At 45.5% G+C, this 57,671-nt stretch carries 47 protein-coding genes and 1 tRNA gene (1 of these 48 running past the window's edge); 35 read left to right on the top strand and 13 right to left on the bottom strand.

Annotated features, from left to right (window positions below; all coding sequences use genetic code 11):
* The 24 genes from H6B30_RS00230 to H6B30_RS00115 all read left to right on the top strand — a co-directional run.
* On the top strand, positions 1 to 1,157 hold the 3' portion of the coding sequence (locus H6B30_RS00230; protein ID WP_205106727.1) for a hypothetical protein. It extends 220 nt beyond the left edge of the window; the window shows 1,157 of its 1,377 coding nt (coding positions 221–1,377); its start codon lies beyond the left edge, outside the window; the stop codon is at positions 1,155 to 1,157.
* Positions 1,158 to 1,282: 125 nt separating this feature from the next.
* Positions 1,283 to 2,257: a zinc-binding metallopeptidase family protein gene (locus tag H6B30_RS00225; RefSeq protein WP_205106725.1), complete on the top strand. Its 975-nt coding sequence runs from the start codon at positions 1,283 to 1,285 to the stop codon at positions 2,255 to 2,257.
* 228 nt (positions 2,258 to 2,485) lie between these two features.
* Positions 2,486 to 2,836, top strand: coding sequence for a hypothetical protein (locus H6B30_RS00220; protein WP_205106723.1), 351 nt, complete (start codon positions 2,486 to 2,488; stop codon positions 2,834 to 2,836).
* Between the two features lie 377 nt (positions 2,837 to 3,213).
* A complete protein-coding gene (locus H6B30_RS00215; RefSeq protein ID WP_205106721.1) occupies positions 3,214 to 3,447 on the top strand; it encodes a hypothetical protein in 234 nt (77 codons plus the stop codon).
* 190 nt (positions 3,448 to 3,637) lie between these two features.
* A complete protein-coding gene (locus H6B30_RS00210) occupies positions 3,638 to 5,197 on the top strand; it encodes an RNA-binding domain-containing protein (protein WP_205106719.1) in 1,560 nt (519 codons plus the stop codon).
* Positions 5,198 to 5,200: 3 nt separating this feature from the next.
* Positions 5,201 to 8,449, top strand: coding sequence for an SNF2-related protein (locus tag H6B30_RS00205; protein WP_205106717.1), 3,249 nt, complete (start codon positions 5,201 to 5,203; stop codon positions 8,447 to 8,449).
* Positions 8,450 to 8,461: 12 nt separating this feature from the next.
* Entirely contained in the window at positions 8,462 to 11,974 is a 3,513-nt protein-coding gene (locus H6B30_RS00200) for an Eco57I restriction-modification methylase domain-containing protein (RefSeq protein WP_205106715.1), read from the top strand.
* Entirely contained in the window at positions 11,971 to 12,933 is a 963-nt protein-coding gene (locus H6B30_RS00195) for a hypothetical protein (protein ID WP_205106713.1), read from the top strand. The genes H6B30_RS00200 and H6B30_RS00195 overlap by 4 nt, the downstream gene beginning before the upstream one ends.
* Positions 12,934 to 12,940: 7 nt before the next feature.
* Positions 12,941 to 13,597, top strand: a complete 657-nt coding sequence (locus tag H6B30_RS00190; protein WP_205106711.1) for a protein kinase family protein — start codon at positions 12,941 to 12,943, stop codon at positions 13,595 to 13,597.
* Between the two features lie 504 nt (positions 13,598 to 14,101).
* Positions 14,102 to 15,271, top strand: coding sequence for an ATP-binding protein (locus H6B30_RS00185; protein ID WP_205106709.1), 1,170 nt, complete (start codon positions 14,102 to 14,104; stop codon positions 15,269 to 15,271).
* A gap of 104 nt (positions 15,272 to 15,375) precedes the next feature.
* On the top strand, positions 15,376 to 15,723 hold the full coding sequence (locus H6B30_RS00180) for a toxin (protein ID WP_205106707.1): 348 nt from the start codon (positions 15,376 to 15,378) through the stop codon (positions 15,721 to 15,723).
* Position 15,724: 1 nt separating this feature from the next.
* A complete protein-coding gene (locus H6B30_RS00175) occupies positions 15,725 to 16,720 on the top strand; it encodes a type II toxin-antitoxin system antitoxin SocA domain-containing protein (protein WP_205106705.1) in 996 nt (331 codons plus the stop codon).
* Between the two features lie 216 nt (positions 16,721 to 16,936).
* Positions 16,937 to 17,722, top strand: a complete 786-nt coding sequence (locus tag H6B30_RS00170; RefSeq protein ID WP_205106703.1) for an AbiJ-NTD4 domain-containing protein — start codon at positions 16,937 to 16,939, stop codon at positions 17,720 to 17,722.
* A 182-nt stretch (positions 17,723 to 17,904) separates the two neighbouring features.
* Entirely contained in the window at positions 17,905 to 19,215 is a 1,311-nt protein-coding gene (locus tag H6B30_RS00165; protein WP_205106701.1) for an ATP-binding protein, read from the top strand.
* A gap of 380 nt (positions 19,216 to 19,595) precedes the next feature.
* Positions 19,596 to 19,669 (top strand) — tRNA-Ile (locus H6B30_RS00160).
* Between the two features lie 613 nt (positions 19,670 to 20,282).
* A complete protein-coding gene (locus tag H6B30_RS00155; protein WP_205106699.1) occupies positions 20,283 to 21,776 on the top strand; it encodes a tyrosine-type recombinase/integrase in 1,494 nt (497 codons plus the stop codon).
* Between the two features lie 12 nt (positions 21,777 to 21,788).
* Complete coding sequence (locus H6B30_RS00150; RefSeq protein ID WP_205106697.1) at positions 21,789 to 23,033, top strand: DUF6043 family protein; 1,245 nt, start codon at positions 21,789 to 21,791, stop codon at positions 23,031 to 23,033.
* Positions 23,034 to 23,211: 178 nt separating this feature from the next.
* On the top strand, positions 23,212 to 23,529 hold the full coding sequence (locus tag H6B30_RS00145) for a DUF3853 family protein (RefSeq protein ID WP_205106695.1): 318 nt from the start codon (positions 23,212 to 23,214) through the stop codon (positions 23,527 to 23,529).
* 4 nt (positions 23,530 to 23,533) lie between these two features.
* Positions 23,534 to 24,919: a virulence-associated E family protein gene (locus H6B30_RS00140; RefSeq protein WP_205106693.1), complete on the top strand. Its 1,386-nt coding sequence runs from the start codon at positions 23,534 to 23,536 to the stop codon at positions 24,917 to 24,919.
* 134 nt (positions 24,920 to 25,053) lie between these two features.
* The gene (locus H6B30_RS00135) at positions 25,054 to 25,401 is read left to right on the top strand and encodes a hypothetical protein (RefSeq protein ID WP_205106691.1); all 348 of its coding nucleotides are present in this window, start codon (positions 25,054 to 25,056) and stop codon (positions 25,399 to 25,401) included.
* 50 nt (positions 25,402 to 25,451) lie between these two features.
* Positions 25,452 to 25,979 carry a hypothetical protein gene (locus H6B30_RS00130; RefSeq protein WP_205107119.1) on the top strand — a complete coding sequence of 176 codons (528 nt, stop codon included), beginning with the start codon at positions 25,452 to 25,454 and terminating at the stop codon, positions 25,977 to 25,979.
* A 171-nt stretch (positions 25,980 to 26,150) separates the two neighbouring features.
* Positions 26,151 to 26,549, top strand: coding sequence for a plasmid mobilization protein (locus tag H6B30_RS00125; RefSeq protein ID WP_205106689.1), 399 nt, complete (start codon positions 26,151 to 26,153; stop codon positions 26,547 to 26,549).
* 15 nt (positions 26,550 to 26,564) lie between these two features.
* The gene (locus H6B30_RS00120) at positions 26,565 to 27,776 is read left to right on the top strand and encodes a relaxase/mobilization nuclease domain-containing protein (RefSeq protein WP_205106687.1); all 1,212 of its coding nucleotides are present in this window, start codon (positions 26,565 to 26,567) and stop codon (positions 27,774 to 27,776) included.
* 24 nt (positions 27,777 to 27,800) lie between these two features.
* On the top strand, positions 27,801 to 28,343 hold the full coding sequence (locus tag H6B30_RS00115; RefSeq protein ID WP_205106685.1) for a hypothetical protein: 543 nt from the start codon (positions 27,801 to 27,803) through the stop codon (positions 28,341 to 28,343).
* 163 nt (positions 28,344 to 28,506) lie between these two features.
* On the opposite strand, the gene H6B30_RS00110 is transcribed toward H6B30_RS00115, so the two are convergent.
* The 5 genes from H6B30_RS00110 to H6B30_RS00090 are packed head-to-tail and all read right to left on the bottom strand — an operon-like array spanning position 28,507 to position 34,965.
* Positions 28,507 to 29,100, bottom strand: a complete 594-nt coding sequence (locus tag H6B30_RS00110) for a metallophosphoesterase (RefSeq protein WP_205107117.1) — start codon at positions 29,098 to 29,100, stop codon at positions 28,507 to 28,509.
* On the bottom strand, positions 29,096 to 31,510 hold the full coding sequence (locus tag H6B30_RS00105; RefSeq protein WP_205106683.1) for a DUF262 domain-containing protein: 2,415 nt from the start codon (positions 31,508 to 31,510) through the stop codon (positions 29,096 to 29,098). The genes H6B30_RS00110 and H6B30_RS00105 overlap by 5 nt, the downstream gene beginning before the upstream one ends.
* Before the next feature lie 11 nt (positions 31,511 to 31,521).
* Complete coding sequence (locus H6B30_RS00100; RefSeq protein WP_205106681.1) at positions 31,522 to 33,450, bottom strand: DUF262 domain-containing protein; 1,929 nt, start codon at positions 33,448 to 33,450, stop codon at positions 31,522 to 31,524.
* A gap of 13 nt (positions 33,451 to 33,463) precedes the next feature.
* Entirely contained in the window at positions 33,464 to 34,015 is a 552-nt protein-coding gene (locus H6B30_RS00095) for a 3'-5' exonuclease (RefSeq protein ID WP_205106679.1), read from the bottom strand.
* Positions 34,003 to 34,965, bottom strand: a complete 963-nt coding sequence (locus tag H6B30_RS00090; RefSeq protein ID WP_205106677.1) for a helix-turn-helix transcriptional regulator — start codon at positions 34,963 to 34,965, stop codon at positions 34,003 to 34,005. Before H6B30_RS00090 ends, H6B30_RS00095 begins: the two co-directional genes overlap by 13 nt.
* 548 nt (positions 34,966 to 35,513) lie before the next feature.
* Between H6B30_RS00090 and H6B30_RS00085 the strand changes: the two genes are divergently transcribed.
* Genes H6B30_RS00085 through H6B30_RS00075 form a run of 4 tightly spaced genes read left to right on the top strand, consistent with a single transcriptional unit; the run spans position 35,514 to position 38,049 of the window.
* Positions 35,514 to 36,032 (top strand): hypothetical protein, encoded by a 519-nt coding sequence (locus tag H6B30_RS00085; RefSeq protein ID WP_205106675.1) that lies wholly within the window; start codon positions 35,514 to 35,516, stop codon positions 36,030 to 36,032.
* Between the two features lie 6 nt (positions 36,033 to 36,038).
* On the top strand, positions 36,039 to 37,109 hold the full coding sequence (locus H6B30_RS00080) for an RtcB family protein (protein WP_239483418.1): 1,071 nt from the start codon (positions 36,039 to 36,041) through the stop codon (positions 37,107 to 37,109).
* An 18-nt stretch (positions 37,110 to 37,127) separates the two neighbouring features.
* The gene (locus H6B30_RS16240; protein ID WP_239483417.1) at positions 37,128 to 37,304 is read left to right on the top strand and encodes an RtcB family protein; all 177 of its coding nucleotides are present in this window, start codon (positions 37,128 to 37,130) and stop codon (positions 37,302 to 37,304) included.
* A gap of 1 nt (position 37,305) precedes the next feature.
* The gene (locus H6B30_RS00075) at positions 37,306 to 38,049 is read left to right on the top strand and encodes a hypothetical protein (protein WP_205106673.1); all 744 of its coding nucleotides are present in this window, start codon (positions 37,306 to 37,308) and stop codon (positions 38,047 to 38,049) included.
* Positions 38,050 to 38,114: 65 nt separating this feature from the next.
* Here the strand turns inward: H6B30_RS00075 and H6B30_RS00070 are convergent, their stop codons facing one another.
* Together H6B30_RS00070 and H6B30_RS00065 are read right to left on the bottom strand one after the other, a co-directional pair.
* A complete protein-coding gene (locus H6B30_RS00070; protein WP_205106671.1) occupies positions 38,115 to 39,089 on the bottom strand; it encodes a DUF6557 family protein in 975 nt (324 codons plus the stop codon).
* Between the two features lie 20 nt (positions 39,090 to 39,109).
* A complete protein-coding gene (locus H6B30_RS00065; RefSeq protein WP_205106669.1) occupies positions 39,110 to 40,039 on the bottom strand; it encodes a DNA-processing protein DprA in 930 nt (309 codons plus the stop codon).
* A 209-nt stretch (positions 40,040 to 40,248) separates the two neighbouring features.
* Between H6B30_RS00065 and H6B30_RS00060 the strand changes: the two genes are divergently transcribed.
* From H6B30_RS00060 to H6B30_RS16230, 5 genes are all read left to right on the top strand, one after another.
* Entirely contained in the window at positions 40,249 to 40,698 is a 450-nt protein-coding gene (locus H6B30_RS00060; protein ID WP_205106667.1) for a DIP1984 family protein, read from the top strand.
* Positions 40,699 to 40,944: 246 nt separating this feature from the next.
* Entirely contained in the window at positions 40,945 to 41,415 is a 471-nt protein-coding gene (locus H6B30_RS00055) for a DUF6557 family protein (protein ID WP_239483416.1), read from the top strand.
* Positions 41,416 to 41,444: 29 nt separating this feature from the next.
* A complete protein-coding gene (locus tag H6B30_RS00050; RefSeq protein ID WP_205106664.1) occupies positions 41,445 to 42,416 on the top strand; it encodes an FtsZ/tubulin family protein in 972 nt (323 codons plus the stop codon).
* A 133-nt stretch (positions 42,417 to 42,549) separates the two neighbouring features.
* Positions 42,550 to 42,690, top strand: coding sequence for a hypothetical protein (locus H6B30_RS16235; protein ID WP_239483415.1), 141 nt, complete (start codon positions 42,550 to 42,552; stop codon positions 42,688 to 42,690).
* 176 nt (positions 42,691 to 42,866) lie between these two features.
* Entirely contained in the window at positions 42,867 to 43,292 is a 426-nt protein-coding gene (locus H6B30_RS16230; RefSeq protein WP_239483414.1) for a hypothetical protein, read from the top strand.
* Positions 43,293 to 44,560: 1,268 nt separating this feature from the next.
* On the opposite strand, the gene H6B30_RS00040 is transcribed toward H6B30_RS16230, so the two are convergent.
* The 5 genes from H6B30_RS00040 to H6B30_RS00020 all read right to left on the bottom strand — a co-directional run bounded on the left by H6B30_RS00040 (position 44,561) and on the right by H6B30_RS00020 (position 51,958).
* Entirely contained in the window at positions 44,561 to 46,936 is a 2,376-nt protein-coding gene (locus H6B30_RS00040; protein ID WP_205106663.1) for a glycosyl hydrolase family 95 catalytic domain-containing protein, read from the bottom strand.
* An 87-nt stretch (positions 46,937 to 47,023) separates the two neighbouring features.
* Complete coding sequence (locus H6B30_RS00035) at positions 47,024 to 48,805, bottom strand: thrombospondin type 3 repeat-containing protein (RefSeq protein WP_205106660.1); 1,782 nt, start codon at positions 48,803 to 48,805, stop codon at positions 47,024 to 47,026.
* Between the two features lie 90 nt (positions 48,806 to 48,895).
* Positions 48,896 to 50,239, bottom strand: a complete 1,344-nt coding sequence (locus H6B30_RS00030; protein WP_205106658.1) for an AraC family transcriptional regulator — start codon at positions 50,237 to 50,239, stop codon at positions 48,896 to 48,898.
* Between the two features lie 84 nt (positions 50,240 to 50,323).
* On the bottom strand, positions 50,324 to 50,845 hold the full coding sequence (locus H6B30_RS00025) for a two-component regulator propeller domain-containing protein (protein ID WP_205106656.1): 522 nt from the start codon (positions 50,843 to 50,845) through the stop codon (positions 50,324 to 50,326).
* A gap of 471 nt (positions 50,846 to 51,316) precedes the next feature.
* On the bottom strand, positions 51,317 to 51,958 hold the full coding sequence (locus H6B30_RS00020) for a low temperature requirement protein A (protein WP_205106654.1): 642 nt from the start codon (positions 51,956 to 51,958) through the stop codon (positions 51,317 to 51,319).
* Between the two features lie 846 nt (positions 51,959 to 52,804).
* Between H6B30_RS00020 and H6B30_RS00015 the strand changes: the two genes are divergently transcribed.
* Positions 52,805 to 54,094, top strand: coding sequence for an IS1380 family transposase (locus H6B30_RS00015; RefSeq protein WP_205106652.1), 1,290 nt, complete (start codon positions 52,805 to 52,807; stop codon positions 54,092 to 54,094).
* A gap of 182 nt (positions 54,095 to 54,276) precedes the next feature.
* On the opposite strand, the gene H6B30_RS00010 is transcribed toward H6B30_RS00015, so the two are convergent.
* Positions 54,277 to 56,157 (bottom strand): six-hairpin glycosidase, encoded by a 1,881-nt coding sequence (locus tag H6B30_RS00010; protein WP_205106650.1) that lies wholly within the window; start codon positions 56,155 to 56,157, stop codon positions 54,277 to 54,279.
* A 146-nt stretch (positions 56,158 to 56,303) separates the two neighbouring features.
* On the opposite strand from H6B30_RS00010, the gene H6B30_RS00005 reads away from it, so the two are divergent.
* A complete protein-coding gene (locus H6B30_RS00005; protein WP_205106648.1) occupies positions 56,304 to 57,593 on the top strand; it encodes an IS1380 family transposase in 1,290 nt (429 codons plus the stop codon).
* The last annotated feature ends 78 nt before the right edge of the window (positions 57,594 to 57,671 follow it).

Below are 57,671 nucleotides of genomic sequence, written 5' to 3'. Positions count from 1 at the left end.
CAGGGGAGGAAGACAACCTGCCGTATGAAGTCAACCTGATTAACTATACCTTCCGTTCAGGCAAATACGAAACCGATAAGTACAACGGGATATGTGAAGACGGTGATTCAAGGTCTTGCAGGTATGTAAACCATGATAACGGTAATAAGGTGTTCAAGATGAAAGCCGGAAAGTTCATACGCCATTTAATCATGGAAACATCTTTCGGAAAGACATTACCGGAGAGCGTAATAATCTACCTACAGGAATGCTTCGTTCAGGACTGGCAGGCTTTCTCGTTTTCATCACAACCGAAGGAAAACCGTTTATTCGTTGATGACAATTTCAGGGATATTTACGATTCAAACAAGTGCGATGGAGACTTCTACAGTTGCATGACAGACAAGGGATACCATTACTTTTACAGTGATTCGGTTGATGCAAGTGCCGCCTATTTGAAGAACGAACACGGAAAAATCATAGCGAGGTGCATAATCTTCAACAAGGTGTATGAGGAAGGAACGGAAAGAATCTGGAGGCTGGCTGAAAGACAATACTCCACAAACCAGGACGACGTGTTGAAACGGGCCTTGGTGAACGCATTGATAATTGGGGGCTATATTGATGGTTATAAACAGGTAGGATATGACTGCCACCATTCAAGAAGTTTCGTCGATATAGAGGGTAATTCGTTGGAGGACAAGAATTTCTACATTGACTGCAACTTGGGCACTGAAGACACCCTTTCTTACCAGGATAGTTTCAAATGGTACGATATGGAAGCCGGGAAAGCATATAACTACGAGGTAAACGGCTACGACTACGAGCTTGATACCACAGACGGAAGTATTGACGGGTATGAGGAGAACGATGACGAAAGCTATGACGAGTTCCATGAATGTTATGGTGACTTTGATACTACGATAGTAATGTACCACGGGAGGGAATACAGTTGTAGTGTTGACGACCTTGGAGAATTTGTTTGGATAGACTCGGAGGAAATGTATTACCACGAGAGTGATGTCGACCGTTGTCCTTGGTGCGGCGAATGGTTTGTAAAGGATGACGGACATGAATCGGAGTTGACGGGGAACTGCTACTGCTCGGAAGGATGCAAGGAAAAGGCGGAGGATTGCTATATCTCCGAGAATAAGCAAATGGAACTTAAGGCCGCATAACACTGAAAAGGGAGGAAGCTGTGATGAAAAAACAACAAAAACAAAAACATCATGGCTCCCTCCTTTAATCTCTCTTCAAGTTAAATTAAAATCAAATTCAACAACAAATTAAAAACAACAAGATCATGGACTTCAAATTATTAAAACAGCTTTATAAAATCCACTCAAAGTCAGGATACGAGGGCAAGATAATATCCTTCGTCTGTAAGTGGGTTGACAAGAACATACAAGGTGCAAAGATAGAACTTGACTGGAACACCGGGAACATCTACATAACCAAGGGAACATCAGATACATATCCCTGCATGGTGGCGCATCTTGACCAGGTGCAGAAATACCATCCTACAGACTTCACGGTAATTGAAACCAAGGACTTATTGTTTGGTTATAGTCCCAAGGAAAGGAGTTTTTGCGGTCTAGGTGCTGATGATAAAAACGGTGTATGGTTATGCCTTCAATGCCTCCAGAAGTTTAACGAAATAAAAGTTGCATTCTTTGTAGGTGAGGAAGTTGGTTGCATCGGAAGCTCAAAGGCAAATATGGATTTCTTTAACGACTGCCGCTTTGTAATACAGCCGGACAGGAGGGGAAAATCAGACGTAATAACACAAATTGGATTCATGGACATTTGCTCGGACGATTTCATAAAGGACATAACGCCTGAAAAGTTTGGCTATACACCGACAGAAGGAATGATGACCGACGTTGAGCAACTGAAGGAGAACGGATTAAATGTTTCCTGCATCAACATAAGCTGCGGTTATTACGAGCCACACACGAACAATGAGTTTACCGACAAGAATGACCTGATGAAATGTTTGGACTTCATTGAGCATATAATCACACATTGCACCAAGGTATATCCTCATGAACCGGGACGGATGAAGGGTTATGACTGCCAGTTGGTTTGGTGGGAACAGTATGAGGAAATGTATGAACTGGTAAGGGATTCGCTTATTTCAGACCCAACATTGACACCTGCCGACCTTCATTCCTTTTATCATGAGGAATACCCCTTGCTCGGACTTGACGACTTCGCTATGATATGTGACGACGCGATGGCCGAACTCTATTACGAAAGGAACGGGGATGTCGCTTAATCAGATATCACGTTCTCTTAAATTACTGAATATCAATCAATTAACGGCACAATAAAAACAACGATGCAAAAGACGGTAAACGAGGCCCTAAAACACGGCTTATTGAAATGCAAAACACGGCCTTTTACAAGTTGATTGATGGCCTTTTAGAAAATAGTGGATATTCGGCGAAAATTTAATCAACAAAAAATCAAATTCAAAACAATAAAAATCAAGACAACAAAGATTATGGACACAACAAAGAACAAGCTTTCAATGGCAAGATATATCTGGAGGATTTTTCAGCACAGTGTAATCCCTTTGAGTTGGGGAATATGCTTCGCTTCGGTAAGGACTTTGGAAAACGGCACGGAGTTTCATGTACATGGCTTCAAGTTGACGGGTTATGTAAAAGTCGAATATGATGAAGGCTCGGATACGTTCACTGTCACCCTTACTCCTGACGAAAACCTTAAAAACAAGATTATCATAGAAAACGTTTATCTTGACAACTTGATTTCCGTGATAGACGAAAACGTGGAATATTGCGAAAATTATGAAACCAAGGTAAAACAATGGCTAAGAAAACAAGCGGTCTGATTATAGAATATTTGAGCTTTTACAGGAATTACAGTTACAGGAGAAAAACAAATAAACGAAAAAACACCTTCTGTAAAACTCCAAATTTTGGTAAATGCTTGAATAACTGAAAGACTGAACTCTCTTAAATGCAAGGATATGTGAAAACGGTAAATGTGACAAAAGACCGAAAATCACGTATCCTTGTTTTTGTTATAACAGCAAGAAAACACATTAAAACGCAACTGAAAAATGATTAGATACCACTTTAATATTACAATCAATGGCGTAATGCTGAATGTAAACGTAAACGCCAATAACCAGATGACGGCCTATGGAAAAGTGAAAAGGCTCTATCCTATGGCAACGAACATTCACTTGACAAGAACGGAAAGACAATGGAACCAAGGTACGTTATAATCCTCGACTTCAGCATCGGTGCCTTGAACATTATCAGGCTGACAGACGAGGAAATAAAAGAATCTGAACGATACGACGACTTCGAGGAATACTTGTTAACACTTGAGGACAAATACGGCTTCAGGCTGGATAATTGCCAGTGGATGACAACAGAGAACTTGAACGTTTACTGGTATGATAACGGACAGGAAGTAAGCAGAGAACAATTTTAACACTTAACGGGAAGGATGGCCCTAAACGGCTGTCCTTCTTTTATTTTTGTCCTTGTTAAAAATCTTTGGCGTAAGTAAGAACGAACGGGAACAAGAACAACTGATATTTTGCGTTGATTATTTGAAACGTACATTGCTTTAATTCGATAAAAATTGGTATTTTTGCATTTGAGCAATAAGTCATTTCATCATGCCTATACCCGTAAACATAGAAGACCTGTTGAACAAACGGAAGCTGGAATCCAACCGAATAGAATTCAAGCGTGGTTGGAATCCCGACAAAATATACCGTACAATATGTGCCTTTGCTAACGATTTTGACAATATTGGCGGAGGATATGTTCTTGTTGGCGTTGAGGAGGAAAACGGCGTAGCCAAGCGTCCTGTTGTAGGTGTTCCGATGGAGGATTTAGACAGAATACAGAGGGACATGATTGGGTACAACAACAAGATTGAACCTTATTATATGCCACGTGTGGATGTTCAGGAAGTTGACGGCAGATATGTGTTGATAATATGGATACCGGCAGGAGTTAACCGTCCTTACAATGTCAGGGTGCGTGTCACGGCCAATCAGTCGCCTTGCAAGTGGTATGTAAGGAGTGGTACGAACACGATTGAAGCCAAGGGAGAAGTGCTTGATGAGTTGCGCGAAATGGCAAACCGCATTCCTTTTGACGAGAGAGGAAATGAACAGATAGACACAACCGACCTGTCACCTGCATTGGTATTGGATTATTTACAGACAGTAGGCAGCCGTTTGGCGCAAAACTTTGACACAAAGCCGTTTACGGAGATACTTAACCAGATGGACTTGCTCATTGGTCCGACAGAAAGAAGACTGGTCAAGAATGTTGCGGCAATGATGTTCAGCAAGAATCCTGCGAAGTTCTTTCCCGTAACTCAGATTGACATAGTGGTTTTTCCTGAAGGTTGCGTCGAGAACCCTAACAACATGATAGAGATTCCAAAGATTGTCGGCCCTGTTCCTGAAATGATTAAGCAAACTTTGGACTACATTCGGACAAATGTCATCAAGAAACGGATTGTAAAGCCAAGGGACAAGGCCGAATCAACCACTTACTTCAACTATCCGTACCAAGCCATTGAAGAGGCAGTGGTAAATGCCTTGTATCATAGGGATTATCAGGAGCGTGAGCCTGTGGAAATAACTATTGAGCCGAATAAGATTTCCATCCTTAGCTATGCAGGACCGGACCGCTCAATAAGTTCTGAAGCAATACGGAAGGCTGAAAGGCTGAAGTCACGCCGTTACCGTAACCGTAGATTAGGGGATTTCCTGAAAGAGTTGCGATTATCAGAAGGCCGTGCCACAGGCATTCCGACGATACAAGACGAATTGCGCAGGAACGGGTCAGCTCCGGCAAGTATTGAAACAGATGATGACAGAACATATTTTCTGATAGAGATACCATGTCGTGACGGCTTTGTAGAGCGCATGGATTTATCGGCTGGCACAAGCATTGAGGCTATAAATGAGGCTATAAATGAGGCTATAAATAAAAATGCGCTGGCTGTATTATTAGAAATCGCCAAGTCTCCACGAATTAAACGGAAGGCCTTATTGTCGCAGATAAATATTTCAAAAGCGACGTTAGAACGAGCAATAAAACTATTATCATCTGAACTTTTAAATCTGATAGAATATCAGGGCTCTTTAAAGACAGGCGGATATGTGTTAACGGAGAAAGGGGAAACTTTTGTAAAAAGTCAGCAGAATAAATCTTGAATTATGAGCAGTAGTTTTATAACAAATAAAGAAAAATTCTTATCCGATATAATCAATGGCATTTTGCCAAAAACAGATGCTGTTGACATATTGGTCGGTTATTTTTATTTTTCAGGCTATATGCAATTGTCTGAAAAGTTGAAAGACAAACAAATAAGAATATTGGTCGGCTTGGATGCCGATTTACATATAACCAACTATATACGTGAAGTTGAAGCAATCAGAAGTAAATTTGTATCCCGAAACGCCATTAAGGAAGAATATTATAAACAATTTGTCAGGCTGTTTAATGATTCAGATTTCTTGGATACCGCAGAAAAACTGGAGCAATTCAAAATGTTTTATGGAAAAATCTTGGATGGCACACTTGAAATTCGAAAGACACTTGAGCCTTGCCATTCCAAAATGTACCTGTTTGCTTATAACAACATGATGAATGAAGACGGTGAATTGCCCGGAGTGTTGATTACAGGGTCAAGCAATCTCTCCTATCAGGGATTAAAAGGACGTTTGGAATTGAATGCCCGTTTCAATGATAAGCAAGATTACGAGGAGGGCATAAGAATTTTTGATGAATTATGGGATACGTCTGTGGCTGTTGTTGATAAAGATAATTTAGATGAATGGAATACAAAAGTGATGGCTCACATATGGTATGACAAGATTTATTCTCCTTACCTAATGTATGTCAGGGTTCTCAAGGAATATTTCAACATTCCCTCATCAGATAACATATTGACTCCTTATGATATAACAGAAGGGAAATATTCCAACTTAAGGTATCAGACTGATGCAGTGCAAATGGCCCTGAATGCCTTAAACAACCACAACGGAGCTATCATAGCAGATGTGGTAGGTTTGGGAAAGAGTGTGATAGCTTCAACCATTGCACGTAATTTAAGGTTGCGGACTATCATTGTGTGCCCTCCGCACCTTTACAAGCAATGGGAAAGTTATCGGGATGAATTTGGCTTTACCGCTACAGTATTTAGTGCCGGGAAAATTGAAGACGCTGTTTCGCATTATCAGGAATTAGCCAAAGACGGGGAACAGTTTTTGATAATCATAGACGAAGCCCATCGTTTCCGTAATGAATATACGCAGGATTATGCTTTGTTGCATAACTTGTGTTCCGGTAATAAGGTCTTATTGTTGACGGCAACTCCGTTTAATAATCAGCCGGCCGATATTTATGCATTGATTAAATTATTCCAAATACCTTCTCATTCGACACTTAAAACAGTTGAAAACCTTGGAGCTTCATTCAAGGACCTGATAAATAAATACAGGACACTGCGTGAAGAACAAAGAGAAGGAAAAGCGACAGAAGAAGACGTTAAGACAGAGGTTAATGACATAGCAAAGAAAATCCGCTCAATCATTAGTCCCTTGGTTGTGCGTCGTTCCCGTTTGGATTTGCAAGAAATACCAGAATATGCAAATGATTTAAAACAACAGGACATTCAGTTGGTGTTGCCAGATGACCCGGAGGAGCTTGAATACGATTTGAGTGGATTTAAAGAATTGTATCTTTCAACCCTTGACAGAATCAGTAAATCAGAAGGAGGCAACGATGCCGTTTACCGCTTTAAGGCTGCCAGGTATTCTCCGGCTCTTTATATTCATGAGTACCTTAAAGAAGAACTTGCAAAAGAACTTGAAGCCAAGACGGGCGTTAAGTTTAACCTTTTAATTGGGCGGCAAACAAATATTTCAAGTTTCATGCGCCATCTGTTGGTAGCGCGTTTTGAAAGTTCGGTGGCAGCTTTTCAAGCGTCATTGGAATATATGATTCGGTCATCTGAGCATATGCTGAAATGGATTGGCAAACGGAATAAGATTCCTGTTTTCAAGAAAGGAAATCTTCCTGATGTTGATGCCTTCTATGAGTCAAGCGAAGATGGGATGCAGGAAATCGAGGAACTTTTCGAAAAATATGAAGCCAAAGGATTCTTTGAGATAGACATGAAGTATGTCAAAGATGATTTTGTTACAGATGTTAAAGCAGATATCCAGTTGCTGAAAAACTTGCGTGAACAATGGTTCGGGAAAGACAATACTATCAAGGAAGACCCTAAACTGGATTCATTCATTCGCATCATCCGTAAGCAGATGAAGGACGAGCCAAATAGGAAATTGGTTGTGTTCTCTGAGTTTGCCGACACCGTAAATTATTTGGGTAAAGCACTCGTTGACGCCGGACTTCCAGTCATGAAATATACTTCAGCCGATGCAACGTCTGCAAATAAAGACTGTATTCGTGCTAATTTTGACGCCGGGCTGAAATCGTCATTGCAAAAGAATGAGTTTCATATCTTGGTAGCAACTGATGCCATATCGGAAGGATACAACCTACACCGTGCCGGAGCAATATTCAATTACGACATACCGTATAATCCGACTCGTGTCATCCAGCGAATAGGCCGTATTAACCGTATCAATAAAAAGGTTTTTGACAAACTTTACATCTATAATTATTTCCCTACAGATGTAGGTGAAGCAGAAACGAGAACTAAAGAAATCTCTACGCTAAAAATGGCCATGATTCATGCTGTCATGGGAGAAGATACGAAAGCCCTTACCAAAGAAGAAGAGCTTCAGGCTTATTTCAAGGAACGCTACCGCAAAGAATTTTCCCGGAGTGAGGAAGCATCATGGGATACCCCTTACCGTAAATTATTGAATAGCCTGAAAGGTACAGAGGCTTATGACAAGGCAATGGAACTACCACATCGTGCAAGGACAGCACGCAGTGTGGAGAATAGCCAAAAAGGTGTATTGATGTTTGGTCGTAAAGGCAATGATTTCGTCTTCAAGATAGGCAATACGGCAAATGCGCCTGCAATGATTTCAGCAGAAGAAGCCATTTCCCTTTTTGAAGCTGAAAGGGATGAGCAACCGGTTGATTTAAGTCATGATTTTGACATGGTTTACCAAAGAGTGAAAGCATCCTTGTTCTGTAACGATGTAACAAGCCGCAATGAAAAAGAACTTATAAACGCATCAGATAAAATAAAAATACTGATGAAGAATCAACTATTGCCAAAAGACTACTTGGCTGATTTAATGCAAGTCATTAAGGCCGATGCTTTGTCTGGTTATGAGACAAGATACATAAACCAATTGGCACCAAAGGACGCTGCAAAATTACCTTTGAAAATTTCTGTCGAATACTTAACGCGCATCATCAATATGCAGAACAAGGCGGATGACAGTGAAGAGACTTTGATTTTAAGTGAAGAACTACAATAAACGAAAATAATCATGGAATTCAATAAAGCATACAACCGTCAGGAGTTTGCGAACTTCCTGTATAACAGTTTTCTACCGAATGATTTTATTCCGGAGTCAACCCCAGTGTCGTTTAGGACAAAAATGAAATATAGCACTCAAGCTGTAAAGTTAGGTGCTTCGGCATTGCTTGATTTGGTTGTTTATGAGGTCAGACATAAATCAAAGCATGATGCAAGAGTTTCTCTTTCAAAAGAAGCTTTCCGTATGCTTGCCGATGAAATGGAGGATAGGGCGTTAGTCGTATTTGTTCCTGAAGACAACAATGACAATTATCGTTTTTCGCTAATAGAGATTACACTCAAAGCGAAAGAGGACTCAGCGCGTATAACCCGGAATTACAGCAATCCACGTAGATATAGTTATTTCTTGGGAAAAGGTATCGCTTATTACACTCCGAATAAGTATCTGAATGAGAAAGGACGTGTCGTTAGCCCGGAAGATTTGCGTAGCCGCTTCTCTGTTGAGGTTCTTACAAAAGAATTCTATCAAGAACTTAGTGACTGGTATGCTTGGGCTATTAAAATCATACGCTTTCCTAATGACCTTAATGACAAGACGGATGATGACAAGTATAACAACGAGAGCGCAATCCGTCTGATTACCCGTTTGATTTTCGTGTGGTTTTTGAAGCAGCGCCATCTTATACCTGATGAGTTCTTCGACGAGAAGTATATTGCCGATAATCTGATTAAGGACTTTAATCCTCATGTTAAAGTTGATTTGTTTTATAAATCAAATGAAAGCAGGTATTATAAAGCCATTTTGCAAAACCTGTTTTTTGCAATGCTGAATAGCCCGATTACGCCTGAAGGTAGTACTGATTTGTCAGAGCGGCATTTCAGGAATGGGCGTGGAGATTACGACAATAACAAACTAATGCGTTATGAATCATATTTCAAGAATCCTCAGTTGTTTGTCGATTTGGCGAACAAGACCGTTCCTTTCTTGAATGGAGGTTTGTTTGATTGCTTGGACGAGAAGGATAAAGACATATATTACGATGGCTTCAGCGACCGTGAAGCCGTAAAGAAGTCATTGGTAGTTCCTGATTATCTTTTCTTCGGGGAGGAAGTCGGCAAGAACATTGACCTGTCGGAATGGTATGGCGACAAGAAAAAGAAGAAGGTTTCCGCCCGTGGCATTATCGACATTCTGAAGCGCTATAACTTTACCGTCGAAGAGAATACTCCGTTTGACCAAGAGGTTTCGCTTGACCCTGAGCTGTTGGGTAAGGTGTTCGAGAACCTATTAGCTTCATATAATCCCGAAACGCAAACTACAGCCCGCAAGCAGACAGGGTCGTTCTACACGCCTCGCGAGATTGTGCAATATATGGTTGACGAAAGCCTTGTTGCGCATTTGAAGCGGACTGTAGGCGAAGAGCTTGAACCTCAATTCCGTCAACTGATGCAATATACAGACGACGAGGTGGACTTGACCGATGAACAGCGGAAACAGATTATGCTGTCGCTTTATAACTGCAAGGTTCTTGACCCCGCTTGTGGCTCGGGTGCTTTTCCTATGGGTATGCTGCAACAGATGGTGCATATCCTCAGCCGCATTGACCCGGACAACACTCAATGGAAAGATATGATGCTCAACAAGGCTATCAATGAAACGTCTGAAGCCTATCGTACTGCTTCTTCTGAAGAACGACACGAACTCATCACCGATATTGAGCGGAGCTTTGACGAGAGTGTCAACCGTCCCGATTATGCCCGTAAACTTTACCTGATAGAAAATTGCATCTATGGCGTTGATATTCAGCCTATCGCCATCCAGATTAGTAAATTGCGTTTCTTCATTTCCTTAGTCGTTGACCAGAAATCAAACAATAATCCAGTTGAAAACTTCGGTATTCGTCCGCTCCCGAACCTTGAGGCGAAGTTTGTGGCAGCCAACACATTGATAGGCTTGAATAAGAACGATGCGACGCTGTTTGATACTGATGCAATTCGTGCAAAGAAGGAAGAACTGAAAATTGCCAAACACAAAATCTTCGGAGCAAAAACAGTACGCACCAAGCGCAAGTATCGTCAGATTGTAAATAATCTACGTCTTGAAATCGCAGATATGTTAGAGGATTGTGGCGCTGTTGGCAATGCTGAAGCACAACAGTTGGCATCTTGGGATATGTTCGACCAAAATGCATCTTCGCCTTTCTTTGACCCTGAATGGATGTTCGATGTCAAGGAAGGATTTGATATTGTAATCGGGAATCCACCGTATATAAGTGCACCTGCGCAGGTAGTAGATGCACAACTCGCAAAACAGCGTAAAGCTATTACCGATTCCAAAAGGTTTAAATCTTTATATCAAAAATGGGATTTATATGTTCCGTTTATTGAATTTGGCATGAGTTATATGTGCAAACCAGAAGGCATATGTACCATGATTGTTCCATATCCTCTAACCAATCAATTATATGCAAAGATTTTACGAAAGATGATAATTTCATCATTTGATATGTTTGAAATTGTTGACTTGAATGGAACTAAAATATTTGAAAATGCAACAGTCAGCAACTGTATTCCATTCATAAGAAAAAGAAAAGGCGGAAAAACTGTTATTTCACATATAGATGACATAAAGTCAATTCATCAATCTTTCGTGAAAGAGTATAAAAACTTAATACAGGACAATGTTAATTATGTATGGAATCTTACTCAAGAGATTCGGATTGGCTCACGTCATCCCAAATTTAATGTGCTAGGTGATTATTGTTATGTAAGTTATGGATTACGTTTAAATTCTGATGAAAAAAAAGCAAAAGGAGAATTTGTTAAAGCGGATTTATTAAGTGAAACAGAAGATTCTATTCATTGCCGAAAACTCATTGAGGGTAAAGATATTGAAAAGTATCATATAAAAAAGTTTCATTATGTAGAATGGGATACTTCTCGTTGCCCATCAAAATTAGTACGTCCAACTTTTAAAGAGTTTTATAATCATCCTAAGATTTTTTGTAATTATCTTGGTAAATTAGCGTGTACATTGGATTTTGACAACTATTATATCCACACACATTTATTAACAGGCGTTGTATTATGGAAAGATTTAGAAGGAGTTAATAACAAAAGTATATTATCAAGCGTGAAGAAGTTTAGTAGATATAATCGAAAAGAAATGGAAAATCTATCTAAAGAAGTAGATTTACGTTTTATATTAGGTATTATGAACTCCTCATATGCTTCGATACTTCTGCGTGATTTAAGAGGTGGAGATTATCATATTTATCCAGACCATATTCGTAATTTGCCTATTGCCCCAGCAACCAAAGAAGAGCAACAACCGATCATAAATCTTGTAAATATAATTCTAGCAGCCAAAGAAGCAGATCCAAATACCGATACTTCATTGGAAGAACGTAAAATTGACATATTGGTATATCATCTTTATGGCTTAACCTATGATGAAGTTTTAATCGTTGACCCTCAAACACCTATAACCCATGAAGAATATGAAAAAGGAGGCAGTTTATGAAACTACAACTATGCGCTGAAATAGAGGGACACTTTTTACTTAAAAGTAAAGTAGAAGCAAAACGTAATCAATATGATTTTGAAATATTTGAAAAGGAAGGTAAATATTTTATTAGTATTACTAAACCTGTCAAAAATTATATGGATTATGCCCCGAAATTATATGTAAAAGATGGCGTAATTCATATAAAAGCTACAAAGCCAGAAATCTATAAAGATATGGCGGAATGGCTTTATTATATAGAAGCTATGGGCGCATTTAATTTTGAAGTAACAAAAATCCATATTGACGAGTTGGAAGTGAAATGGATCTATGAAACTGAGGAAGAAAAGGGTTCAATACCAATAACATCATTGAAACGAAATAAGAAGAAGCACAAAGCCAGTAAATATTTATCAGATAGGAATCTATTAAATCTTATTTTGTTTAGAAAGATGCTGCCAGAAGCACATATACCATTCAGTTATTATAGGCAGGCAAAAACTTTTTTCGATAACGATAATTACTATTTTGCATTCATAAACTACTTTATGATGCTTGAGTTTTGTTTTGCAGATGGACATTTTCATAAAAAGGATGTGATTAATAGTTTTAAAAAATCAATATTATTAAAACTGTGTGTCTTGTCTGCAATCTCTATGATAAAAAATGATTCTAAAGTGGAGAATTACAAATGGTTGATGGAAGAGTGTAAAGTTAGACATAAAGATGTTAATTTTGAAAGCGTTATATATTTGTTGATTGAGTATAGAGGTTTATTATCTCATGCTTCTGAACGCTCCAATAAATATCTTTTCGACAATTATAAGCTAAGACCATTAGCTTTTATCACGAGTGTTATATGCTTTTTGCTCTGTGAATATATTCAGGTTTATTCGTGTTCAAGCAAAGAAGACAAACAGAGATTGATAAGTGAGAAAATAAACAAATTAGAACAAGAGCTTTTTGCAAAAGAATAGTAGTATTATGTCACGATTAAGAGATTTATATAAAGCAATGGAAACCCTGCGTAAAGATGGGCTTCCCGTAGACGAGAATCTTGAAAAGAAGGCTAACGAGTTGGAGGAAGATATTATCAAGAAAGAAATACTCCCCGTGTTGAGCAAAACAATAGAACCGGCCTTGCAACCTGTAAAGCGAGAATTGGTATTAGTCGTAGATTATGTGCCGGGACAACCTTTAAGCGTTCACCTTAGCCGTAAACGAAACTTTACCGCAGAACTGACGGACGCAAAAGAAATTGTGCTTGACCCAGAAGTGTTGCATAAAAGTCATAATCCCCATTCTGACGAAAAGTTTGAAAGAGGACCGGCTAAAGATTTGTCAGTAATCTTTCCTGATGGAACCGTAATAGCAGAAAGAAACGCAGCGGAAACCTTGTTCGCATTTGTAAAAAGGATTGGCGTAGCAAAAGTTCGCAAGGTGGTGGAAGAGTATAATCTTAAGTTTAATAAAGTTCCTGTAATATCAAACCGAAGAGATACAAAATACGGAAAAAGCCAGAAAGATTTAGGCGGGGGATGGTTACTTATCACCCATAGCAATAATAGGACGAAAAAGACGTTTATAGAAAAGGTATCAGAGGCTCTACATCTTGGCATTAAGGTCATTCTAAAAGAGTAAAACTGAGCATTGAAGATTTATGGTTAGAGATTAGCTTGCCCGTTGACTGAATTATTTTTTGCCTCTTTGTGGCGGACGCTTACTGTTTATTGTATTTCAGTGGGGTGGTGCTTACGGTTTCCACCTGCGCTCAGTAAATTTGCAAGAGGCATCCTTTTATAATGTGAAAGATTGTCTTTCAAAAGGCGAAAAGCCATGTCTTGCATACCGAAAGAATACCATTTGAAACTGTAACTATCGCCGTGCCGCTCATAATAATTCCACTGAAGGGTTAGCTTGCCGTTTACATAAAAGCATGTAGTCAATCCCATATAAGGCACATACCGTTTCTCCTTGGTTGCTTTTCACGTAACATCGCAACGAAGTACAACATCAACATTAGTCCCCCTTCATCATTGTTTCTTTTTATATTTGCATCGTTTTATTGCTATTATATCTAAAACATTGCATTAATTTCATGCAAAAACATTATCTTTGTGCTTGGATTAGATGCAAACGGAGCGAATGGAACAGTTATATGAATTTTTTAACAGGAAGCTGAAAAGCGCCCCTACAGACTTCCTCAGATACAAGTACGACAGGATAAAGTGGGACGGAAGGGCGTTCGGAATTGTAGGGCCGAGAGGTGTCGGCAAATCGACAATGCTCCTGCAATATATTAAATTGAACTTAGATATGGCCGATACTCTGTACGTATCGGCAGACCACATATATTTTTCCGAACACAGACTTGTAGACCTGGCCGATTACTTCGTCAAGATGGGAGGGAAGCACCTTTTTATTGACGAGATACACAAATATGATGGCTGGGCGAGGGAGGTAAAGCAGATTTATGACAGCTATGAGGATTTGCAGATAGTCATCTCAGGGTCGTCAATACTTGACATATACAAGGGTATGGCTGACTTAAGCCGGAGGTTCCCGATTTGCGAGATGCAAGGGTTGTCGTTCCGTGAGTACCTGAATTTGTTTCACGGCATAAATGTTCCGACATACAGCCTTGACGAGATATTGAGCAATAAAGCCGTATTGCCCGACGTGAAACATCCTTTGCCTTTGTTTAAGGATTATCTTCGTAAAGGGTATTATCCATTCGGGCGGGATGAGGAATATGAAATGGAGTTACTTCAGGTAATAAACCAAACAATGGAAGTTGACATCCCTACACATTTGCAAGCCAATGTGTCTTTGGGAAAGAAACTGAAAAGCCTCTTGATGGTTGTATCAAAGAGCGTTCCGTTCAAGCCTGTAATGCAAAGGTTGGCCGAGGCAACAGGAATAAGCAGGAACGACATCCCAGATTACCTCGTCTATATGGAACGTGCCGGAATGATAACCCAGCTAAGGAACTCTACCGGAGGGATTCGCGGCTTGGGAAAGGTGGAGAAACTGTATCTTGACAACACCAACCTTATATATGCCCTTTCGCCTGAACATGCTGACATAGGAAACGTAAGGGAGACGTTCTTCATGAACCAGATGAGGGTGATGAATGACGTTACAGGTTGGTCCATTTCTGACTTTGAGATAAACGGCAAGACTTTCGAGATTGGCGGAAGGAAGAAAGGGCAGAAGCAGATAGAAAACGCCGAAGAAGGTTATATCGTAAAGGATGACATCGAGAGCGGGTATGCAAATGTTATACCTCTTTGGGCTTTCGGATTGAATTATTAATATGTTCTGCGTATAGATAGTATTTCAACTTTAACGTTGATTTATAATACTTTTATTTGCTAATTTCCAATTTTAATATTATATTTGCGGCAAAAATAAGTTTGATGGCGACAGAAAATGAGGTTAGACGTTTCTTGCAACAATTCTTTCAGAAGGCCAAAACATTTGGACTTTACTTCAGAGATGACAGAGGAAAGAATATGCAAACCCTCTTAGACTTGGATATTACACCAAGGCAGCGAAAGGAAATAATAATGCAGTTGGAGGTTTCTAATTATGTTGACGGCCCGTTGGAAGATACCCTGTATAGAAAAGGAGAAATGTGGGTGTTCGGGAAAGAAGTCAAGCATAATGATGTCTATATAAAAATATCAAAAGGTTTGGAAGAGTGTGGGGCATTTTGCATTTCCTTCCATATTGCAGAACGTCCGCTTAAATATAAATTCAAATGATATGAAAATCAAGAGTCCGTTTACCGGTGGTGATGTAGAATTAGTCGCTGAATTGCGTAAAGCTACATTCCGGAAAGAAGAATTTGAATACACGCATTTGTGTTATAAGTGCGTGGATACGAACGAAATGTTTACTACGACGGAAATGGATACGGTAAACACAGCTCAGGTGTTTAATCAGTACCGTTTAAGATATGGTATCCCGTTTGCAGACGAATTGAAACCGTTGCGCCAGAAGTATGGTTTGTCTGCATCCAAGATGTCATTGATATTAGGGTTCGGCGAAAATCAGTACCGTTTGTATGAAAACGGCGAGATACCGAATGTGGCTAACGGTCGTGTTTTGCGCAGCATTCAAAGTCCGTATTCATTTGAAACGTTTGTAGACGCGGCAAGAAATGTATTGTCCGAAAAGGATTATGAAAGCATAAGGCAGAAAATATCGGAACTGAAAAAAACGCAATATACACAGGAATACTTTGTCAAGAAATCCATTTTTGGTGATGCTGTCCGAAACAAATTCAATGGATACGCAAAACAGTCAGTAAGCAGGCTGAAGAATGTAATCCTGTTTTTTATAAACAAATTCAACGGCGTATATACAACGCAGATGAACAAGTTGCTGTTTTATACTGATTTTGCATCGTATAGAAATTTCGGTGAAGGAATGACCGGACTTGCGTATAAGGCAATACAATTCGGCCCCGTGCCTGATAGATGGGACAAAGTGTACAGCCTCATTGATGACATCCATCCGGAAATTATAGATTTCGGTAACGGGAATGCGGGCACTAAACTCATGTCGGAAATTCAATATGATGAGTCATGTTTTAGTGAAGAACAGCTGGATTTACTAAACAATGTATATATGACATTCAGGAATGACAATGCGACCTCACTGTCAAACATGAGTCACAAAGAACAAGCATGGATAGAAAATCAGACCACTCATTCATACATTGATTTTTCGTATGCGTTTATGTTGCAGGCAATATAATTTGTTTATAAAAAGATAAAGCAGTGTTCCTATTGATCTGGAATGCTGCTTTTAATAATGACAGATTCTAAAATATTTGATGAAAAATTAGAATTGTATAATCATACTTGCAAAGAAAGCAAGGTGATATTAGAAAAGGCTAAGCGACAGGTAGAACAAATAGTATTAAGTAATTATTTTGTCATATAAGCACATATAAGTAATAAATTCAGAATCATGAATGAGTTGTTTTCAAAACGTATGGGAATAAACATTCTTGCGCAACAGATAAAAATCAGGTACGAGGCACCGTTAGAATTACGAAACTATTTATTGCTATTGATGGAGCAATATTTCGGGTTAAAGATAATCCGCAAAATAGTCTGCTTTGCGACAAAAGAAAGTCCAGATCCGAATAATTGGAATGAAAATGAATTTATGAGAAGCGAAGTTCAAAGTGTTATAGAAAGTTGTCATTGGTCACGTGTTTATGATATTGTTGAACTTTTCTATCAGAATTTAGACTTGAATTGTCAAAAAAGTTTTAGTCAAGAGGTAAATGATTATTTCTCGGAAAAAGGTATAGGATGGAAACTTGAGAATGGGAAAATAACTATACGTTGTGAAGATTCTTTTGAAACAGTCTTAAAAGAGGTTGAAATCGAATTAGATGAAAAGGAGCTTAGCACATCATGTAATGAAATAAAAGAAGCAATAAAAGACTTGTCAAGAAGACCCAAAGCGGAAATTACAGGTGCAATCCAACATTCAATAGCAGCACTGGAATGTGTTTGTAGGGTAGTCAGTGGAGATGAGAAAGACACATTAGGAACTTTAATTAGTAAACATCCTAACATAGTGCCTTCACCTCTAAATGAAGCCATCAAAAAGATTTGGGGCTTTTCTTCAGAACAGGGTAGACATTTACGTGAAGGATGTGAGCCGTCTTTTGAGGAAGCGGAATTAATGGTTCACCTATCAGCATCATTATGTACATATTTAAGTAAAAAACATATAAGATAATTAAAGGTGTAGTTGCCATAAAAAAGATTATTTCTTATTATGGCTTTTATATTTTAGGTTGAGAAAATGAACAGCTGTACTTTGTTAATTAAATTTAATATTAAGTTGTGTCTTGCATAAAATGTATCAATGTGTGCATTTTTTCTACCTAAAATGCGTATATTTGCCAAAAATAGATATGAATGGAGATATATAGAAGCATATTGAAAGACCTTGCAGCATGGAAGGACAGCAGATTCCGTAAGCCTTTGGTACTTCAGGGTGCAAGGCAGGTAGGCAAGTCGTGGGTTCTTAACAAGTTTGGTAAAGACTGTTTTGACAACTGCGTATATGTCAATTTCGACACAATGCCTGAAATAAAGCAGGACTTTGCCCGTACCAAAGACCCAAAACGCTTAATTAACGTGCTATCGATGGTGTCCGGGATGAAGATAGAACCTGGGCGAACTCTTGTAATACTCGACGAGATACAGGAATGTAACGACGCCCTGAACAGCCTTAAATATTTTTGTGAACAAGCACCAGAGTATGCCATTGTTTGTGCCGGGTCGTTACTTGGCGTGGCATTGAACCGTCAAGAGGCATCGTTTCCTGTCGGCAAAGTTGATTTCATGCACATGTGTCCCGTTTCGTTTTCCGAATATTTGGCTGCAACAAACCCAGACTTGGCGGAAATATTACAAGGCATAACAGACATTGAACCTCTACCCGAAGTAATCCATTCAAAGTTGGTTGACGCATATAAAACCTATCTCGTACTTGGCGGAATGCCCGAAGCCGTAAGCCGATACGCAGACACATACGATTGGAAACAGGTTGATGCCATTCTGCAAAACATCCTCATAGCATATTCTCTTGACTTCTCCAAACACATAGCGGCAAGGGATATTCCACGTGTTTTCGCCGTATGGAATAATATTGAAGGACATTTGGCGCGTGACAACAGGAAGTTCCGCTACACGGAAATACAGAAAGGGGCAAGAGCACGTGAATATGAAAACGCTATCGAATGGTTATGTCTTGCCGGTCTTACGCACCGTGTGTTTTGCGTCAACACTCCGCGCATTCCTTTGGCAGCATACAAAAACAGTTCATACTTCAAGATGTATCTTTCCGACGTAGGATTGTTACGCTCTAAATTCCGTCTTGAACCTACGTCAGTCTTGCTTGGCGACAGGCTGTTTACAGAATTCAAAGGCGTGTTGTCAGAGAATTATGTCTTGACTTCTCTTGTACGGCAGTTCGGTGAGGAGCAATTCTACTGGTCATCCGGTAATACTGCGGAGATAGAGTTCATGCTGCAATATAACGGTAGTATTATACCAGTTGAGGTTAAATCAGGAAACAGTGTAACTGCCAAAAGCCTTTCAGAATACAGAAAGAAATATGAACCAGATATAGCAATACGTTTTTCGACAAGGAACTTACGCAAGGATGACAACCTGATAAACATTCCACTATATCTTACCGATAGGCTGAAAGATTTTCTATAAACACTCAAAAGTCGGATTATGTGCAGCTTTTCTCTTTGTAGGATGACATTGTTCATGGTTAACAGAATGCAGGATTTTTTCTTTCAATATGATACATATATAAATATCACCCTGAAATCCATGTAAAAAAGCTGCATTTCTTTCTCTTTCGTTTGTCGTAGGCACACGCCGCATGAGTGGATGATTATATTGTTGTTTACATTTGCCTTCGGTTTTCTATGAAGTCCATGATGATAAAACAGGAATATATTAACTTGTGATTTGCGTTGTTCATCAATTATGTGTATATTTGCAAAGAGGACAAATGTTGACTTATTGTTGACTGATAGATATAAACAAGTTCTCAAGAGAGTTCGTTAAATGGTTGATACACAGCACTTTGGCTTTTAGCTCAGTTGGTTAGAGCAACAGACTCATAATCTGGAGGTCCCAGGTTCAAGCCCTGGATGGCCCACGTTGAAAATCAGGCACTTACGAGAAATCGCAAGTGCTTTTTTCTTTGTCTGCGTAAACAATGCGTAAACAAACGGTTTGAGTTGGCTCTGTTTACACATAGAATTTCTATGAAAACCCATGCCATTCTGTAACATAATTCATTGAAATATTCTGTTAATGTGACAATACTTGGCGGTTAAATAAACTCAAATATATTCTATTTACACCTTGATTTATAGAATAATATCGTACTTTTGTATCGCGTAATGCATTTGTGGCAAGCCATGACCTTGGTGGTGCTCTTTCTTGAAAAAGAAAAGTGAGTTTGCCTAACCGCCGTGGGAGGGTTATCCCATTCCGATGGATCAATGCGTAGAGGGAGTGCCAGTCGGAGGGTACTCTATGACAAACGAAACGCGAGAGTTGCTTCAGGGGTTGAGACCGATTAGCATAAGCCCGGTTACCAGTCAGCGACAGAAGCCAACGAGATTGCACCGCTGCATATAACAACGATGTTTTTATCCGCCTGAGGATAGGGACTCTGTGGTTATATGCAGTGTTTTGTATATGTATGCCTCACATTGCAAAGCGTCTGTATTCAGAGGTTATGTTGAACATAAACAATGAATGCAATGGAAAAACTGACAAAGTCTCTGTCGCTTTTCAAGGAACGGAACTGTTCTGTTTCTGTCGTGTTGGACTCACGTACTCGCAGGAAAAATGCGTGTGAGTTTCCGTTATCTCTCCGTTTCACGATAGACCGCAAGTGCTTTTATCTTACCGTTGGAAGTTCTTTCACTGAAAGAAAGTTCTCAGACATTTGTAATGCGACTAAATGCAAGAGCGAGAACTACAAACTTCAAAAAGAGTGGAAAGATAGCTTTGTCCCCAAATACAAAGAAATTCTGATGAACCTAAACAAAGGTGGTATCCTGACATTTGAAATGGTACGCCAATGTATCATGGGTGAGGGAGTGATGCCATCCAAAGAAGATACGACCAAGGCACAAACCTTTGTTGGTGTATGGGAACAAATCATCCATGAATTACGGACAGACGATGGTGGCGCACGTTTTACCACAGCAGAGAGCTACGAATGCGCACTCAAATCATTCAGAAAAATTCTCGGAAGCAATATGATTAGAGGATTCTGCATCAGTGCTGCAGAAATTCAGAAGTGGAAAGACGGAATGCATGATGGAGTAAAAGACGAGAATGGGGCGATAGTCGGGAAAATCAGCGATACTACCGCCGGGATTTATCTCCGTTGTTGCCGTGCTGTATGGAACAGGTGTATACATGAAGGCTATCTCAAAGATGTTCCTTATCCTTTTTCTAACAAGAAGGAGAAAGGGCTTGTGAGCATACCCAAGAGTGCAAAGCGCAAACAGAGCTTCCTGAATGTCTGTCAGATGACGGAGCTCTACAACCTTTTTGTCTCAAAGAAATATCCCGAACATTGGTCGGAAGAATATACCCAACGTGCCCACTACTCATTGGGGTTGTTTCTTGCCCAGTACCTGTGCAACGGCTTTAACATGGCAGATGCAGGACGATTGACTTACGATAGTTATTATTATCAGACAGATGGCAAGGCTTTCCGTTTCAACCGAAAGAAAACTTCCCGAAGAAGTGCTGACGGTTCAGAAGTAATCGTTCCCATTATCCCTCCTTTACAATATGTGTTAGATGAAGTGGCGGCACCTCCGACTCGGGGTGGCTTTGTTTTTCCTCATATATTAAAAGGTGCGGAAACAGAAGAGTTGCGCCGTAAATATACCATGCAGGAAAACTCAAACGTAAAAGACCGTGTTATCAGGATATGCCATGAAGCATTGAATTGGGACAAGTCCATCTGTCCGTCCGGTACATGGTGCCGGCACTCGTTTGCCACCAACCTGCATAATGCCGGAGTGGATATGGATTATATCTCGGAGAGCATGGGACATGCTTCTTCAGACCATGCCATTACTCAAATCTACATCGAGCATTATCCTATCGACATACAGATGCAGAACAATTCAAAGCTACTAAACCTGGGTAATACTTCTGAAAGGGATGCTCTGTTGGCAAAGCTGGCAAGCATGTCCACAGAAGAATTGCTCAAACTGTTCAGACAACCTTAATACCATAAGACAATGAAAAATTTCATAGAAAGGATAAAATCCTATTCCAAGAGAAAGGACACTGCAGATATGGCTATCCGTGCATGGAAATCAGGCAATGAAGAAGTATATACCAACTTTTGTAAGCGCATAGATGCTGTGGCTAAAGGAGGTATAACTGTTCTGATGGACATGTACCAGATGATGCGGGACTGCACACCACCCGAAGCCTTGATGATGTACAATTGGCTTTCAGATTTTGCCAACGGGAAGGATGTACCAGACATCGCAAACCGACAATGGGCTGGCCAATATACCGAAACCATCGCCCAATGTATTACAAACAAACGGTTGTGGATAGGTATCAACGTAAAAACGGGGACAATTGAACTGCTTACTTCTCCGAAATCAGGGCTGCTGATGGTTCATTCTGAAACGCCTATTGAAATCTGGAATCACCTGCCATTGGCAATGAGAACCTACTTGACTGTACAGTTGGATTTGCTTATGAGAAACAGCAAAGGTTGTTATCTGTTGAGTAAACTGGAAAGAAAAATGGTCTATCAGTTCCTGGCCTATATCTCTCAAATTGTTTTCCTCTCCCATGCGGTGTTTATTGGTGGATTTATGGCTAACCTCTATGACCGTGTGATGGAAAAGAAAGAAGACTTGGCTTATTGCGTGTACTATTTCGTGGTATTTGACCACGGTCTTTCACGTATGGCTAAGTTACTTGACCATCTGCTGAACAGTGAAGAGGTTGACCATGGTGATACGCTTTTGGTAAAGTCATGCGTTACCATGCTTGTCAATGGAAGTATAGAGATGGGCACAGAAACCAAAGCGGATTGGGAAGATACTGTAGAGAAGTGTAACCCTGAAATATGGAAGGAAGTTATATTTGCCTTGCGAAAAGTCAAAGGTAGACGTGGGAACAAAAAGGTTATGCAATCATTGGATGATATCCTCATTGGGGACAAGGAACGCATCAAGCAAGGAATCTGTTTATTCCTTGAAGAGAATACCGAGGACATAAGCCTTGCCTATCTGTTGAAATCATTGGCGAAAGCGGGCAGAATAAAAGCGTCTACAAAGTACATGGCATTCCATCGTGCCATAGAACAGTTCTCTCAACGGCATTACGGACACGATATACCACAGAAGCGATATGGCGAAATCAAGGATATGGTTTTAGACTTGCCTCAAAGAGGGAACAGCTTCGTCAAGGCAAAACGAATAATAGACCGATGGACGGACTTTTTCATCAATAACGGGTAGTTGGGAAATCTAGCTATTCGTTTTTTACTGCAAACATCTGTTGTAATTCGGTCGGTAAAATTAAGCTATAAATAAACCGACCGATACGCAGAGTTTCATACACTACTTTTGCTTGTGAAATCGGTTTCACAGAGTTGAACCGAAGCTTAAAGTATCTAATAACTAAACAAGTAAAGGTATGGAAGAAAGATTCAATTTTAATCAATTACTTCAAAAGCCTATCGCCATGATGACTGGCGAGGAGCTTTGCTTTCTCATCACAAAAAGTGTAGAGTCCACCGAGAAATCCACATCCCCAATGGCCTCCAAAGGCAACTATTATGGCATAGAGGGTATTGCCCGTGTGTTCGGATGCAGCGTACCCACGGCTAACCGCATTAAGAAGAGCGGCATCATAGATAAGGCTATCACGCAGATAGGAAGAAAAATCGTTGTGGACGCAGACCTTGCACTGTCTTTGGCAAAGGAATCAGGTGGCATCCGCATCAAAGAATAGTGGTATGGAAGAGAATTGGAAAAAGAATCTGGCAACAGACAATAATGGGAATTTTGTTCGCTCCATCAGCAATCTTAGGCTCATTTTTACGCTGGACGAAAATTTGAGTTTGATAAAGTATGACACCTTTTGTCAAGACGATGTATGTTTCAGCCCTTTGTTTCGCAACGTCAATGGCAACAAGGTTGATGAGGAATCAGCAGGAAAGATACAGGACTATTTGGAAAGGACATACAGATTGCATCTGACACAGAATAAGGTATTCGAAATGCTAAAAACGACCTCTTCGGAACGGAGTTTTAACCCAGTACAGGATTTTATCACCCAAGAGACATGGGACGGACAGCCTCGCATAGCCACAACCCTCATTGACTATTTGGGAGCTGAGGACACGCCGCTTGTTAAGGAACAGACAAAATTGTGGTTCGTTGCGGCTGTCGCCCGAGTCTTCAATCCCGGTTGCAAGTTTGACAACGTACTGACTCTGCCTGGTCCGCAAGGTATCGGGAAAAGCACCTTTTTCAAAACCATCAGTGGAAAGTGGTTCAACGATTCATTCTCTTTTGCCAGTGGTGACAAGGAAAAGGTAGAAACCATAACCAATGGCTGGATTATTGAAATCAGTGAACTGAATGGTTTGAAACGGGCGAATGATGCAGAGGCAGCCAAAGCTTTCTTAAGCCGTTGCAGCGACTATATGCGCCCGGCATACGGACATAAGGTTGTGGAGTTTATGCGGCACAATGTCTTTGCGGCTACTACCAATGAGACAAACTTCCTGCAAGGGGATAACGGAAACCGCCGCTGGTGGATAATTCCGGTAAAAGGTAATGGCCATGTTTCAGAATGGCTGGATGCGCTACAACGTGTTGTTCCTCAGCTTTGGGCAGAAGCATACGCCTATTATCGGCAAGGAATGAAACTTTACTTGACACCCGATATGGAAATTCAAGCCAATGAAGTGCAGGTGCAACATTCCAATATTCTTGTTGATCCCATCATGGAAGATCTGGAAATGTATTTGGAGCGTGAGATTCCCGTCCAATATGCAAGTTGGACCATTCCGATCCGACAGGCTTATCAAAAGGGAGCATACTCAGAACCAAACTCAACAATGACCACACTCAACATGGTTTGTGCCCGGCAGATTATAGAGGAAATGCCCAATGATTTGGTCAGACGCAATCCTGCCAAATACACATCACAATATATCAATCGCCTGATGGCCATGATTCCTAATTGGAAACGGAGTGATCAGGAAAAGGTCAAAGGGTTGCATCCTGCCTATTGTGACAAGACCGGACGGACAAAGCATCCGTGGGTGAGAGTGGACGCACCAAACGAAGAAGTCTGTACTTCATTACCTAGTGAACAGGAGCTACCATTTTAAATCTCAAACTAAGGGAAAAGAAGAATATCTGTCCCTTTGTCCCTCTTTCCCCCTAAAAAGAATGAAAACAAAAGGCAAATAAAAGAGAAAGTTATAAGAAATGCTTGGGACATGGGACAAAATGAATTGACAGTATGAGAAAGGAAGAACTTATCAAACAGTTACAAGAACATGAACCGCTACTGGCAAACGCGGTCAGCCACATGGTGGAGTATATTCAAGACCGTTACCCTGCGGCATATCCAAGCAAGGCACAGACCGAAGCTGTGAATGATTATCTGCGGAGCGTCTATGCAGATGGGGACGGCAGCATGTCAGAGCGGAACCGCGAACATCGACGTATCGCTTCGCAGAACATCACTATTGCCGCCATCCGTGTATTGGATAGTCGCCAACTTGACAGACTGCAAGACGTACTTGACCATATTGCGTACGATAGGGAGTATTATATGCCGGAGAGAGGACATAAAATGCACCGCTGACTTTCTCTTTTGGCTGTACCATTTATAAAATATCTTCAAACAGACAGATGATGAAAACAGACTTGAATTATTGTATAGTGCTTTCGTCAGAGCAGCTTGCGTATCTGGCAGGAAGCAAATACGGCATTGACCGCATGAAGATTCTGCACCGACTTATTGAGGAGGCAGTGTTGAAAGAAACCGATTATGCCATAAAAGGTTTCTCCACAACCTTGCAAGTGGGGCAAGCCGTTCTTTCAGAAGTGGATTTAGCTAACAAGTTGGGCTATGACAAAAAGACCATATCCCGCGTGCTTGACAAGATGAACCAGTTGGGAATTGTCGCATCCACGCAGAGTAATCGGACAAGCATCCATACGCTGAAATGTATATCGGCATGGATGCAGGGCGGAAACCGCATAGACAATCCTTTTTATGTCCGACTGAAAGACCGGCAAAACGATAAGGAGGATATGCCTGCTATATCAGATGAAGGCAAACAGCCTTCTCCCTCTTCTTTCCCTTCTGTTTCAGTTATCTCACAGACTGTGGCAACGGAAGATTCCGGCAGAGATGTTTCGGCTAACAATCAGATATAGGCGTACCCAAAAGGAGGTGTGTCCGAAGCTGTTGTCTGCAGTATTGCAAGAAGTTCCTATGTCGCACAAATTCGCTTCGCTTATTCGTACCACATAGGCATATTCCGGCAGTCGCAAGCTCCCACTGTGATGACCCTTTTTATTGATGTTTCACCCATAACATAACAGAGCATGAAGAAGAAAAAGAATGCCGACAAGGAAGTTGATGAAGAAAACGAGAAGAAAGTCACAAGGCGCACTTTGCGGCTTGAAGCCAGGGTGACGGAACAGGAATATACCCAAGCGGCAGAACTAGCCAAGACCTGTGGTTTATCCATGAGCGACTATGTGCGCCGCACCGCCTTGGGGCAACATCCACGGCAACGGTTGTCTGACCGCGAAGTGAAAGCCCTGTGTAGTCTGACGGATGCAAGGGGTGACCTTATCCGTATTGCAGCAGCCGTGAAATCTATCCAAGCAGACAAACGGGCAATGTATTTCAGCGATACCCGATTTGTAGAACAATGGATGAGAGCCGCTACTCAACTTATCAATCGTTGGAGCCAGATAGAAAATTATCTTACTGAATAAATTCCCTTACCCGTTATGATAGCAAAAGCTTCTACCATATCGCATGGCGCAAATGCCATAAGATATTCCGTTAACAAGGAGAAAGCGGATATAGTCAAAGCTAACTTCTTGCCCGATGATATTTCGCCGGAAGCGATGTACGGACGAATGATGCTCGTGCAGAAAAAGTTTGCAGAGAACATCAATAAGGGCAGACCGCTTGGCAGGAATGTGATAAGAATTGAAATTTCCCCATCCGAGGAAGAAAGCCGGGATTGGACGATGGATGATTGGGAATGTTTGTCAAATGAGTTCATCCGCGTGTTTGATTCTATTGACCTATCCGGCAAGACCAAGAGGGCTTCCTCAAAACAGACCAACCTCAAAGGCTCGCAATACATAGTCGCCCTGCATCGTGATTCTAAAAGTGGCATTCTCCATCTGCACATTGATGCCAACCGTGTGGACATGGGCGGAAAAATCAATGACAGTCATAAGATTGGCGAGAGGGCTGTCATGGCTGCGAACATCATCAACGAAAGACGAGGCTGGGTACAATCTGAAGAAATAGGCATACGTCACAGACAAGAAATCTCAGACAGTTGCATGGAGATACTCCGCACGATGGATGAATTCAGTTGGCAGAGGTATGAAATGGGACTGGTGAAACGGGGCTATAAAGTGCACCTGCAAGAAAAAGACGGTGGCGGAATTTATGGCTATTCTATCAAGCGTGGCAACTCAATTTATAAATCATCCGTGTTGGGTATCGGGCGAAACCTGACTCCATCAAAGATTGAGGCTACTTGGGCAAAACTACATCCGCAGGAAAGGAAATCCGATCCGGCAAAGCCTGTTCCCCAACAAACACGGACAGCAGATACGATTCCTATTATACAATCTTCGACTGCTCCGCAGCCTGTTATGAAGCATTACGATATAGCGACAGACGAATATCACAGTTTCCATGTGGCGATACCAGAATCCGCAGACAATATCATACGTCAGGATTGCTCTTTAGAAGAAGCACATCCGTTGGCTAAGATTGAAGAAATACAGCACACGGCTCTTTTGCTCTTTGCCGGGTATTTGGATGCTGCCACAAGTCTGGCGGCATCAAGTGGCGGTGGCGGTTCTGACACAAGTTGCTGGGGACGGGACAAGGATGAGGACGAACTTGAATGGGCACGCCGCTGTGCAAGAATGGCAAACAGCATGTGCAAGCGCAAAAGGGGACTTCATAGATAAACGAATTATTAAAAGGCAGAAATCATGGGAATTGGAAAATCAAAAATCACTCCATCAATAAACATTGATGATATGTTGAAAAAGGCTGAAAGCAATCATGAATTAGAGGCTGAAAAGCAGGATGCAGACAAGCGGCTCACAGAAATCCGTGAAGCAAAAGAGGCATTGTTAAAAATTCATCAAGATCTTCTGGATGCCATTAAAGCTGAGGGGGAGGCTGCGATGATATTGAAGACTGCGATTGATAGTTCTGACAATATCGTCAATGGTATTTGCAATGCGATTATAAAAGCAGAACGAAATACGCGGTTCAAAGCAACCATAAAGTCGGAACATTTTGCTCAGCTTCAAGAACTCTTAAACCAAGCTGTCAAAGCATGGAAAACAATATTGGAAAATCACCGTTCTGAACAGATGAAGATGTTCTCTGAACATGAATCCAATATGCGCAAAATCCTTAGGCGAAATGAAGGTGTTTGGTTCTCTGATTTCTGGATGAAAGTATTGGTGATATTTTTGTTCGTTTATACGGTGGTATTGGGACTGGTTGTATATTGTTCCACATGAGGTATCATGTACGATGCCATCCAATATGGACGTTTTTTTGCCTCTAACATGCTCCAGTCTTTACCAACAACTTGTTAGCAAATTAAAAAGCAAAGTTCGGAAAAGCAGCTGAACTTCGCCGCTATTTTCTTAGATACCTCTTTTTGAATAATCAATACTTTCATTATATTTTAATCAGGTTTGGAAGATTGAAGTTCGTGTAATCTCCATTCATGATTGCGCCATTTGAGAAAATGGTTAAACCGTCTTTCTTTACGCCATGCTGTTTATGGATATGGCCAAACAGATGTAAGCGAGGCTTTATTTCTTCTACTCTCGCTAGAAGTTCTGCCGAACCATAGTTTATCCCATCGTCAAAATCAAGAATTCCATAGGGCGGACAATGGGTAATCAATACATCTGTGTCGGCAGGTATGGCTACATAGTTACGGGTCTGACGATCAGAAATACAATCTTCCATGAACATGGGAACACCATAGAATTTAACTCCGTCAATTACCACACTGGAATTACACAAATAATGCACATTCTCATCCAACCCGTCTATTTTGGCTTCATACAGGCAGGCATCGTGATTGCCACAGATAAAAATCTTGTGGGAATAAGGGAGGTCGCAAAACCAGTTCATAAAATCAATGGCTTCTTGCTCGCTCCCGTTCATGGTGAAATCTCCAGAATGTATAAGGATGTCAGCATCGGGCAGCTGTGTGAGCCGCCGATGCTGACTGTGGGTGTCGGAGAGGTGGAGGATATTAATTCTGTTGGTCAATATGTTTTTTTGCATCCCTATAACGGTCTATGCATTGATTCATTTTATCAATCAAATCATTTTCATCTTTTATCTTGCTGCCATCAATAGTCAGGTCGTGAGTTTTTAATCTTTCATCTTCACAAAGACGTTTATTTTCCTCATACATATCAATCCAATTCCAATGTTGCCATTGGAACAAGTAGAGAGCTCCCTCTTTCTCATATTGGAATCTGATGTTCCACCCCAAAAACATTTTATAGGGCTTTGTGTCAAGCATTGCTCCATGCAGCAGTGCTATTTTATTTTCATCTAACAGCTTGCTTAATAAGGCATCCCGATTGCCCAAGGTGAGGATTACGCCTTCACTACTTGGGTATAAGCAAAATCCATCGTGTGTCCACCTAATATAGTATCTGTCCGATTTTACTCGGCTTTGAGTCCATTCTATAATATTAGTATTTACCAACTTGTCAAAAGCAATATTTCGGTAGTCGTCAGGATCTTTTAGCTGTAACATTGTGTTTATGCTATCTCCTGATAACAAATGATGAATGGCATTAGCATATAGCAATGAATTATCAGTTGCGCCTTTCCGAGTCAATATGTTGCCTTTCCAAAGTTGAGCGGAACATCCAAAGATATATTTGTCATGATAAGTATAAGACTGTATTTGTTCCCACCATTGGTCACAATATGACAGGAGAATTCTATTGGCCTTAGCTTCTCTTTTATATTCCAATGTCAAGCCATCGGAGCTGAATATCAATTTGCTATTCGCAAACTTAGGCGTGAAACAAGTCCAATCATCCCCACTATAGGCATCCTTGAACAAGAAACGGATTGCGCCTTTGAAGAACGCGGTGCTTTCAGCCTCAATGATGGCCGACTCCCAATTCCAGTCCTTTTCATCATCCCAGTCCATTGGCCTTTCTGGGAGTCGCGCGGGCTGTGGGTGAAGAATTTGTTTGGCCTTGGCTATTTCCTCAGCCAATTGTTCAGGAGACGCTTTTGATTGTATTTCGAAATCCTCGCTTGTCAGATATTCATAGATGTCTTCTGCGTGTTTGCTCAATTCATCTATTAATTTCAGACGAGCGACCATTGCGTCAACCCTATTTATCGTGGTGTTCTCCGATAAATTGCACACCACTCTCATCCACCTTCCGAAGCGACGCTCATTGAACGCTGTACAGGATTCCAAATACCGGCATATCCCGAAGAACACGACCCTCTGTGTTTGAGTGAGCGTGGAAATGGAGCCTTCTGTGTATCGGGGAATGAAATCAAACTTACAGAACCACTGTGGCATATATTCACTGATTTCTTCCTTGACCTCTGCCAAACGCTCGAAAAGGGAACTTAGATTCTCCAAGACTTCTGGCTTTGAGAGGATGGAAGAATAGATGCTAAAGCCATTATCATAGCGAAGCGACGAATCGTCAGATACCGTTCCATATAGTTTCCATTCTTTTGATGTGTCCTTTGCGTCATTATATATGATAGCGCAATTCAAGAAGTAACGGTTAAGGAAAGCGAAGTAAATCCTGTCAATATCTCCATTGCTGTCTCGGTTCTTCCAAAAGACATCCGTCCATTCAGTGTCGAGTTTTATAGGAATGCCTTTTTCGGTATTAAGAAATCTTCCCCAAGTATCATCCTCTTTTGCCTTATCTTCAATGTATCCGATAAAATCAGCCTTGAAATTCTCGAATGAAGTGAGTTGCTTACCACGAGCGTTCATTTTGATGTACAAGTCATCCGTTAGCTTAAAGTCTTTAAGATTAAGATAATAAAACACGATAGGTGCATTTTCAGAAGTCAAAGCTGTCCAATAACTTTCAAAACTCTCTTTGTTTGCGTCAAACAATTCTTCCAAGCCATCAATAATATCGTTACCTTGTTTATCGTTAATCTTTGTGCCGCCAATCATTCTCAACATTGATTGTATGGTTGGGTCTTGCTTCCAGGAAGAGTAAAACCAAGTACGGCTGGTTATGAAATCCACAATTCCTATGTTGCCTTCATATTCTTCAAAATTTTGGGGTATGCATAGGTTTCTGCAAAACTCCCTTGAAGATATTCGCGTCTCGTATGTGAAATTTCTCAGCCTTACAGAGGCTTCTTCGAGCTTGCCAGCTCTGAGTGCCACGTACCAATGAAGCAGCCATAGCGTGGTAAGTCTTTGTTGACCGTCAAGTGGAGATAGTTTGCCTTCGTCTTCGGAACCATAAACAAAATCAAGTTTCAATGCAGATTCCGGCAATTGATAGTCTAATGCCTGCTTTAGATTCCCAAGGAAATTATTGCGCAAGTATTCTTTGCCCAACCTGCCCTGTGCATAGTCGCGTTGTATTATCGGAATTTCTATTTGGTAATTGCCGATAAATTTCCAGAATGAAGTTGCTTCGTTTGTCATTGTTTATCCTCCTAATTGTTTTGGTCAAGCTTTTCCAAGCATGAGTCTATGTCGTTTTTGTAAGCTTCAGCATCAGCTTTAGTCCAGTAATTGCTCTTGCTGATTGCCGATGAGTAATATTTCATGAACACTTGTTTGGTGCAGGGCGGCACAAAAGAGGAGGTGGCGTACTTGCTTTCCTTGTCCACTGAAATTTTCCCGTTCTTCAACACCCTCGGCACCGGTATCAGTCGGCCCTGGTCCTTGCCTATAATGACACGGCGTTTAGCGGAGAAGATGGCGTTGCCATAGCTCCTGTTCGTCGATGAGTCAAGCAGGGCGTAATTCCATATCCTGTTCTTTTCTTCTGGTGTCCACACCTCAGGGTCTTCATATATGCTCTCTTTTATGCCATTCTTTATATTCTCGAAAAGCAAGCCTTTTGCCCCATCGTCTTCTGTGTCGAAATATTTGATTATGTCTTTCTGCGTGACTTCATCAGCACTTAGGTAGACGTTGACAAGCCATTCCTTGCGCGTGTCGTCATCTTCTTCCGGATTGTTGGTACTGGAGTTGATATGTTCCACATCCCAGCCTTCCAACTTGTACAAGTGGAACGGGAATTTGTAAAATGTCCCTATCTTGTATTTATTATTACCTTGTTGTGCCTGGTTTTGATTTATCACAGTCTGTATGTTGTGGAACAGCAATAGACGACAGCATTTGCGCTTGTCGCTTCCATCATCTTTGTATTGGTAGTCTGTGCCATTATTGCCTATCGTTCTCTTGATTTCGTCTTTCAGATAACGCACAAACTCTTTCTTGTCCTTCTTCGCCTTCCATGAGTTTACAAGTTGTTCAATGGAAATGGAGCCTACCGCAAGGAGGAAACCTACGTAATGATAAAGTACCAAGTCATCATACCATTCATTAAACGTTTGGAAATAGGATTTTACTATCTGCCAAGCTCTTTCTGTTTTCTGTAATTGGGTTTCTTCGTCATTATTCCCATCTTGGTGTGAGGACTTAAAGTATTCATAAAAGTATCGGAATGTCCTGTTTTCGTCTGTACCAATAACCTTTTCCTTTTCATCCTCTTTGTTGAGGCTTTCAATATCAAGTGCATTTTCGTTACAAATCAAATCGAAAATGAAGTCTATACGCGTGGGGCGGTCATACCCCTTGTCGTGCAGGAATAGCCAAAACTCATCGCTTTGCAGGGTATACTCTATCTTGTCCCATTCAGTTGCGATTTCTTGTTGCCTTAATCTTAAACTGTCCGTCGACTTTCCCGCAAAATTAGATCTGTTGAGGAACAATGCCTTAATAAGTTCTGAATTGGTAAGGGCTATTTTGCCGATATTCAGTCGGGTGAACACCTTTATGGGGTCTTCGTCAACAGATTCATACCATATAAAATTAACTTTGTTTTTCAGCTTGTCCAAGAATGCCTCTTTGTCAAAGTCAGTTTTGAGCCAATTGTTCACAGTTTCCCTGGCTTGAGCCATATAATAAAAGTCAATGTTTTCATTCTCGTCATACTTATCCATATTGAGAAGGAACTCTCTGCTTTTAGCGCGAGTTGCGTATTCCAATGAATAAGACTCATCGGAGTCAAGGCATCTGAGAATAATGTATATAGTGGTAAGTCGCTGTTGCCCGTCTATAACTTCCCACTTGCCAACGCTCTTATTGAGAATTTCCCTTATCGCTGAAAGTTTATTCCTTTCATGTATTTTTGCCACAATATCATTTTCGTTGCGCAGTCTCACTACCAATGGTTGCAAGCAATAGAATCCATCCTTGCTGGCATCGAACTCGTTGATGTCGTTGAGCAAGTCCTTCACTTGTTGGCGTGTCCACCTGTAGCCGCGCTGATAATTCGGGATGAAAAAGCTCAAGCCTGAAAGCTCTCCTATTGTTTTTAATCCAATTTGATTGTCGTTACATTGTTGTTCCATAATATTCGTAATTTTATAATTTTCCACAATAGTGCTTCATTTCCTCTAATCCACAAAGTCCGAAGTCCTTTATTTCTCTCAGAAACAGCCGTGCGCACATCTCCGCATCATCTCCTGCGCGGTGGTGCTGCCCGTAAGGTATCTTGAACTGGTCGCAAAGGTAATCCAGACTGTTGCAGCCGAAGCTGTAAAGCCTGCGGGCGGCAAGGAGGGAACAATAATAGGTGATGTCCGGCTTCTCCATGCCGTATAGCTCCAACGAGTGGCGGATGCAGCCCATGTCAAAAGCGGCGTTGTGGGCCACAAGCACGGGAATGTCTTTCAGATATCCGCAGATTTCCGCCCACACTTCCGGGAATTCCGGGGAATGGATGGTGTCATTCGGCCGGATGCCATGAATCTGCATATTCCAGTAGCTGTACATGTTGCCTTGCGGACGGACGAGCCACGAACGGGTTTCTGCTATCTCTCCGTCACGCACCACGCAGATGCCCGCCTCGCAGATGGAAGCGTGCTTGCCTGTGGCTGTCTCAAAGTCAATGGCCACGAAATTTATCCCTTGCATGGTTTATCCTCCCCAAAAGTATAATGGTTCAACATGTTCTGTGAAAAGTTGCGCATTTCGTTGCGCACTGATTCCGGCTCCAGCACTTCCACCTGGTCGCCTTGTGCGAGTACCAGCTGGTAGAAGTCGTAAGTCGGCTTCAGGTGGTATTCAAAGAGCGTTGACTCGTCGTCACTCTCTATCTCACGCTGCGATTCGTGCAATGGCAGCGTGCGCAGATAGTCGGCAAAGCCGCCGTAAGCCAAGAGCAAGATGCGATGTATGGGTTCATCAGATGTGATTATTCCGCAGCATCCTTCGAAATATTGGTTGACATCGAAGCCCTTCTTCATCTTGAATGTCCTGCCCGTGTCCTGGATGTTTGAGATGCGGTCGAGGGCATATACCCGGTAGACGTCTGCGGGCTTGATGCCTCTCTCTTTGTTACGGTTTGAATAGTACGGGCTGCGTGCCACCACATACCAACGGCGCTTCACGACTTTCAGGCAGTATGGCTCAATCTCAAACGTGCTGGCTTCGGGCTTGCCGAACCCTTGGTGCGTGATGCTCAGCACACGATTGCGCCGCATGGCCTCTGCGATAGGCGTGAGCCATGTTTGTCCCGATGGGATATCCTCAAAAATAATCCGGTCTTCCAGCTTGTTGTCCGCCTGAATCTGGTTCAGCGTGGCGTATGAGCTTATCAGCCAGCTTTGCAGATTGTTTCCTTCCAGCCGTTCCGGCTCGTCAATGTAATACCGGTAACCGTCCTTCCGGTCGCAATCAATATACACGTCGAAGATGTCCTTGATGGCTTTCTGATGGTTGTGGAACGTGCGCAAAGGCAATTCCTCACCGTAGCCCAGCCCGCTTTCCTGCCAAAGCTCGCTGATTTCCTGGAACGTAAGGCGTTTGTATCGGCGCAGGGTGTCTATCAGCCAGACGTACCGCCCAAATAGGTTTGCTGCCATATTGCCATGATTTATGTGTTAATGCTTCAAAAGCTGCGCAAACGTGTGCAACGTGGGCTTGCCCGCGAATTGCCTGGTGCGACTTGCTTTGCTACAAAGTTACTTGTTTGTTTGTGAAAAATCGCGGCATATCATTGTTTTTTCTGCTTTTCCATTCGTTTTTTTACGTGTGTCCGCAAACGGCCACCCTGGTCTGCGGCTGCCGCGTGTCGGCGTTGACATTTTTATGTTAACGGAAATGACTTTTCCCGTTTCGGCTAAACGTCTGCCGCTCAATGTGTTGCGGGGTGTGCCGTTTTGCCATCCAAATGGGCGCGTCTTGCCTCCTTAAACAGGCCATGTTGCAGCCCAAAGCGTGCCGTTTTGGATGGCAAAACGGCACATGCAGGAAGCAAGGATGCACGTTGATGCTTTTTAGTTGCATATTTGCAAGCAAGGGCGGGGCGCAGATTTTTTATTTTATTTTTTTGCTTGTGCCTCGTTTTGGCACTCGTAAATCTTATCTTTGCGGCAGGATTGATGTTAAACCCTTTAAAATAATAAGTAGTATGGCAACAAAGAATTGGAACAACGATTTTATGGCTAAAGTATTAGAAGAAGCCGCATGGAAAGAACTGTCAAGCGAATTTGCCTGGAACGAACAGCTGTTGGAAAAGTACAAGGACAAGGTTGTATGGAAAGAGATATCCGACAACAGCAATATCCTTTGGACTGTATCAATGATAGAGAAGTTCAAGAGCAAAGTGGATTGGGAGGAACTTTCCGATTCCGACAACGAACATTTGTTCACAGCGGAGAATCTGGAAAGATACAAGGATTATTGGAACTGGTCCAAATTGTCAAGGAATTCCAATATCGAACTAACTCCTGCGCTCCTGGAGCAATTTGCCGAATATTGGGATTGGAGCGAAATTATAAACTGCTATCGCAGGGATGAATTGTATAGCATGGAGTTCCTGGAGAAATACCAGGATTATATTCCGGCATCCGCTTTGCAGCGTTCCAGCTTATGGGACAAGTTGGTTGAGGACGAAAAGAAACAATTAAAGATACGCATTCTTTCATAAAGCAAAATGAAGACAATAGAAGGCTATAACGTAAGGATTTATGCTGACAACATCGAGGGCAGTGCCAGTGAGCAAATCAAGGAGTTGCTGGCAATCGATGCGTTCAGCCGGTGCAAAATCCGCATCATGCCCGACGTTCATGCCGGGGCAGGCTGCGTAATCGGCTTTACGGGAGATTTAGGCTACAAGGTAATCCCTAATATCGTGGGCGTGGACATAGGCTGCGGCATCTTGGTGCAGCCATTTGCCTGCAAGGGTGAAGTAGACTGCCATGCCCTCAATGAGTTCATCCTACACAACATCCCGTCGGGTCGCAATTACAGAGACAACCGCTATGCACCGCTCCCGCAAGGGTATGCGGATGTATATCGCGAAGCCAAGGACATCATCAAGCGGTTGCGTTGTTACCGCGAACTGAAGGAGACCAAACGCTTGAACGCCGCCATAGGCTCATTGGGTGGTGGCAATCACTTTATCGAACTGGACAAGGACGAATGTGGCATGACCTACCTGGTCGTCCACACCGGAAGCCGCAACTTGGGCAAGCAAGTGGCGCGGATTTATCAGAAGCTGGCCGTAAAGTGCCAGTCGGGTTGGGCCGGACTGATGGAAGAACAGGACCGCATGATTGCCGAATACAAGGCGGCAGGGCGCAAGGACGAGTTGCGGGATGCCATCCGCCAACTGCACAACTCGTTCAAGATGCGCAAGCCAACGATACCGCCCGACCTTTCATACCTGGAAGGTGCTTACCGTGAGGATTATCTGCACGATATGCGCCTCTGCCAGCTGTGGGCCAAGATGAACCGCAGCCTGATTGTCAACCTCATCACGGATTATTTCATCCAACAAGGGCATATGGAAGCCAAAACAAATGATTTGGCGTTTGAGAGTGTGCATAACTACATAGGCGACGACAACATCATTCGCAAGGGGGCGATAGCCGCCTACAAGGGGCAAAAGTGTATCATCCCGCTGAACATGCGCGACGGGGCGCTTATCTGCATCGGCAAGGGCAATACGGAGTGGAACTGCTCTGCCCCACACGGTGCCGGGCGCATAATGAGCCGGAGCTAGGCCTTCAAGGCTATCACCATGGAGGACTACTGTGCCTCCATGAAGGGCATATACAGCGAATGCCTGTCGGAAGAGACCAAGGACGAGTCGCCCATGGTGTACAAGCCGAAAGACGAAATCATCGGTAACATCCGTGACACTGTGGACATAGTGAATGTGATAAAGCCTGTGTATAACTTTAAAGCTGCAGAATGATATGGATAAACCCAAAGAACTGACAGGACTGGATCCTGGCAATTATGACTATCCGCTGGCCGACGTTTCCCATCTTTCTGAAAAAGAGAAACAGGACTTGCTGAGACGAGGAATGCACATTCCGAAAGAATTGCATTCTGACGAGGAGTTCGAACAATGGGTGACACTATTTGCTGAATGGAACACGTATAGCTACAGCGACGGGCATAAGCCCACGGAGGAAGAAAGAAACTTCGAGAAAATGGTTACCGCAAGTTATGAACGTGGATTGTGGTATCACCGCAAGTGTTTCAACGAGTGGAAGAAAGAACACCTGCAACCTCTCATCGACGAGCTGGCGGAGCATGCTGTTCATGACCCGCAATACGACTGGCAATATCTGTATGCTTTGGAGTATGCCAAACTACGTTGCATGAGGGCTTATTTCTCACATTCCCTGATAGCGGACGAGAACGGCAACTTCGGCTTCAACCGTTGGATAGATATTTGCATCTGCTTGTTACAACACATCAAAGACAATGGTTTACATATCTTCCAACAGCAGATTGACCGGATGAATATCAGAAATGTAGGGGATATAGTTTCTTCCGCCCTAATGGACGCTTATGAAGAAGCGCCTGTGCCAAGTGATGAAGAAGACGATCTTCCCGACAAGCTCTATTATGGCAAGAAAATATATGTCCGCAAGATGGAGCGGCTGTATTACCGGATACGTCTTTACAAGATGAGGGAGTGGTGGGAGTAAAGCAAACATTATAGGCAATAACTCCAAGAAAGGGATATCAGTATATTGGCATCCCTTTCTTAAACTTATCTCTTGTTCAATAACAGCGTAACCTTTACTTCCTTTTTCTCATAATCTTCTGTCTGCATACCGAACAACATGTTTGTGTATCCAAGATGTTGCATCACGGATTTACGGAAGATCTCAAGCTCCGTTTCATCCAGCGGGCAGTGAGAAGGACAACGGATGAAGATAACGGCACTGTCATACTTCGTAAGGTCAAACAGCTGATATTGGGTCATTGACTCCAGAATGTAGGCGAGGCGTGAACCGGTATCCTGTGTCACAGAGTGGTAATCATACTGTCTACCGTATTGCATACTGAGCAGAAACTCCACGTCGCTCCGCCTAAAGGTGCTGCCTTCGGCGGAAAGCATCCTTACCAGATTCTCTCGTGCGGCCATTTTGCGCAGATATTCTTCCCGTTTGTCCTGACGGTATTCTCGCTTTCGTTTTGAGCGGTTCATGCGATTGTTAAAGAAGTCACGCGCGTTTGTCCACGTAACATAACGCCGTCCGTCTTTCCCTTTGCTGCGTAGGCGGCGTGGAGTTTGATGCCGCCAGATGCTTTCCTCCAGTTTATCCAAAGCAACTTCATACTTATTATTCAAAATCTTTGGTCCAAATTTTCTTTGCCATGTTTCTTCTCTTTCGTCAGGTGAGAATCCCCAATAAGTGATTTCCCACAAGCAATGCATGGCGAGTTCTGCCAGAGTAAGATGCACATCATCGGCCACGACAATTTCTTTGGCCAAATCTTCTTCCCAAGTACAGTCGTGCATCGGGCTTACGCCAATCCATTTTTCTTCATCTTCCCATTCTCCGCCATGCCATTCTACAAAGATTTTACCTTCAAAATTATTTGCAGGTTCCATGTTACGAAGAATGTCGTATGACTCGCGGAAGGCGTAGAGATTGTCCAGATGTTCTGGCTCGTATTTCTCCAGATACGGAAGAAGTTCGTCGAAGCCGACTTGCGTTAGTAATTCTTTTAGTGTCATAATTATTTGTAGTAGAAGTGTTATGCTATAACAATTTTATTATCACTGTCTAATGAGGCCTCCTGTCCAGGTCTAATGGGCAGAGCCAAGTTATAATCGAGCAGGAATTGGTTGCCGGAGTTCAGTTCATTCTGCGTATCATACCGGACAGAATAAACATTGTTTTCCCACCCAAAGGAACCCCCGCTATATTCTTGGGCGAAACGCACGGCATACATCGTGCCACTGATAATGGGACATTGTACCACGATGACCGATTGGGTCAAGACAACTTGCATACGGCAACGCGCCACCAATCTTGTGGGATTAGCTTTCACGCCGAAAGGATGTTCGGAAAGGATGGCTCCGCCCTTGGCGATTATTTCATCCTGCAACGACTTGTTCACCTTGGGATGCGTGATGTCCAAGCCCGAGGCCACCACTGCTATTGTCTGTCCGTCCGCATCAAGACAACCCTGGTGGGCAGCCGTATCGCATCCCAAAGCCAGACCACTGATGACGATATGTCCTTGTTCACCCATCTGTTTAGCAAGCCCGTATGCCATGTCCAATCCATCTTTGTCCGCAGCACGGGCACCAATGATAGCCACATTGTCTTCACGATTGAGTAAATCCTTATTCCCTAGCACGTGGACGAGCGGCGGTGCGTCTTCTCGTAAATGGCGGAAGTGATGAGGATACGCTTCGCTATAATAAGGAATAGTGACCACTCCGGCTTTTGCCTGTCTATCCAATATCCGTTTTGCCTTGTCGAGTTCGCGAATGGACATGGAAGCCCTTTCTTTCAGTGAATATCTTTCGCTTTCCATGTCTTCATATAGTTGCTTGGGAGAATACCCCAGCAACTGCAGGCATAATAATTCTTCTACCGAAAGATAAGAAAGCCTCCATGCCTCTATTTTATTTTGCTGCTTCTTGGCAGCCCCTTTCCAATCTTCGCTATTTTTCATAAGATGATATTTTATTTCACGGCAAAGGAAGCCTTTCGATGCGCCGAATCGGAGCATAGGCAGATTATTTTTTCGTCTGCTTTCGTTTGCATTACTCTATATGTGGTTTGAAAATTTATAATGGAAATACAAAATATCTTCACCTTGTGCTGCGATTTGGCACTTTGATGACGGAACTTTGCATCATCAAACCAAATAGGAGGAATAGAATGAAACTGGCAGAAGCATTAAGCATCCGCGCCGACCTGCAAAACAGAATCGACCAATTGAAAAGTCGGCTGAAGTACAGCGCCAAGGTGCAGGAAGGTGACCAACCTTCTGAGGACGTGAACGAATTGTATAAAGAATTGGATGAATGCCTTTCGCAATTCGAGGTGATTATCTATCGGATTAACCGCACCAACATGCAAACCGTGCACGAGGGAGAAACTCTCACCCAAATGATTGCCCGCAAAGACGCATTGAAGTTGCGCCTGACGGTAATGCGCGACCTCTTGAAGCACGTTGTTGAAAATGACCGTTACGGGCGACAGGAGATAAAATATGTCCGCACAGTGGACGTGGGTGAACTAAGAAAGGTGACGGACAACTATTCCAAACAGCTCCGAAACCTGGATATGAAGCTACAAAGCCTGAACTGGTCGGTAGATTTAATTTGACATAATAAGGCGTAGTCCTTCTTTGCATCAGACAATGGCGGCACTTCCATGTCGCATGGCAGGGGGCAACAAACCAAGGTGGCAGCTGGCAGAAGCATGGTTATTACCGCGCATCTCCGGCACGGCGTACAAACGCATAACGTACACGGCCCATGGAGGAAGATTATTGCGCATTACCTTGTGCCGATTGTCTGGAAGGAAAGACGGGGGTGGGTTGAGGGTATTTATTATTCTAAAGTAAATATTATGACATTCAAGGAATTATTTTCGCAATTCAGTTTTGCCGAAATCAGACCGGCATTCCTGAATTTATGGCAGACCAACGAACCGAAACAGGTCGGACATCTCGACCTGGGCAAATGGGAAAGGATTTATCTGAACGTCCAAGCGTTGGAGGCGAAATCACCCCAATATTACATTCGCTTAGTATGGCGTTGGGAAACCTGTAGCCCGATGATAGACATGAACTGCTCTGTATACGACAAAGCGGACAATCACCTCAACTGCCCTGTGGCCTGTTATCCGTCGTGGTCGGAAATAGCTGGCATGGAAGTGGTGGTAGAGAAAGACATCGTGATTACGCCGCAAGAGCTTGTTGCAGGCTTGCTGTGGGAAATCACTTACTTTGGCGGGACGGAAGAGATGGCGGAAGAAAATCGGAAAAGGATATTCCAATATCAAGGGGCGGTAATGGATAATACATCGAAAAAACTTTGACTAACTAATTATAATAGATTGTTGTCTATATGGAAAAAAATGATTTATCTAAGCCTGTGTTTGATTTTGGCATTCCACACAAGACTTGTAGCTTCTCAATAATCGGAATTGGGGGCGGAGCAGGAAGAATTGTGGAAAAAATACAAAAGAACGAGCTGCCTCATGTGGATTTATGCGTGTTTGGAATGAACGGAGAAGAGATAGGCGAACTGTCTCTCGCTCATAAGTACCTCATTGGCACTGACGGATTAGGAAGTGGAAAGGACAGACGTTTGGCAGAGGCAGAATGTAAGAAATCGTTGCCGTGTTTAGAGCAAATACTTGCAGACAAACTTGTGTCTGTTTTTATTGTATGCCTGGGCGGAGGAACAGGAGAAGGATGTATCAAACATTTTCTTCAGAAAGCCGCTGATTTGAAAGTTAAGGTAAAATTGCTTATAGCCACTTTGCCGCATTCGTCTGAGGGTATGGAAAAAAGAAAGAACGCTATAAAAGTACTTGGTGAATTGGAAAAAATTGCTGACGGAATTTTCGTTGTGGATTATGATGCGTTGCCTTGCCATACGTTTTCTGAACTGTTTGAAGAAGCGGACAAAAGAGTCACGGATATCGCGAACTCATTTTTCAGTCTGCTAAAGGTCGGTCTGACTTGTTTTGACTTTAATGATGTAAGAAGTTTCTTGGGCTATCATTCTTGTACAAAGTTTATTGACCTCTTTACATTGTCAGGGAGCGTTGATTATTTAAAGACCGAATTAAAAGATATACAAAAATTCCTTCCTGCAAAATATGTCTCATTGGAGGATGTTTCTAATTTAATCTTTGCTATTTATTGTACTCGTGAAACTTTTTATGATAGCTTATTCAAAGAATTTATGGGCGTTTTTGATGATTGTATAATGATGAAACTGGAAAGCACTCAGATAAAATGGACGATTATTGAGTCTCAGACCATGCCGACAGGCATTCTTCGGATAGACATTTTTACCAAATGTAATTAATGGTTATTATGGAAAAATAAATAAAGTTTTCTTCTGTGAACACGGACTAACTTCCACCTCGGCTTCGCACTTGGCTGATTTGGCACAGGAAGTTATATCCGGGAATGAGGCAAAGTTGAAAAACATGACTTTTTTGACTACGAAAGTCGATATTGTGGGTTCGGCTTCCGAATCGGGAAAAACTATATGTGTCGGCTATGACGAGAATATGCTGGCCCAGGTGCATCCTCTTTTGGAAGACACAGCCTCGATGAATGCTTTTGCGCTTGGATGAGAGAAGCAGTCAAGGCTAAAGACAAAGAATTGAAACGGGTAGCAAACTTTACATTTAAAGAATGGTGTACGCTTCAAGGAGTCGAAAATACCTTCCAGTCCATCCTATCCGAAGGAAACGACGGAAACAGATATCATTGCTCAAATGAATATCAAGGAGCGTAACCGCTATCTCAATTGGAAGCCATAGCTGCTACTATTGGGAAATATATCCATCCCGGAGGGCAATTCTCTTCTGCTCGTGAGGAACTCCAGAACGGAATCATGAAGCCCTACAGCACCGATGGCAATGGAAAAGACACGCTGATTTACGCTCATGTTCCTTCCGTTGACCCGCAAAAAGTAGAAGATGTGTTTTTCGAACTCCAAAAATGGCATCGTCAGAATGAACGGGAACTGAATAAAATGAAGTTTGCCATCAAGAAACAAGCCGAGAAACAGACTTTAGAAAATACGCATCGGTTCAAGCAGGAACTGGAAAGTGAAAAACAATGCCACATGACGCTTTTCACTCAATACAAGGAATGGCAACTGAAAGAGCAGGAACGCATCTCTAAACTGAAAATTAATGTGCCGGAAGCCTTACAAAGCATTTATGAGTAATTAAGCCGGCTTGAAGAATAAAAAGGTGTCGTGAACTTGCATCTCAATGGATGCTAATCACGGCTTTGATGGGGCAGAGGTTATCGTTCTTATTTGATAGGAATTGGAATAAGGATGTCTAACTAACAAACGGCGGATGTTTGCAGCTATAAAAACATCCGGTCTTAGACTTTGACCTTGCCTGTGCCTTTGTCTTGGCATTCCTTTGACAGGAATGCCGTATTGACAATCTCTGCCCCTAACTTAAATTTTGAATACAATGGAACATTTGAGAAAAGTATTAGGTCAACCGAAAAGAAAATTCACATCTTGGGAGAAGGTTTATATTGGTTTTATGACAATCGTTCTATCGTGCAAAATGGTATTATATATTTTGTGTGGATTACTGGATGAGCTAAAACCCTAATCTGATATTGTCATATTCAGGTGAATTCTTGTCTCTAAGATATACGATAAAAACAGGTTTCCGACTTCAGTCAAAATATGGTCTTCTATGCTGGTCATTACATTGTATTTGTCGCAAAATTATAAATTATTTGCGACAACATTATGCTTTATGCAAAACAAAAGAGGGTACTTAACATTACCCTCCCAACGAGCTTAATAGCCATTTACCTCCCTAATTCTGCGTAAACAATGCGTAAACAAACGGTTTCAGTTAGGGGTATTTAGTGAGTTTCATAGGAGATAGTAAAAATCGTAACTATCTGATAATTAATTAAGATTAGCAAATCGAACTATCACAGAAAATCATCTTATCGTTCTCATAATCTGGAGGTCCCAGGTTCAAGCCCTGGATGGCCCACTGAAGAAAAGCAGTTACAGATGTTGTAACTGCTTTTTTCATACCTTCTGCTAACCCATGCAAGCACCGATTGAATTTTGTTTTGTGTTTCGCCTGTTGGTTGACGCTCGGCGCTATACAGAGCCCCGGCGGCAGGGCAATGGTGTATCACCGCTGCCATGCTGCACAGTGAAATCCTGACGGCCGACCGGGGGAACTTGGAAGAGGGCTGGCCGATGGAATACTAAGGCGGGAGCACTCTTGCCTCGTTGCAAGCCCCGGGTCGTCCATTCCCTTATGTAATGTGGCAGACGCCGGGCTTTGGCGAGACCTGGCATAGAACATGATGGATGGGGGAGTTTACGGCAAACGCCCCCATCCTTAAAAGATCTATTGCGTGCAGACCGGTCAAGCCTGCATGTGCTTCGCCAGGCGTGCCCGATGCCGGCGGCGTGGCCGCCGGGCGTGCGCCATTGCGGGTGGGCTACAGGGCCAGCGTGGTTGGCTTGCCTTTCTTCAGCCTGACGTTTTTCACGTGCTTCCCGTAGATGGTGACAGACACTTTCTGCGTGTCATCCGCCCGGAGCGTGACGGTAGTCTTGTTGCCGTCCCATCTGAGTTCCTCCATTATTATGCCGCCACGCAGGGCCATGCCCTTTATGCTGCCCCGACGCCACGACGAGGGCTTGGCCGGGAAGATGTCGATGCGGCCCGGCTCGCTGTAGCACAGCATCTTCATCACGAGAGAGGGGTAGCCGCCCGATATGTCGCAGTTGAATATGTTGTGCGGGTCGTGGGTTGAGAACATGTTGTCGAGGAAATAGTTGTCTCCAAGCCATCCCAGCATCTCCTCGCAGCGGTCGGCCTGTCCGAGGGCGGCGGCGAAGGCCAGCTGGCAGATGCCGAACGCCATGACCCCGGTGTTCTCCTTGCGGCGGAAGTCCATGCGTCGGTCGATGGCCTTGAGCGCGCCCTGCCTCAACTCGCGCGTCTGCATGATCTCCGGGTCGTGCAGGTCGTAGAGCCCTATCAGGTGTGAGGCGTGGCGGTGCTCATGGTTGTCTTCCATGTCGGCCCAGAGCCATTCGCGAAACTCCCCGTCGGCGTTGTTGCCGTAGGCCGGCATCTTGTCGAGCATGGCCTGCCATGCCGGTATCCGGTCGCTGTTTGCGCCGAGCGTCCGGCTGGCCTCTATGACGGCCCTCAGCAGGGCCTTGATGGCAGCGATGTCCATCGTGGCATTGATGCATGCCTGCATCTTGTAGTTCTTAGGGTGGTTCTCCGGCGAGTACGACGGGTTGACGATGTACTTGCCGTCGGCCCCCTCCGTGAGGAAGTCTTCGAAGAACGCCACCGACTCTTCCATGAACGGCAGCGTGCGCCGCCGCAGGAACTCACGGTTGCGGGTGTATAGGTAATAGTCCCAGTAGAACATTGAGTACCACGGCGCTCCTGCCACCCAGAAGGTCATGGGCCATGTCTTGTCGAACTGGCAGTCGAGGCCGTGGGTGTAGAAGTGTGATGGTATGTGGATGCCTCGGCAGTTGAACAGCACGCGGGCGTTGGTGCGGAAGTCGTCCATGTGGGCCTCAAGCTGGTTGAAGAGCGAGAGCATCAGCTCCGGCGTGTTGGCCTGCAGCATGTGGGATATGGCCACGGGCAGGTTGCCGTTGGCGGTGAAGTCGCCCGCCCAGTTGGGCGTCATCTTTGCTCCCCAGATGCCTTGCAGGCAGGGGGCGTGCAGCCCTGTGGCAGAGAGCACGTTGTAGCGTGCCGCGTTGAACAGCCGCTCTATGAGGGCGAGGCTGCGTCCTCCCTTGGCCAGCAGTTGCTCGCTGCTGAGGCTGCGGTCTGCGGCCGACGCGCCAAGGTCTATCTTGACTCGGTCGTAAAGGGGCTGGTGCCTGGCCACGTGCCTTTCGAGCAGGAGGCCGTAGCCGCCGAGCGAGTCGAGCGACGCCGCCATGGCTTTGTGGGCCGGCTTTGAGAAATCGCGGGTCGGTTCCACGCGCGCAAGGAGCAGCACCTCGGTGGCACCCGTTATTTCCAAGCCGCCGGCGCCGGGGCGCACGCTGCCGTCGCACCCGGCTATGCGCACGGCGGCCTCGTAGCCCTCGTAGCCTTTCTGACCGCTGACGGGGTGCACGGTCTGCGTGTCATATTTGGCGCGGTAGTATAGCAGCCGGCCGCCCTGGCCCGCGAGCGACGTCTCTATGCGGTCGTTGTCGTTCATCTTGAACTTCTTTCGCCGTCCGGGGTCGCTGGCCGTGATGCGCTCGAGCGACAGGCGGGTGTCGAGTTTGCCCGAGAGGGCCCGCAGGCGCATCACCACCACGTTGTCGGCGCGCGAGACAAACGTCTCGCGTACATAGCTGCCGCGGCCGTCCTGCCATTCTATGCGGCAAATGCCCGTGCGGAAATCCACGCTCCGCCTGTAGTTGCGCGTGGGCGACACCGAGTCGGTCGAGATGGCGAGGCGGCACGCCGGGACAAAGAGGTCGCTGTTGTGCTTGCCCACATAGCCCTCTTCTGTGGCAATGTCGACAAGCAGCTGCGAGGCCTCCCCAAACCTGCCGCCCAGCATCATCTGCCGTATCTCGTCGAGGTGCTTGCCCTGCGACGGTGGCATCATGATTGGGTTGATGGGCAGGAAGAGCAGCGAGTGGTTGAGCACCACATGCTCCCGGTACGGGTTGCCCTCGACCATGGCTCCCATGATGCCGTTGCCCGTTACGAGCGACTCCTCCCAGCGCCCGGCAGGCCGCTGGGACCAGAACGACGTGGGCGACTGTGCGTGTGACATGGAAGGAAAGAGTGAAGATTGTAAAGCGATGAGTGTTGATATGAGTAACCGTTGCATTGTTATTTGAATTTGATGTAGTCTATGTCCATTAAGTTGTCAGGGTGAGAGCCGAAGAAGCGCAGCACCACGTTGTGCGTGCCTTTCTCATCTGATTACTTTTTTGCCGTTTACAATTACAATGCCCTTGGTGTCGGGCGATACTCGCCGGCCCGCCAGGTCGTAGTGTTGAGGTTCCGTAGCGCCGTTTGGCTGTGAGATTGCCGGCGGCATCATGGCGTTGGTGCCGCCCTCGGCATTAATCCCTAAGGCCACGTTGGCAAGCCCTATGCCCTTGCCCGGGGCGTAGTTGTACAGGTAGAAGCGCAGCGTCGACATGCCAGCTGTGTGCTCGCGTTTCACTTCCGACAGTTCTATCGTGTGCTTCTTGTACTCCTCCGAGTTGTCGTTGCGCACAGGCTTGATGCCTTTGGCAAGCGTTGTCTCGGTGCCGTTCCCGTCAATCCACGCAATGTCGATGGCCGTGCCACCGGTGCCGATGCGTATGGCGTCGAACGTGATGTTAGACAGCACTATGCTTGCCCCGTCGCCCGGTTTCACCCCATAGTCGACATACGCAGCGTCGCTGGGCGTCTTGCTCTCTTCTGTGGGTGTGAATGTGGTGAACGTGATGTCGTTGTATGTAGTTGTCTTGCTGCTGTATTCCAAGCCTTCGCCCTTTGTGTAGGTGGCCTCTGCCACGTTGCCGTTGCCCGATATGCTGGCCGTCTGCGTGTCGCTGTTGCTGCCCATGGGCCATGCCACCGAGTCGGTGGTGGAGTAGTCGTATGTGGTGTATGGCTCGCCCGGCACTCCCATCAGCCCGGCGCCCTCGTATTGGCCCTCGGTGATGTCGGCCACGAGGCTGGCCAGATATACGTCAAGCATGGTGTAGCCGTCGTTGCCGCGGCGGTTGCCGTCGTCGGCGTTGTCGGGGTCGAGCCCGTGCTCCTGCTCCCACGCGTCAGGCATTCCGTCGCCATCGGTGTCTTGCGGCGCCTCGGCCTGTGCCAGCTCGGGCCATGGACTCCAGTCGTCGGCGGCATCGTCGGGCCTAAGGTCTTCCACCGTGTCTATCAGTCCGGGCAGCCCTCCCTTCGAGCCCCTGAAGAGGGCCGTGCCCGTGGCAGCCTCCTCGATGATGCGTGCGTCGTACGAGTCGCGGCTCTTGCTGCACCCCACATACCGCAACACCTTGTCGTAGGCCATGTCGGCCGTGTGCTGGTGGAACTCGGGTATCTGCCCCATGGCGGTGTCGCTCTTCAGGTCGGCGGCCGTCACCATGCCGTTTTCCATGCTGCTGTTGCCTTTGAAGGAAACGCCAAGCCAGTTGTCGGCCGTCACGTTGCTGTTGCCAGTCACCACATTGCCGTCAAGGTAGTATTTGCTCCAGATGGCCGTCACGCCATCGCTGTGGGTGGCATAGCCCGGGGCGATGAGCTTGTTGCGGCACGATGCCGTCTCGGTGGCCGGCCCCCACTTGTAATAGTTGTTCACGAGGTTTATGTGCATGCCCTCGGCGCCGTAGCACCCGTTGCCGGCATAGTTGTAGTTCACGCAGTTGCGCATGTCAACCATGTGCAGGTCGGGCCGGTCGTTGTGGTCGCCAGTGCCGAAGCGTGGCGTGCGCGAGCCGTGGTGCGCCAGCATGTTGTGGTAGAACGACGCGCCCAGTCCGCCCCATATGGCTCCATAGACGTGGGTGCCCTGCTCGTCGGAGTCGTCGAGGGTGGTCACGTAGTACACCGTGCCGCCGCGGCCGCCCTGCGTGTAGCGTCCGTAGCCGTCGGCTCCCGGGAATGCGGGCACCTGTGCCGAGGAATTGATGTTGAAGAAAGAAGAAAGTACGGCCAGCACCGCGGCCGCCTTTCTGATGCAGGTTGCTTCCATTGCAGTTGATTATGATTTGGTTTTTGTGCAATGTTAGGCAAAACCCGGCACGCAGGGGTGGAAAATAGCAACAGAAAAGGTGGAAAATGATTACTTTCCATCCTTTTCGCGCTGATTTTCCACATATTGCGTAGGTGTCATGCCTTTAGTCTTCTTGAACACCTTCGCAAAATATTTGGGGTCGTTGAACCCCGTCTGCCACGCAACCTCCTTGACCCTTCTCTCGCCGGCGTCAAAGAGTTGGCAGGCGCGCTCCATCCTCCTCCGTTGCAGCAGGGCGGCAGGCGTGGCGCCCAGTGTCTCGCTGCAGCGCTGGAACAGCATGTTGCGCGTCATGTTCATGCTCGAGGCTATGCTGTCGATGTCGGCATCGGCGTCGGCGATGACAGAGTTGAGCACGCTGTTCAACCGGTCCACGAACGCCGTGTCTGCACCCACGACCTCGGGCTTGCCCGGTGCCACGCCATACCGCTGCGGGGCGGCCTTGGCCTTCTTGCGCCTCTTGCAGGCCAGGGCTGCGCCAAGGGCGGTGGCCACGGCTATGGCGCCATGCCATGGCTTGGTGCCCCCGCCATCATCCCTTGCCTCGACATACCGGTCGATGGCTTTGACGTCTACCTCCATCATGCCGGGGATGGCGCCCACATACAGCAGGCTGTCTTGGAAGATGCAGCATTGCGACTCGCTGAAGGTCAGATTCTCGCCGAAGTCGGCCGCGCCAAACACATCGAGCCTGTCTTCGCCGAAGGAGTAGCGCATCAGCTTGTCGTCGGTGACCATCCACAGTGAGCTGTCGGGGCCCCATGCCATGTTCAGCGCATAGCTGTCGATGGCGCGCAAGGCCTTCGGCAGCCCGAGGCTCTTGCCGTGGCTTTGGCGCATCATACCGTGCCCGTTTGTCGACAGGAGAATGGTGCCGTCGGGCAGCTCGGCGGCGCAGATCACGTTGTGCCTCTCGCTCGGCCGGCTGACAACGCCCAGCCCGGGCGTGCATATCCAGAAGCCGCGCGACGTGCAGACGGCTATGTTGCCGTTGCGCAGCAGGCTGAGCGAGTGCACCAGGGCGCTGTCGGCCGCGTGGGCCTTCACCCGGGGCCTCTGCCTGTCGGCAATGTCCAGGGCCCAGAGCCCGTTGTCGCGTGTGCCCACGTAGAGCGTGGTGCCTACCCGCAGCAGTGTGAAGACCCGGCTCAGCGGGGCCATGCCTGTCTCCGTGTGGTAGGTTACGTCGCCGTCGGGCGCCACGTGGCACAGGCCCGACGCGCGCAGGCCGGCCCACAGGCCTCCCCGCAGGTCGGCCGCTATGCCATACACGTCGTCGTTGAGCCTGAGCGGCGCCTCGGTGAGCCCGTATAGCATGCTGTCCTTGCCGCCCGCCACCAGCCGTCCCCGGCTGTCGGTGGCAATGGCTCGCACCGTGGCCCGGAACGGCATGGCGGCCTTGCCGTCCCAGAAGCCCGCATAGCAGAACGGTGATGGCGTGAACGTAAGGTGGTATACGGCATTGTTGAAGTTGAGTCATACGCCGCCGCGCGAGTCTTCGTAATGCACCCTGAGGCGATGGCCCTCGTTAGACGTCTTGCCGAAGGGAATGCGGTAGCAGGCGCCGCGGCGTTCGATGGCAAGCCCGTCGTCGTCGACAGCATAGCGGCAGGTCTCATCCCTGGCGGCAGGCCTGTCGGGCGCAGAGCGGCATTCAGACACCGTGAGGCTCTTGGTGTCGAGCGTCATTCGCTTGCCGTCCTCGTTGACGTAGGTCACGTTGCCGTCGGGGGTGGGCCTGAGGTCTTTTACCCTGCCTATGCGCAGTCCGTTGCGGTCTGAGCGTATGCCCTCCGTCTTGCCGTTGCCACAGCGCATCAGCCCGTTCCAGGTGCCTATCCACACCTGCCCGTCGGGCGTCTCGCAGATGCTGTTCACGTGGCTGTGGGTCAAGCCGTCGGCGCTGGTGATGCGCCTGGCGTGCATCCGGTCGCGCGCAACCGACAGGCATGCCTGCATGACGATGATGCAAAATATGATTGATGTCCTTGCAAACATACTTCTTTACGTATTAAAACCGTTGGTGCAGCAAGCCAATGGCTCCGCCATGCCTTCCGTCGGTGGCGTCGGGGTTGGCGCCCGCTGCGGGCGGCCGCCCAAGGCGTTGGCCTGCGGCCTGGGCTTCGCCGCGTGGCGTAAAGTCAGGGCGGGGGATGTGCTTCCGCTTCATTTTCCTTTTGTACGGGCTGCGGCCAATGCTTTGCCCGCTGTGCTTGCCATTGCATTGTGCCAGTGGCAAAATTACTGATTATTTGTGACAATCCCAATGCATGGCTTAAAAAATAATGAGGCATTGTTTGGCATTGTCGTGTTTCATGGCCTGCCATGTGCCTTCATCCTCTTGCGTCCGCTTTGTCTCGGCGTAGTCTGCTACGCCTTTTGCAAAGTCTGCGGCAAGTCAGCATTTGCCCGCGTCCAGCGTGCGCACATAAAGGGCTGGGGCCAGCGCGGCGGCCATGACCACCCATTTCAGCGATATGCCGCCATTACCAGCAGGCCGTAGCGCTCTGCTATGTGGTGCGGGTGCCACGGCGTGCCACCCTTGCGCTCGGCGATGTACGGCACGGCCAGCTCCACCATGGCGGCCACGACGAACACCGCCGTCTGTGCCGCGCCCCCTGAAAACAGAGTGGCAGACCAAAGCGCCTGCGCCAGGGCGGTGCCCACGGCATACCTTATGCAAGTGGCCCGGCCGGCCTCGTGTTGCCGGGCGGCGCGCAGCCATTGCGTCACCATGGCGAGCCTCATTATGACGAAGCTGATGAAAGCCGTGGTGAGGTCGGGGGTGTGCAGGAATATGTCGCCTATGCCGGCAGCCAGGATCATGGCGCCAAGCATCTGTACGGCGGTGGTGATGCGGTAGGGCGCGTCGTCGGTGTCGTAGGCCGAGGCAAACCAGCTGAAGTTCATCCATCCGATGAACACACACCAGAAGGCCATCATGTAGCGCACCGCCCCTGTGGCATACATGCCTTCGGCAAGCATGTGGTGAAGCCCGCCGGCGGCCTGTGCCACGGCCACCACGATGATGAGGTCGAAGAGTAGTTCAAGTGTGGTGGACGTGCGATGCCTTTCGTTGATGTCGCGTCCTTCCATTCTGCGTATGGACAAAGTTGTCGAATGTTTGGTTGAGGTAATGAATAGTTCTTTTGCCGTGTAGATACCGCGTCTGCCATGCCTTTGGGCGTCGGCAGGCGCTTGCGGCCGTTCCGCCGTTGCGCGTTGCGGATGCGGCCGTAAAATTACGCAAAATAATCTTGTTGTACAAATTGTTCATCCTATATTTTGCATCATATTGGGATGCTGGATGCTGGATGCTGGATGCGGAATGCGGGAGTGCAGGAGTGTAGACATTTGCATCGGGAGTGCGGGAGGGCTGGATGCGGAATGCAGGATGCAGGAGTGCAGACATTAGCTTTTGGCTTATGGCTTATGGCCGCAACTATCAGCCCGCACGGCTTTCACCCTTAACACTTCATCCTTCATCCTTAACTATTCCCCCTTCCTTCTCCTATATGTAAGACGTCTTGTTTGCTTTGATTGTATTGTCTGTTTGGTTAACAAATATTAACGGGGGTAAATATGCCTTATTAATCTATAAATTTGTCAGGACGAGATGTTTTGACGATGTGTTGGGCTTGTTGCCCGGCGGGTGGCGTTCAGTTGCGCTTCATTCATTGCTTTGGTATGCTGAGTTGCTTGCCCTAAAGCCGTTGTTCCCATTCGGCCATGTCGTTGCAGAGCGTTCAGTCGGGTTTAGTGTTCACTTCATTATCATAATTCATTAAAAAAACAGTGTAGGCAATGATGAAACAAAACATTCCTAGATTCCGCAGCACTTTAGTTTAAATTTCTTTATAAGTACCTGAGCAACTTTTTGTTGCTCAGGATTTTGCCATGTCAGATTTTTCACTTACCTTAGTGCTGCAAATCAAGAGAAGCAAAATCATCAATGCCATGGCAAAAGTACAACAAAGATCTGAGAAAATCACTGCTTTTGGCGGAATATTTTTCGTTTTGGACAAATTTGACTCTATTCTGTCCTCTGTGATAGACTCACACTTAGGACTTCGCAGCACTCTGATTGGCTATCAGTACAGCGAGATTATACGTGCGATCTTTTCCGTGTTCTGCTGTGGCGGCGACTGCATGGAAGACCTCAACCTATATCTGAAGGACGTGCTTACCGAGCGTCCGCATACACGTGTTCCAAGTGCAGACACGGTGCTGCGCGGCATAGAAGAACTGGCAACGGAGAACATATCATACACGGTAGAAAAGACTGGCAACGTCTATGATTTCAACACGGCTGAGAAACTGAACCAACTGCTCATCAAGCTGTTGCTGGCCACAGGTCAGCTCGCGGAGGGAGGCGAGTACGACGTGGACTTCGACCACCAGTTCCTTGAGGCGGACAAGTATGACAGCAAGCGGACCTACAAGGGCTTTGACGGCTACAGCCCCGGCGTGTTCACCATCGGCGGGCTGATTGCCTATCTTGAGAACCGTGACGGCAAAGCGAACGTGCGCTTCATGCAGGCAGAGACTCACCGGCGTTTCTTCGAGATGATGAGGTCGTTCGGCATTCATGTCAGGAGCTTCCGTGCTGACTGCGGCTCCTATAGCGAAGACATTGTGAAGATGGTCATGGAGCATACTGACAAGTTCTACATCCGTGCCGAGCGGTATGCAGGTCTGTACGAGAAGGTGAAGCGGCAGACAGGCTGGACTACGGTGGAGATAGGATTCCAGCAGTACGACGTGCAGTCGTTCCCCTTCGAGAGTTTCGAGGACGCAAAGCATTGCCGCCTCGTCGTGCAGCGGCAGCGTAAGCAGAATGGCGAGCAACTTGACCTCTTCGACGGTGAGTATACATACCGCTGCATACTGACCAACGACTGGGACATGACCGACGAGGAGATCATACAACACTACAACAAGCGGGGCTCAGCAGAACAGGTATTTGACCGCCAGAACAACGATTTCGGATGGGCACATCTGCCAAAGTCGTTTATGAACCAGAACACCGTGTTCCTGCTCCTAACCGCCATGGCGGCAAACTTCTACCGATACATCGTGGCATTGCCGCTTATGGCTGTCCTCTTTGGAATCAAGGCCACAGACAGAGTCAAGAGTTTTCTGTTCAGATTCATCGCCGTCCCTGCCAAGTGGATTAAAACGGCAAGACAATACAAACTCAACATCTACTCAGAAAAGCCATACGACTTGATTTGGGAGCACGGATAGATTAACACTCTTCGTTGATGCTTAGGTCAACGCCTCTCGACCTTACGGGGTAAGGGGAAGGTGTCTGCATACAAGTCATGTCAAGAGCTTCTAAGCCCAGAGTCAGACAGAATCGTCATAAGCAAGGACTAAATCAGACAATCGAAAAATTATCTGCGGATTTTAGGTTATAGTTAATTCCTTTATATATTTTTCTCATTTACCAACATGTAATAAAGCAGTGCCCAGTCCTGGTCGTTGGCGTATGCATCGGCATAATGGGCTGGCTCATCGTTGACACGGCGAGGGAAGACGAAAGCACAGGTGGCACTACCGTCCTCACGGAAGAGCGAGAGGTTACCACGCACAATATTCTCGGCACGCTGTTGATAGTCCTGAATGCCCGTAGCCTTGGCATAGTAGTGATAGGCGGCAGCGGTGATACAGCTCCAATATTGGGGATAGACATCGCCGTAGGTCTGACGCTTGCCGAACCAATATCCGTCCCAGTGACGGATGGCTATCTCGTGCTGATGGTAGTTGGGCTGCCGTGCGCTGAGTGCTCCAAGTGCAGGCATCATACCTTGTGCTGCCTTGAGATATTTCTGTTCTTTTGTCGCTAAATATACTTCGCATAGGAACTGCACAGCAGGAGCGATGATACTTTGCTCGTAGTTTACCTCGAAGCTTGGGAAGTTCAGACCGTTCTTTACGAAAATATCCGCTGTGGCTTTGAAGTCCTGAAGAAGCATGTCGCGTTCGAAAGTCAGTCCCGTCTGTTGCAATGCCTGCAGACCTGTCGTTACGGGATAGTCGATGCAATAGAAGCCATATCCGAACTGACGATAGAGCGACTGCAAGGTAGCATAGCCGTCACGTGCATACTGCGCCTCGCCAGTCAGCATAGCCATGCGGAAATAGAAGTCAGCTACCCAGGCATAGTTGTAGCCTCGGTTCTTGCCGCCATTGACGTTTGATTTTGTCCGATAGTCGGGATATTGCAGCCGCTCGCGTACGAACTTAGCATAGCGTTCCAAGGCAGATAGCAATTTCTCATTTCTACTTTCTTCTTTTTCAATTAGGCCGTATGCCGCAAGCGCTATACCTATTCCCAAGCGTTCACGACCTTCACTGAGGTCGCTGCGTCCCTGGTCGTTGGTCAGTATCGAGTCACCCTCATTGTCGAAAATCATAAAGGCTCCGTAGCGAGAGTCTGATTTGTCCTGCATCTGCTGTCGTTCGAGGATGAAGCGAATGCGCTTCTCAATCAACTTTTGTTCGTCACTGATGCCTAACAGAAGGGCGTGAGTACCTTTGTATTCAATATCTATGTCGCCCGTTGCCGTTATCTTCCGTCTGACCGTCTTCGTACCTCTACTGGTGGCGAAATCGACCTTGGCTGTCTCGCCTACGGCATAGACATATTTCTCGCTCCTGACCACCGTGCCGCCTCGTCTGAGCAGTTGCTGGTCGAAGTCGCCGCCCTGATGGGTAAAGATGCGCCACGTCAGGCGGTAGCTCTGGCCGGGCTTCAGCATCATGTCAGGCGGACAAAGGGCAAGGACGCCACGGAAGTTTGACATACCCTTCTTTTGTCCGCGCTCCCATACGTCATAGTCGGTAATTTCGCCCTCGGTGACCATCAGTCCAAGGTGCGGGCCCACACCGTTCATCCGCAAAGCGTTTACCCATGCACCGCGTCCGTTGGCATTGATATGTGCGTTGCAGCGTTGCGTCATGCAGGTCTTGGCATCGGGATAGTTGTCGTTAAACGGCGTGTAGATGCCGACGTTCTTCAGCGACACCTTGCGCTTCGACGTGTTTGTGAAGGTATATGTCTCGACGATGTCGCTGCCGTCCTGCCGACGTTCTGTATTGACGGCAATTTCTCCGTCGGCTTCATAGTAGGTCTTGCCCCACTGGTACTGACTGGTGACCCACGGATACTGCGTTCCGTCGGTAGCAAGTGTCCACGTCATCGGGTCGCCCTCTATGGTGATGCTGCCATCAGAATAGCATACGCGCTGTGCTGCTATTATCTGGCAGCACAAGAGGCAGAAAAGAAAGAATACAAATTTCTTCATCGTTAGTATTTCCTAGATTCCGCAGCACTTTAGTTTAAATTTCTTTATAAGTACCTGAGCAACTTTTTGTTGCTCAGGATTTTGCCATGTCAGATTTTTCACTTACCTTAGTGCTGCAAATCAAGAGAAGCAAAATCATCAATGCCATGGCAAAAGTACAACAAAGATCTGAGAAAATCACTGCTTTTGGCGGAATATTTTTCGTTTTGGACAAATTTGACTCTATTCTGTCTTCTGTGATAGACTCACACTTAGGACTTCGCAGCACTCTGATTGGCTATCAGTACAGCGAGATTATACGTGCGATCTTTTCCGTGTTCTGCTGTGGCGGCGACTGCATGGAAGACCTCAACCTATATCTGAAGGACGTGCTTACCGAGCGTCCGCATACACGTGTTCCAAGTGCAGACACGGTGCTGCGCGGCATAGAAGAACTGGCAACGGAGAACATATCATACACGGTAGAAAAGACGGGCAACGTCTATGATTTCAACACGGCTGAGAAACTGAACCAACTGCTCATCAAGCTGTTGCTGGCCACAGGTCAGCTCGCGGAGGGAGGCGAGTACGACGTGGACTTCGACCACCAGTTCCTTGAGGCGGACAAGTATGACAGCAAGCGGACCTACAAGGGCTTTGACGGCTACAGCCCCGGCGTGTTCACCATCGGCGGGCTGATTGCCTATCTTGAGAACCGTGACGGCAAAGCGAACGTGCGCTTCATGCAGGCAGAGACTCACCGGCGTTTCTTCGAGATGATGAGGTCGTTCGGCATTCATGTCAGGAGCTTCCGTGCTGACTGCGGCTCCTATAGCGAAGACATTGTGAAGATGGTCATGGAGCATACTGACAAGTTCTACATCCGTGCCGAGCGGTATGCAGGTCTGTACGAGAAGGTGAAGCGGCAGACAGGCTGGACTACGGTGGAGATAGGATTCCAGCAGTACGACGTGCAGTCGTTCCCCTTCGAGAGTTTCGAGGACGCAAAGCATTGCCGCCTCGTCGTGCAGCGGCAGCGTAAGCAGAATGGCGAGCAACTTGACCTCTTCGACGGTGAGTATACATACCGCTGCATACTGACCAACGACTGGGACATGACCGACGAGGAGATCATACAACACTACAACAAGCGGGGCTCAGCAGAACAGGTATTTGACCGCCAGAACAACGATTTCGGATGGGCACATCTGCCAAAGTCGTTTATGAACCAGAACACCGTGTTCCTGCTCCTAACCGCCATGGCGGCAAACTTCTACCGATACATCGTGGCATTGCCGCTTATGGCTGTCCTCTTTGGAATCAAGGCCACAGACAGAGTCAAGAGTTTTCTGTTCAGATTCATCGCCGTCCCTGCCAAGTGGATCAGAACGGCACGACAATACAAACTCAACATCTACTCCAACAAACCATACAACATAATTTGGGAGCACGGATAGATTAACACTCTTCATTGATGCTTAGGTCAAAGCCTCTCGACCTTACGGGGTAAGGGGAAGGTGTCTGCATACAAGTCA

Source organism: Marseilla massiliensis (assembly GCF_016899955.1).
Classification (GTDB): domain Bacteria; phylum Bacteroidota; class Bacteroidia; order Bacteroidales; family Bacteroidaceae; genus Prevotella; species Prevotella intestinigallinarum.
The sequence above is the reverse complement of the archived record's forward strand: the minus strand, read 5'-3'. Positions and strand labels throughout refer to the sequence as shown.

Bases quoted from the DNA above. Each gene is read 5' to 3' on its own strand.
- H6B30_RS00185 (WP_205106709.1), top strand. From the start codon at position 14,102: ATGGAACAGTTATATGAATTTTTTAACAGGAAGCTGAAAAGCGCCCCT.
- H6B30_RS00225 (WP_205106725.1), top strand. From the start codon at position 1,283: ATGGACTTCAAATTATTAAAACAGCTTTATAAAATCCACTCAAAGTCA.
- H6B30_RS00050 (WP_205106664.1), top strand. From the start codon at position 41,445: ATGGAAAAAAATGATTTATCTAAGCCTGTGTTTGATTTTGGCATTCCA.
- H6B30_RS00030 (WP_205106658.1), bottom strand. From the start codon at position 50,239: ATGCCGTTCCGGGCCACGGTGCGAGCCATTGCCACCGACAGCCGGGGA.
- H6B30_RS00090 (WP_205106677.1), bottom strand. From the start codon at position 34,965: ATGGCAGCAAACCTATTTGGGCGGTACGTCTGGCTGATAGACACCCTG.
- H6B30_RS00145 (WP_205106695.1), top strand. From the start codon at position 23,212: ATGGAAGAAAGATTCAATTTTAATCAATTACTTCAAAAGCCTATCGCC.
- H6B30_RS00140 (WP_205106693.1), top strand. From the start codon at position 23,534: ATGGAAGAGAATTGGAAAAAGAATCTGGCAACAGACAATAATGGGAAT.
- H6B30_RS00095 (WP_205106679.1), bottom strand. From the start codon at position 34,015: ATGCAAGGGATAAATTTCGTGGCCATTGACTTTGAGACAGCCACAGGC.
- H6B30_RS00195 (WP_205106713.1), top strand. From the start codon at position 11,971: ATGAAACTACAACTATGCGCTGAAATAGAGGGACACTTTTTACTTAAA.
- H6B30_RS00035 (WP_205106660.1), bottom strand. From the start codon at position 48,805: ATGGAAGCAACCTGCATCAGAAAGGCGGCCGCGGTGCTGGCCGTACTT.
- H6B30_RS00010 (WP_205106650.1), bottom strand. From the start codon at position 56,157: ATGAAGAAATTTGTATTCTTTCTTTTCTGCCTCTTGTGCTGCCAGATA.
- H6B30_RS00025 (WP_205106656.1), bottom strand. From the start codon at position 50,845: ATGTTTGCAAGGACATCAATCATATTTTGCATCATCGTCATGCAGGCA.
- H6B30_RS00005 (WP_205106648.1), top strand. From the start codon at position 56,304: ATGGCAAAAGTACAACAAAGATCTGAGAAAATCACTGCTTTTGGCGGA.
- H6B30_RS00085 (WP_205106675.1), top strand. From the start codon at position 35,514: ATGGCAACAAAGAATTGGAACAACGATTTTATGGCTAAAGTATTAGAA.
- H6B30_RS00150 (WP_205106697.1), top strand. From the start codon at position 21,789: ATGAAAAATTTCATAGAAAGGATAAAATCCTATTCCAAGAGAAAGGAC.
- H6B30_RS00135 (WP_205106691.1), top strand. From the start codon at position 25,054: ATGAGAAAGGAAGAACTTATCAAACAGTTACAAGAACATGAACCGCTA.
- H6B30_RS00075 (WP_205106673.1), top strand. From the start codon at position 37,306: ATGGATAAACCCAAAGAACTGACAGGACTGGATCCTGGCAATTATGAC.
- H6B30_RS00190 (WP_205106711.1), top strand. From the start codon at position 12,941: ATGTCACGATTAAGAGATTTATATAAAGCAATGGAAACCCTGCGTAAA.
- H6B30_RS00175 (WP_205106705.1), top strand. From the start codon at position 15,725: ATGAAAATCAAGAGTCCGTTTACCGGTGGTGATGTAGAATTAGTCGCT.
- H6B30_RS00080 (WP_239483418.1), top strand. From the start codon at position 36,039: ATGAAGACAATAGAAGGCTATAACGTAAGGATTTATGCTGACAACATC.
- H6B30_RS00115 (WP_205106685.1), top strand. From the start codon at position 27,801: ATGGGAATTGGAAAATCAAAAATCACTCCATCAATAAACATTGATGAT.
- H6B30_RS00205 (WP_205106717.1), top strand. From the start codon at position 5,201: ATGAGCAGTAGTTTTATAACAAATAAAGAAAAATTCTTATCCGATATA.
- H6B30_RS00105 (WP_205106683.1), bottom strand. From the start codon at position 31,510: ATGACAAACGAAGCAACTTCATTCTGGAAATTTATCGGCAATTACCAA.
- H6B30_RS00180 (WP_205106707.1), top strand. From the start codon at position 15,376: ATGGCGACAGAAAATGAGGTTAGACGTTTCTTGCAACAATTCTTTCAG.
- H6B30_RS00065 (WP_205106669.1), bottom strand. From the start codon at position 40,039: ATGAAAAATAGCGAAGATTGGAAAGGGGCTGCCAAGAAGCAGCAAAAT.
- H6B30_RS00165 (WP_205106701.1), top strand. From the start codon at position 17,905: ATGGAGATATATAGAAGCATATTGAAAGACCTTGCAGCATGGAAGGAC.
- H6B30_RS00070 (WP_205106671.1), bottom strand. From the start codon at position 39,089: ATGACACTAAAAGAATTACTAACGCAAGTCGGCTTCGACGAACTTCTT.
- H6B30_RS00210 (WP_205106719.1), top strand. From the start codon at position 3,638: ATGCCTATACCCGTAAACATAGAAGACCTGTTGAACAAACGGAAGCTG.
- H6B30_RS00015 (WP_205106652.1), top strand. From the start codon at position 52,805: ATGGCAAAAGTACAACAAAGATCTGAGAAAATCACTGCTTTTGGCGGA.
- H6B30_RS00155 (WP_205106699.1), top strand. From the start codon at position 20,283: ATGGAAAAACTGACAAAGTCTCTGTCGCTTTTCAAGGAACGGAACTGT.
- H6B30_RS00220 (WP_205106723.1), top strand. From the start codon at position 2,486: ATGGACACAACAAAGAACAAGCTTTCAATGGCAAGATATATCTGGAGG.
- H6B30_RS16240 (WP_239483417.1), top strand. From the start codon at position 37,128: ATGGAGGACTACTGTGCCTCCATGAAGGGCATATACAGCGAATGCCTG.
- H6B30_RS00170 (WP_205106703.1), top strand. From the start codon at position 16,937: ATGAATGAGTTGTTTTCAAAACGTATGGGAATAAACATTCTTGCGCAA.
- H6B30_RS00055 (WP_239483416.1), top strand. From the start codon at position 40,945: ATGACATTCAAGGAATTATTTTCGCAATTCAGTTTTGCCGAAATCAGA.
- H6B30_RS00130 (WP_205107119.1), top strand. From the start codon at position 25,452: ATGAAAACAGACTTGAATTATTGTATAGTGCTTTCGTCAGAGCAGCTT.
- H6B30_RS00040 (WP_205106663.1), bottom strand. From the start codon at position 46,936: ATGCAACGGTTACTCATATCAACACTCATCGCTTTACAATCTTCACTC.
- H6B30_RS00060 (WP_205106667.1), top strand. From the start codon at position 40,249: ATGAAACTGGCAGAAGCATTAAGCATCCGCGCCGACCTGCAAAACAGA.
- H6B30_RS00100 (WP_205106681.1), bottom strand. From the start codon at position 33,450: ATGGAACAACAATGTAACGACAATCAAATTGGATTAAAAACAATAGGA.
- H6B30_RS00215 (WP_205106721.1), top strand. From the start codon at position 3,214: ATGGAACCAAGGTACGTTATAATCCTCGACTTCAGCATCGGTGCCTTG.
- H6B30_RS00200 (WP_205106715.1), top strand. From the start codon at position 8,462: ATGGAATTCAATAAAGCATACAACCGTCAGGAGTTTGCGAACTTCCTG.
- H6B30_RS00125 (WP_205106689.1), top strand. From the start codon at position 26,151: ATGAAGAAGAAAAAGAATGCCGACAAGGAAGTTGATGAAGAAAACGAG.
- H6B30_RS00120 (WP_205106687.1), top strand. From the start codon at position 26,565: ATGATAGCAAAAGCTTCTACCATATCGCATGGCGCAAATGCCATAAGA.